Annotated in this window: 50 protein-coding genes and 1 pseudogene (2 of these 51 running past the window's edge); 44 read left to right on the forward strand and 7 right to left on the reverse strand. The window is 43.4% G+C overall.

Features of this window, described 5'->3' with window-relative positions; translation table 11 throughout:
* Positions 1-2166: the 3' portion of a hypothetical protein gene (locus tag FY557_RS05515; RefSeq protein ID WP_149246290.1), read on the forward strand. Its footprint begins 960 nt before the window's first position; 2166 of the gene's 3126 nt are visible here — the last part of the coding sequence; the start codon falls outside the window, past its left edge; the stop codon is at positions 2164-2166.
* A 137-nt stretch (positions 2167-2303) separates the two neighbouring features.
* A complete protein-coding gene (locus tag FY557_RS05520; RefSeq protein ID WP_149246291.1) occupies positions 2304-2981 on the forward strand; it encodes a hypothetical protein in 678 nt (225 codons plus the stop codon).
* A 108-nt stretch (positions 2982-3089) separates the two neighbouring features.
* Here FY557_RS05520 and FY557_RS05525 read toward each other — a convergent pair whose 3' ends face one another.
* Positions 3090-3752, reverse strand: coding sequence for a S24 family peptidase (locus FY557_RS05525; RefSeq protein WP_149246292.1), 663 nt, complete (start codon positions 3750-3752; stop codon positions 3090-3092).
* Positions 3753-4446: 694 nt separating this feature from the next.
* Between FY557_RS05525 and FY557_RS20070 the strand changes: the two genes are divergently transcribed.
* From FY557_RS20070 to FY557_RS05550, 7 genes are all read left to right on the forward strand, one after another.
* Positions 4447-4605, forward strand: coding sequence for a hypothetical protein (locus tag FY557_RS20070; protein ID WP_185151661.1), 159 nt, complete (start codon positions 4447-4449; stop codon positions 4603-4605).
* A 548-nt stretch (positions 4606-5153) separates the two neighbouring features.
* Positions 5154-5312 carry a hypothetical protein gene (locus FY557_RS20075; RefSeq protein WP_185151662.1) on the forward strand — a complete coding sequence of 53 codons (159 nt, stop codon included), beginning with the start codon at positions 5154-5156 and terminating at the stop codon, positions 5310-5312.
* 32 nt (positions 5313-5344) lie between these two features.
* Entirely contained in the window at positions 5345-5722 is a 378-nt protein-coding gene (locus tag FY557_RS05530) for a hypothetical protein (protein WP_149246293.1), read from the forward strand.
* A gap of 20 nt (positions 5723-5742) precedes the next feature.
* Complete coding sequence (locus FY557_RS05535) at positions 5743-6387, forward strand: N-acetylmuramoyl-L-alanine amidase (protein ID WP_149246294.1); 645 nt, start codon at positions 5743-5745, stop codon at positions 6385-6387.
* Between the two features lie 731 nt (positions 6388-7118).
* Positions 7119-11309: a hypothetical protein gene (locus tag FY557_RS05540; RefSeq protein WP_149246295.1), complete on the forward strand. Its 4191-nt coding sequence runs from the start codon at positions 7119-7121 to the stop codon at positions 11307-11309.
* A gap of 4 nt (positions 11310-11313) precedes the next feature.
* Positions 11314-11955 carry a hypothetical protein gene (locus FY557_RS05545; protein WP_149246296.1) on the forward strand — a complete coding sequence of 214 codons (642 nt, stop codon included), beginning with the start codon at positions 11314-11316 and terminating at the stop codon, positions 11953-11955.
* A gap of 99 nt (positions 11956-12054) precedes the next feature.
* Positions 12055-12696: a hypothetical protein gene (locus FY557_RS05550; RefSeq protein WP_149246297.1), complete on the forward strand. Its 642-nt coding sequence runs from the start codon at positions 12055-12057 to the stop codon at positions 12694-12696.
* 58 nt (positions 12697-12754) lie between these two features.
* Here the strand turns inward: FY557_RS05550 and FY557_RS05555 are convergent, their stop codons facing one another.
* Both FY557_RS05555 and FY557_RS05560 read right to left on the reverse strand, forming a co-directional pair.
* On the reverse strand, positions 12755-13045 hold the full coding sequence (locus FY557_RS05555) for a hypothetical protein (protein WP_149246298.1): 291 nt from the start codon (positions 13043-13045) through the stop codon (positions 12755-12757).
* Between the two features lie 16 nt (positions 13046-13061).
* Positions 13062-13307: a hypothetical protein gene (locus FY557_RS05560; protein WP_149246299.1), complete on the reverse strand. Its 246-nt coding sequence runs from the start codon at positions 13305-13307 to the stop codon at positions 13062-13064.
* 415 nt (positions 13308-13722) lie between these two features.
* Here FY557_RS05560 and FY557_RS05565 point away from each other — a divergent pair, with 415 nt between their 5' ends.
* Positions 13723-15588: a hypothetical protein gene (locus tag FY557_RS05565; protein ID WP_149246300.1), complete on the forward strand. Its 1866-nt coding sequence runs from the start codon at positions 13723-13725 to the stop codon at positions 15586-15588.
* Between the two features lie 51 nt (positions 15589-15639).
* Complete coding sequence (locus FY557_RS05570; RefSeq protein WP_149246301.1) at positions 15640-16956, forward strand: ATP-binding protein; 1317 nt, start codon at positions 15640-15642, stop codon at positions 16954-16956.
* 173 nt (positions 16957-17129) lie between these two features.
* Here the strand turns inward: FY557_RS05570 and FY557_RS05575 are convergent.
* Positions 17130-17840: pseudogene (locus FY557_RS05575) on the reverse strand (DUF1826 domain-containing protein).
* Between the two features lie 415 nt (positions 17841-18255).
* Here FY557_RS05575 and fdhD point away from each other — a divergent pair.
* From fdhD to FY557_RS05590, 3 genes are all read left to right on the forward strand, one after another.
* Complete coding sequence (gene fdhD / locus FY557_RS05580) at positions 18256-19128, forward strand: formate dehydrogenase accessory sulfurtransferase FdhD (protein WP_149246302.1); 873 nt, start codon at positions 18256-18258, stop codon at positions 19126-19128.
* 144 nt (positions 19129-19272) lie between these two features.
* Positions 19273-19623, forward strand: a complete 351-nt coding sequence (locus tag FY557_RS05585) for a DUF7009 family protein (RefSeq protein ID WP_149246303.1) — start codon at positions 19273-19275, stop codon at positions 19621-19623.
* Positions 19624-19644: 21 nt separating this feature from the next.
* Complete coding sequence (locus FY557_RS05590; protein ID WP_149246304.1) at positions 19645-22038, forward strand: FdhF/YdeP family oxidoreductase; 2394 nt, start codon at positions 19645-19647, stop codon at positions 22036-22038.
* A gap of 180 nt (positions 22039-22218) precedes the next feature.
* On the opposite strand, the gene FY557_RS05595 is transcribed toward FY557_RS05590, so the two are convergent.
* A complete protein-coding gene (locus FY557_RS05595) occupies positions 22219-22830 on the reverse strand; it encodes an NTP transferase domain-containing protein (RefSeq protein ID WP_149246305.1) in 612 nt (203 codons plus the stop codon).
* A 306-nt stretch (positions 22831-23136) separates the two neighbouring features.
* Between FY557_RS05595 and FY557_RS05600 the strand changes: the two genes are divergently transcribed.
* The 4 genes from FY557_RS05600 to FY557_RS05615 all read left to right on the forward strand — a co-directional run bounded on the left by FY557_RS05600 (position 23137) and on the right by FY557_RS05615 (position 27189).
* Positions 23137-23868 carry a fatty acid desaturase gene (locus FY557_RS05600; RefSeq protein WP_149246306.1) on the forward strand — a complete coding sequence of 244 codons (732 nt, stop codon included), beginning with the start codon at positions 23137-23139 and terminating at the stop codon, positions 23866-23868.
* Between the two features lie 893 nt (positions 23869-24761).
* Positions 24762-25139: a hypothetical protein gene (locus FY557_RS05605; RefSeq protein ID WP_149246307.1), complete on the forward strand. Its 378-nt coding sequence runs from the start codon at positions 24762-24764 to the stop codon at positions 25137-25139.
* Positions 25140-25903: 764 nt separating this feature from the next.
* Positions 25904-26593 (forward strand): guanitoxin biosynthesis heme-dependent pre-guanitoxin N-hydroxylase GntA, encoded by a 690-nt coding sequence (gene gntA / locus FY557_RS05610; protein ID WP_149246308.1) that lies wholly within the window; start codon positions 25904-25906, stop codon positions 26591-26593.
* On the forward strand, positions 26593-27189 hold the full coding sequence (locus tag FY557_RS05615; RefSeq protein ID WP_149246309.1) for a DUF1989 domain-containing protein: 597 nt from the start codon (positions 26593-26595) through the stop codon (positions 27187-27189). Before gntA ends, FY557_RS05615 begins: the two co-directional genes overlap by 1 nt.
* Positions 27190-27725: 536 nt before the next feature.
* Here the strand turns inward: FY557_RS05615 and FY557_RS05620 are convergent.
* Positions 27726-28643, reverse strand: coding sequence for a universal stress protein (locus tag FY557_RS05620; protein ID WP_149246310.1), 918 nt, complete (start codon positions 28641-28643; stop codon positions 27726-27728).
* Positions 28644-29188: 545 nt separating this feature from the next.
* Here FY557_RS05620 and FY557_RS05625 point away from each other — a divergent pair.
* The 17 genes from FY557_RS05625 to FY557_RS05705 all read left to right on the forward strand — a co-directional run bounded on the left by FY557_RS05625 (position 29189) and on the right by FY557_RS05705 (position 46033).
* On the forward strand, positions 29189-29656 hold the full coding sequence (locus FY557_RS05625; protein WP_149246311.1) for a (2Fe-2S)-binding protein: 468 nt from the start codon (positions 29189-29191) through the stop codon (positions 29654-29656).
* A 16-nt stretch (positions 29657-29672) separates the two neighbouring features.
* Entirely contained in the window at positions 29673-30305 is a 633-nt protein-coding gene (locus FY557_RS05630; protein ID WP_149246312.1) for a hypothetical protein, read from the forward strand.
* Positions 30306-30314: 9 nt separating this feature from the next.
* Positions 30315-32462: a xanthine dehydrogenase family protein molybdopterin-binding subunit gene (locus FY557_RS05635; RefSeq protein ID WP_149246313.1), complete on the forward strand. Its 2148-nt coding sequence runs from the start codon at positions 30315-30317 to the stop codon at positions 32460-32462.
* Between the two features lie 439 nt (positions 32463-32901).
* Positions 32902-34026: an XdhC family protein gene (locus FY557_RS05640; protein WP_149246314.1), complete on the forward strand. Its 1125-nt coding sequence runs from the start codon at positions 32902-32904 to the stop codon at positions 34024-34026.
* A gap of 1 nt (position 34027) precedes the next feature.
* Entirely contained in the window at positions 34028-35008 is a 981-nt protein-coding gene (gene moaA, locus FY557_RS05645; protein WP_149246315.1) for a GTP 3',8-cyclase MoaA, read from the forward strand.
* On the forward strand, positions 35008-35592 hold the full coding sequence (locus tag FY557_RS05650; RefSeq protein WP_149246316.1) for an NTP transferase domain-containing protein: 585 nt from the start codon (positions 35008-35010) through the stop codon (positions 35590-35592). The genes moaA and FY557_RS05650 overlap by 1 nt, the downstream gene beginning before the upstream one ends.
* Complete coding sequence (gene glp, locus FY557_RS05655; RefSeq protein WP_149246317.1) at positions 35589-36767, forward strand: gephyrin-like molybdotransferase Glp; 1179 nt, start codon at positions 35589-35591, stop codon at positions 36765-36767. Before FY557_RS05650 ends, glp begins: the two co-directional genes overlap by 4 nt.
* Before the next feature lie 20 nt (positions 36768-36787).
* Positions 36788-37522 (forward strand): sulfite exporter TauE/SafE family protein, encoded by a 735-nt coding sequence (locus tag FY557_RS05660; protein WP_149246318.1) that lies wholly within the window; start codon positions 36788-36790, stop codon positions 37520-37522.
* 5 nt (positions 37523-37527) lie between these two features.
* Positions 37528-38022 carry a molybdopterin-binding protein gene (locus FY557_RS05665; RefSeq protein WP_228451715.1) on the forward strand — a complete coding sequence of 165 codons (495 nt, stop codon included), beginning with the start codon at positions 37528-37530 and terminating at the stop codon, positions 38020-38022.
* A gap of 1 nt (position 38023) precedes the next feature.
* Entirely contained in the window at positions 38024-38251 is a 228-nt protein-coding gene (locus FY557_RS05670) for a MoaD/ThiS family protein (protein WP_149246319.1), read from the forward strand.
* Between the two features lies 1 nt (position 38252).
* Positions 38253-39371, forward strand: a complete 1119-nt coding sequence (locus tag FY557_RS05675; protein WP_149246320.1) for a HesA/MoeB/ThiF family protein — start codon at positions 38253-38255, stop codon at positions 39369-39371.
* Entirely contained in the window at positions 39355-39795 is a 441-nt protein-coding gene (locus tag FY557_RS05680) for a molybdenum cofactor biosynthesis protein MoaE (protein ID WP_149246321.1), read from the forward strand. Before FY557_RS05675 ends, FY557_RS05680 begins: the two co-directional genes overlap by 17 nt.
* A gap of 274 nt (positions 39796-40069) precedes the next feature.
* On the forward strand, positions 40070-40981 hold the full coding sequence (moaCB, locus tag FY557_RS05685; protein ID WP_149246322.1) for a bifunctional molybdenum cofactor biosynthesis protein MoaC/MoaB: 912 nt from the start codon (positions 40070-40072) through the stop codon (positions 40979-40981).
* A gap of 600 nt (positions 40982-41581) precedes the next feature.
* Positions 41582-42061 (forward strand): (2Fe-2S)-binding protein, encoded by a 480-nt coding sequence (locus FY557_RS05690; RefSeq protein ID WP_149246323.1) that lies wholly within the window; start codon positions 41582-41584, stop codon positions 42059-42061.
* Complete coding sequence (locus tag FY557_RS05695) at positions 42058-43077, forward strand: FAD binding domain-containing protein (protein WP_149246324.1); 1020 nt, start codon at positions 42058-42060, stop codon at positions 43075-43077. The genes FY557_RS05690 and FY557_RS05695 overlap by 4 nt, the downstream gene beginning before the upstream one ends.
* A 27-nt stretch (positions 43078-43104) precedes the next feature.
* On the forward strand, positions 43105-45345 hold the full coding sequence (locus FY557_RS05700; protein WP_149246325.1) for a xanthine dehydrogenase family protein molybdopterin-binding subunit: 2241 nt from the start codon (positions 43105-43107) through the stop codon (positions 45343-45345).
* 412 nt (positions 45346-45757) lie between these two features.
* Entirely contained in the window at positions 45758-46033 is a 276-nt protein-coding gene (locus FY557_RS05705; protein WP_149246326.1) for a hypothetical protein, read from the forward strand.
* A gap of 19 nt (positions 46034-46052) precedes the next feature.
* Here the strand turns inward: FY557_RS05705 and FY557_RS05710 are convergent, their stop codons facing one another.
* The gene (locus FY557_RS05710; RefSeq protein ID WP_149246327.1) at positions 46053-47192 is read right to left on the reverse strand and encodes a cysteine desulfurase family protein; all 1140 of its coding nucleotides are present in this window, start codon (positions 47190-47192) and stop codon (positions 46053-46055) included.
* 439 nt (positions 47193-47631) lie between these two features.
* Here FY557_RS05710 and FY557_RS05715 point away from each other — a divergent pair, with 439 nt between their 5' ends.
* The 9 genes from FY557_RS05715 to ilvA form a co-directional block, all read left to right on the forward strand.
* Positions 47632-48486 carry a cyanophycinase gene (locus FY557_RS05715; RefSeq protein ID WP_149246328.1) on the forward strand — a complete coding sequence of 285 codons (855 nt, stop codon included), beginning with the start codon at positions 47632-47634 and terminating at the stop codon, positions 48484-48486.
* 123 nt (positions 48487-48609) lie between these two features.
* Positions 48610-49059, forward strand: a complete 450-nt coding sequence (locus FY557_RS05720) for a hypothetical protein (RefSeq protein ID WP_149246329.1) — start codon at positions 48610-48612, stop codon at positions 49057-49059.
* 284 nt (positions 49060-49343) lie between these two features.
* Positions 49344-49940, forward strand: a complete 597-nt coding sequence (locus FY557_RS05725; protein ID WP_149246330.1) for a Crp/Fnr family transcriptional regulator — start codon at positions 49344-49346, stop codon at positions 49938-49940.
* Between the two features lie 477 nt (positions 49941-50417).
* Positions 50418-51320 carry a branched-chain-amino-acid transaminase gene (gene ilvE, locus FY557_RS05730; RefSeq protein WP_149246331.1) on the forward strand — a complete coding sequence of 301 codons (903 nt, stop codon included), beginning with the start codon at positions 50418-50420 and terminating at the stop codon, positions 51318-51320.
* Entirely contained in the window at positions 51313-52998 is a 1686-nt protein-coding gene (ilvD, locus tag FY557_RS05735) for a dihydroxy-acid dehydratase (RefSeq protein WP_149246332.1), read from the forward strand. The genes ilvE and ilvD overlap by 8 nt, the downstream gene beginning before the upstream one ends.
* Before the next feature lie 227 nt (positions 52999-53225).
* Positions 53226-54968, forward strand: coding sequence for a biosynthetic-type acetolactate synthase large subunit (gene ilvB / locus FY557_RS05740; RefSeq protein WP_149246333.1), 1743 nt, complete (start codon positions 53226-53228; stop codon positions 54966-54968).
* A gap of 135 nt (positions 54969-55103) precedes the next feature.
* Positions 55104-55694, forward strand: a complete 591-nt coding sequence (ilvN, locus tag FY557_RS05745; protein ID WP_149246334.1) for an acetolactate synthase small subunit — start codon at positions 55104-55106, stop codon at positions 55692-55694.
* 89 nt (positions 55695-55783) lie between these two features.
* Positions 55784-57265 carry a ketol-acid reductoisomerase gene (gene ilvC / locus FY557_RS05750; protein WP_149246335.1) on the forward strand — a complete coding sequence of 494 codons (1482 nt, stop codon included), beginning with the start codon at positions 55784-55786 and terminating at the stop codon, positions 57263-57265.
* 11 nt (positions 57266-57276) lie between these two features.
* Positions 57277-57671: the beginning of a threonine ammonia-lyase IlvA gene (gene ilvA / locus FY557_RS05755; protein WP_149246336.1), read on the forward strand. Its footprint extends 868 nt past the window's final position; the window shows 395 of its 1263 coding nt (coding positions 1-395); the start codon lies at positions 57277-57279; its stop codon lies beyond the right edge, outside the window.

Here is a 57671-nt window from a genome sequence, read left to right on the forward strand (position 1 = left end):
GATACTTATTCCGAAATCATCAAAGTGCTTCCGAAATCATTTACCTTAAGCTTTCCGGATCTGGAATCTTTCCCGAAACACGTCATGCTCGGAAAATTAGGATCGGATATCCGGCTGGACGAATACAGGCACCGGTTTTACAACTCGCCTGTTCTGGATGATGAAAAGGAGACCCTTCAGGTAAAAGTTTTACTCACTCGTTTTGCGCAGCAGGTACAGAATTTCAAGTATTCGGAACTGCAGAAAGGAGGGGGAATTAAGATTACCCCTTCACGGAAATTAAATCCTCTGGGTCGTAAGGCCGTACCTTTTTATTATCAGGTAACGCCGGAGTTTTTAAAAGTATGGAATTTCAATAAAACAGCCCATCGGTCATCCTGTGAAAACCTGGCTTATGATATTTCTATGCTTTCATCTGCCGCACATATCCAAAATCCCGTAAATTTCAATACCGATAAAAATACCTTTTATAACATAGAAGGCCATCAGGGAATGTCCCGTGACGAAGCTTATGATCAGCTGAAAGAATTAAGGGACAGGCATCAGCTCGGATTCGATATTATGCTTCTGTCTTTCGGGGAGTTAAGGGGTAACAAAGATCTGTTTAAAGCTTATTTTAATGAATACGTCGAAAAGCATCCCGGACTGGAACATAAGCGGGGGGTCGAGCGGGGCGGTACCTTTGTCATGGTATATGAGCATAATGGCAGTGATACAAGCATCATTGCCGATTTTTCAATCCCGTATATCTGCTGTACTCCGAAAATTGATGCCGGTCTCAGTTTACCGGCTTCCGTGATCTGTGCAGACGCCGGACCAATCCCTTTCACCGTGCTTCCTGTAGGCGGAGTGGTAAAGGCTGCTGTTGATTCGGAAAGGAATGGAGTGGTGCTGACCGGCGGAAAATATTTCTTTGATCCCAAAGAACTGGACGAAAGCCTGCACGGTCAGTCGATTGCTTTTACGGTAAACGGTAAACCGACCAGCTGCAGGATTAAAGTTATTGCACAACCCGATATTGACGTAAAAGTTGATTATGTCTTCTATCCTGAAGGAAACTCAGGTGCGACTACCGTCGTGATGCTCGTTTCCGGTGAAAATTTTAAAGACTACAGCTATAGCTGGGATTTCCTGGACAACGGAAGCTTTGTTACACTCAGTCCCGATAATGAAGGCCGTCTGAAGTACACTTTATATAACGTTAACCCGGCAAGACTTCCGACGATAAAAGTAAAAGTAGAGAGCAGCGGATGTACTCAGGAGGTGGCGATCAGAGATTGGTATAAAGAATCTACACAACTCAGTCTGCCGGTTGCGGAGATTTGCTCTGATTCCAAACCTGTAGCTTTCACAGTCTCTCCTGCGGGAGGAATTGTAGAAGCCGGTGCCGGCGCAGGAGTACAATTCGAAAACGGAAAATATACTTTTAACCCGGCACGGGTAGACAAAAGTTTACACGGTCATCTCATTACTTTTACCGTAAATGGACAGCCCACCAACTGCCGTATTAAGGTGATTACGAAGCCTGAGATAAATGTTGAAGTTAAGACAGTGGATTATCCGGTAAACGGTTCATCTTCAACAACGGTTCACTTCCTTGTTTCCGGAACTGGTTTTAGAAATTACAGTTATAGCTGGGATTTCCTGGAAAACGGAAACTTCACAGCAATGCAGCCGGACGGATCCGGAAACCTGAGTTACACCTTCAATAACCTTGACCGGAGTAAAATCCCGGTGATCAAAGTGAAGATAAGCAATGGTAACTGCATTCAGGAAATCACGATCAATAATACCTGGTATAATCCCCCGGCTGCTCCCTCTGTTGTCATCAACAGCATCGGTTTTCCTTCAGGAAACTGTTGTGAAGGGACGGTAGAGAATAAGGTTACCGCTTTTGTGGAGCGCGATGACGTTACGATTTACCTTTCTTCCAGCGAGCTTTTTGAACTGAAGGGCTGGGCTTCGGGAGCTGAGAAATTTGATTACTCCTGGTTCCAGACCTACAGCAGTACCGGTTATTCGTTACCCATTGCAGCAAGCAATACCGAAAATCTGGTCATTTACCAGTCATTAAGACCTGGCATCTATGAATTTCAATTTATGGCAATTGATATTAACAGTGGTGCATTTGATACTAAAAAAGTAAAAGTATCCATCTACAGCTAAATCATCAGCCTGCCTGACAAAGATCAGGGGTTGATGCTCTCAGAAATCAGTCATCTACACTACCGGAGGGTATTTTTCGCAGATCGCGCTGCCCTCCGGTAATTATTAAAATAATATTAACGATAAAAAATAATACAATGGCAGCAGCACAATGCGAGATTTTATTTAAAATAGATTACACTTCCTCTGTGCCGGTAACAAGTGCAAATTCAAGCGCATCTTACAGGATTGTCGGACCGGGATACCCTACCAGCACCATTACTGTGGATCCGGATGCTGTGATAGCGCTTCCGCAAATCCAGGCTCCCGGCAATTATGATCTGGAAGTGGAACTTACCGTCGGAGGCGTAACGGCTACCGCTTCAGAACCCTTTAAAATAGGGGATTGTACAGGGGAAAAGAGAACCGTATTTTATAATCACGCCAAAAATATTCGTCAGGGAAATGATCAGAACAGTGAAGTTGAATTTTCAATCAAAAAAAACGGAGTAAGAATGGTGATGAGTGATACCCCGAATATAGATTATAATAATCCGATTGAAAAATGGCGATTTTTTGAAGCCAAAGTCGGTGATTATATTGAATTTACAACCGTTTTGACAAAAAGCGGGACCGACGGCAAAACAGGAGGAAGTATGTATACCTGCAGTACTACAGGTATAAACGGTACAGTAAACGGAACAGCCCCTACCGCATCAGGCCTGAAAGTACTGAATTCCCAGCCGATAGGGCCGGCTTCCGGAACCGTAAGAATTTTCGCTTTCCAAGTAGAATCGAAAGTAAATTATGCATTAGGAACAGATTTCTTTCAGTAAATACTGTTTAATAATGACAGGATGCCCTGATCATTTTAGGGATGTTTAAAACCGATAAAATCCTCAATCAAATTGAGGATTTTTATTCACCTGAAAACAGCGGCGGGATTATCGCCTGTTGTTTTTTCTTCTGGTACTGATGATATTGAACAGTTTTGCGACATCATCCAGGTGGATTTCAAAGTCATCATAATATTCATTCAGGGAATGAAGGGTGATGATGCCTTTCTCGACATCGTGTTTGATGATGCGCTTGACCAGGATCCCTTTTTCTTTGTGTACGATCACAAAATCCCATTTGTCATAATGCAGCCTGCTCATCCAGTAATCCTGACGGATGTTCCGGCATAAAATAATATCGCCTTCCAGATAGCTTTCGTAAGAGCCGTCATCCATACTGTCTCCTTTTACTTCAAAGCACATATATTCGCCGCGGTGTTCCACATCATCAGTAAAAGGGATCACCGGAAGGCTTTCCATATATTCTTCGTCCGCAAACCCGTTCAGGTAACCGGCCTGCGCATACTGGTTCGCCAGCGGGACATACATTACTTTTAGCTCCGAAAACACGACAGGGGATGCACTGTTTTTCGTTTTGCGTTCTTGTTCTTCCAACAGGTTCTTTACGAAATAAGCCGTTGTTTCCGGTATTTTCCGTTCGCCTTTTTCCCAGTACTGCACCGCTCTTGTGCCGACTCCAATTGCTTCTGCAATTTCCGCCTGCTTCATATTGAGTTTCTTCCTGATCTGTTTGAATTCTAAATGAGTCATTTTGATACGTTTATCATTATTTATAAAAAAAGACGCAAAATATTTCTTTTTTTATTTCATAAATACGAACATTGTTCGTATATTTGTCTCGCTAATAAGAAATAACAGCACAAATATACAGAATTATATTGATAGTTTTATATTGTTTTGATAATTAATTCCTTTATTTAAGCCTGAAAGAGAATGATAATCAAAAAATTAAGATTAAACTTATTACCCGATATATTTGCAGCCGGAATTTAATTTTTGTTTCAGACGGTACCCTGTAAAACAAAAAAGCAATATAAAAAAAGTAAAAAGTGCGGTTTTAAAGCCCTGTTAAATTATTTTGTTCGTATTTGGATGAAGCCCTGTAAGAGAGGTTTCCCGGGTACTTAAAAGAACAGCCGGCTCCGATGCTTCACTTATTGAACGAACGTAATAAACTGTCAAAGTGTTTATGAACATCCATTTCTTAAACATTAGCAGGTTTATCGGTTAGAGCGGAAATTCAGAAAAAAACGGCCGGCCATTTTGGCCAGAACCCCTGGCCGGCTTCTGAAAATCAAAACAAACCAAATTTATCTCATCAGATATCCTCCGGAGGCTGGAACATCAGCCTTTGCAGATCTTTTACGCATCTATTTCAATATAAAAAACGATAGAGAACAGGCCGGATGATAATAAAAAAAATTAACTTTTAACCTTAAAGAAAATGAAACGAAGTAAAGAATTAACAGAAAAAAGAAAAGATTTTGTCACCGATTATGTAAAACGCAATCAGGACAAACAGATGAAAGTCATTGTAACAGAACTCACGGAAATGCTGTTTTTATCGGAAAGGACAATTTACAATATCATCGTCCAGGATTAAGCAGGTTTTCATAGTATAAATAATTAAAAATAATGAAATCGCTTCACGGCCGGAATTCAATAAACCAAATCCGGAAATCATATATCTTAAACCGAGAATCCTTTCCGGCTATTGAAGCGATATCTGCATCCATCCATCTCCCGGTTCCTTACATAAGCTGGTAAACGAAACGCCTTTGGCTGCTATTAAAATAATTTTCCGCTGTAATCATCAGCGCTGAGCCTTATAAGAGCATCAGTGATCCTTCCTTTTAAGCCGAACAAAGGCCGTTTCGTTTATTTCTATTGATATCAACGCACAATGGGCAGAATAGACCGCCAGGTAATTGCGCTGCTCCGTCCGGGATCCGATCCCGTACCAAACAATTAAAGGTTGTAACCCGACATCTCTCCCAAATTTAAATTGCCGTTATCTTACGAAGGTAATCCCCGTTTTTCTTTTGGTCTGTTGCTGTTAGGTAAAAGGCTTTAAAAATCTCCTGTGCTTTATGACAGGAACATCGATCCGATTGGGTAAAAACAATAACCACCATATCCATTTTAATAACCATGAAAAAGAGAAAGAACAAAAAGAATAAAGAAAAACTGCAGAAGCCCCGTAAAGATATCAGTGAACTGATCGACGAGCTTGCCTATATCAACGAAGGTGAAAATATCCTGAACAGCAAAAAATTTTTAGACGGTCTCTACATGCTTGAGCATGAATGAACCTCCGGAAATGCTAAAAAATATAGGAAAGAATGAGTTTGGATAGTATAAAAGCCCTTTTTATCGGAACTGCCATTGCATTCTCCGGAGGATTATTAAGGGTATTGATCTCGATACAGAATAAAGAGAAGAAACAGCTCTGGGAACACTTCGTCACACTCGCTATTGTGATGATCGTCGGGTTCACCATGAGCTATGTGATGAGCAGGGCAGACCTTCACAACAAATGGTATTCCACAGGCATATTGTTTGTACTCGGCTACGGGTACGATAAATTCCTGAAGATGATTACCACCAATCTGCCGGAATGGATCGAAAGAGCGGTAAGCCTGTACATCGAAGGACGGTACGGCGTGAAGACAACGCGGCCGGCTGCCGGTGAAGAAGAAAAAAAAGACGATCCCGTTTAAAATAAATTAATAATAAAATCATGAACATCATCAATCACAGTTTCCCCGAAAACCAGTATTACCGGGAAGCCACCGCAAAGAAAGGCATCGTACTGCACCATACGGTGTCGGGAGATTCGGTGGAAGGGGACATCAACTGGTGGAAATCCACGTTCGAACGGGTGGCGACGCCCATCATCATTGCCCGGGACGGCGGGATCCACCAGCTGTTTTCATCCAAATACTGGGCGCATCACCTCGGGATTAAAAAAGCGCATTTCGCACAATTCGGGCTTGCGGAAATGAACACCCAAAGGAATAAGGAATTCATTGGCGTGGAGCTCGACAGCTGGGGAGGCCTGACCTTGAAGGATTCAAAATATTACTCGTTCTCCGGGCAGGAAGTCGCTGCGAAAAATGTGGTGAAATATGAAAAAGAATTCAGAGGTTACCGGTTTTATGAGAAGTATACCGATGCCCAGATTGCTTCCCTGAAAGAACTTCTGGTCTACTGGGGCAGGCAGTACGGCATTTCCCTGAAATACAAAGGAAAGGTCATGTTTGAGTTTAATAAAAGGGCACTGGGCGGCGAAAGCGGCATCTGGGCGCATGTCTCCTTCAGGCCCGATAAGTCGGATGTCCACCCGCAGCCGGAGCTGATCCGGATGCTTGAATCACTGATCTAACGTGAACTCGAAGCAGATACAGGTTGATATGCCGGATATTTCGTCAATCAGGACTGAAGACCGGCTGACCTGTCAAATGATCCTGTTGCATTCCGTCAAAAATGAATTGATTTAAATGTCCTTGCTATTTTTGTGATTTTAGGTTTTTTATTTCTTAAGTTGACCTGATTTAGGCTGTAAAAAACCTGTATTCAGTATTTTAATTAATTGTAAAATAAAAATAATGCTGATTCAGTAAGTATGTTAAATAAAAATACTCTAGGATAGAATGACAAAAGATCCAAGCTAATCATCAGGACCTGTGACCTATTCTGAAAAGAAAAACTTCCGGCATCTCTTCTTCCGGCCTGTTCATCCGAATCCCGCTTCGGGTTCACGTTAGATAATTGAAAACAAATTAAATAAGATCGAATTCGGATCAATATAAAGCGGTCCGCGGAAATGCTCACTGCAACTACAGAACCATAGCGGCAAAAAGCTGGCGGTTCCCGCGGAAAAGTACGAAATTTAACCCTGAAAACTAAACATGAGAACGAGGCCCGGAGCGGGCAGGCACGCGTGTTTCTCATCACAAAGCCGATACCGCTCCGGGTTTATTTTTTAAACCCCTTCATAAAAAGTCCCTCAACCGCAAGTCCGGTGTTCCGGATCCTGAAGGCAGCCTGTAAAGCACGGCCACGGTATTTTACAGGTATTTTAACCCAAATTTAAAATTAAAAAACATCCAATCCATGGAAGCAGCACAACCTCTACATAAAGGCAGCAGTAATCCTCACGGCCCGGGCAAAAAACACAAGCCCGAAAAGCCGGTGGTCATTCCCCTGCCGGTAACCGAAGTTGCCAATTTACAAACCCAGAAACCGGAAAGCACCGCCGTAACGGCCGGATCGGCCAACCCTTATTCCAACAGGATGAACCTGAACGGAACCATCGCCCCGGTTCACGGTTCAAGAACCATTTACGACAAGGGCGCCGAAATCCGGTACGGTAAGTTTCAGGAAAGCCTGGCAGAAACCGGAGATATCAACCACCCCGATACCCAAAAGCTCGAAAAAAGCTACATCGCCACCTTGAGCATCAGCCAGATCCGGGATTACCGCAACCTGAAAAACGGGACGTACCTGCCGAAGACCATGGAGGAGCAGGCGGCGGCTTACCAGGCGGGTAAAAAAACATTGGATACCAATGCGCAGGCAAAGCCTTTACAGCAAAAAGAAATACTGGGTAAAGCCAATATGGTGTCAGTAAATCAGAAAAAAGAGGAGCCGGTTGCAATTAAAAAACCTCAGATTGCTCCGGTATTATCTGATCTAAGCAACAATTCAAAAAGGACTGCGGATCAAAACGAAAATTTTTATTTACAAAATAATGTAAAGGATGAAAAAAAATCCGGCCACAAAAAATCAAATATAAATACGAAAGGAGAAAAAGAAGCAAAAGTTGTCGTTCCGGCTGCTATTAAACCTGTTGTTATGCCGAGAATGGATAAGGCTGTTGACAGCGAACAGGCTGAAATAGCTCCGGATGCACAAACTACCCTCAATATAGGAGGTCTTGTTGCAGCGGCCCAGGAATTCAGGGATCAGGGAGTAGAAGCAAGGTCACAGGTAAAATCCCAGAAAGAAGCAGCAAAAGGGCTGAAAAGCAAAATCAGGGAAGTTGAAAAAGCAATCCGGAAATCAGATGACGACCTTCAAAAATCGGAAGACAGCGTACAGGCTAAAGAGCATCTGGTGAATAAACTGGAAAAAGGACTCGAAACCTCGGTAAAACGACAGCAAAAAGTAGAGCAGGAAGTAGTAACCTATCGCGAAGAATACCAGAAAAATAAAACCAAAGCAAGCGATTTAAATAAAGAAGCCAACGATTTATTAGGCGGATCGCAGAAACATCAGGATCCTGAGAATGCAGATTCCGGAAAGCTTACTCAAAAATTAAAAGAACTAAATACCAATGCAGGCACAATCAATCAGGCCGTATCCCAATCAGGAAATACCGTTCAGAAATTAACCCAGGAAGCCCAACAGGCTAAAGCGAAAAATGCGGCAATGCAAAAAGATGCATTATCTTCGAAAGAATCTCTGAGGAAATCAAAGGCAAAACTGGCCGCAGATACCAAAAAGAACAGCGAGGCAAAAAGTGATTTAATAAAGCTGAATCCAAAATTAAAAGATGCCGAATCTCAAAGTAAAAAATTAAACAAAGAGGCCGATTCTTTATTACAGGATTCTTATAGTATCGAACTTGAAGTGATAAAAGCTCAAAATGCCTACTACCAAAACATGGCTACCATTGAGGGACGGAATAGTTTAACACAAAAAGAAAAAGATAAAATTCAGCAGACACCTAAAGATCTTAATCCGTCAGAACGCCTGTTGATGGATTTTGCCCAGTTAAAAACGCAGGATGAGCAGGTCGCATTTCTCCGGACATTAAACCCGGCCGAACAAAATCTGTTAAAAGATAAATTTGAGCAGATAACCGCCAATTATGATAGTGATCAGTCGGAACAGCAAACTTCAATCGATGAAAATGTTGAAAGCATAAGAAATGCACAGATAGAAAACTTTAACAACAAACGGAAAGACGCTTTACAAAAACCAATGAATCTGGTTACCAAAAACCTGAACAAGATTACCGGTTTAAAAAGACTCTGGATGTCTATTACCATTGCTTTCTCGGGAATCTGGAACGATATCACATCCATTACATGGTCTGATGTGGGGAAATTCATCAACTCGATTATTAATCCTTTAGAATGGTATAATTCTATTTCAAATTCAGTACAAGGAATTTGGAACGATCTTACGAATTGGAAGGGATTCTCCCGGGATCCGGTGGGAATGATTCTTCAGAAAGCCGCCGGAATTGCCAACAAAGTACTGGCCATTGCTGGTGTAATTACGGGAATATTGGGTATTTTAACATTAGCGGCTGCCGTAGGATCGATCTTCACTTTAGGAGGTTTGGCACCGTTAGCGGCCTGGCTGGGAGGAGCTACCATAACCATGGGAACCATCACCTTCTGGATCGGAGCAATCGCACTGGGGCTGAATATACTCAATGGAATTAAAAATATTTATGATATTCATACGGCAAAAACAGCTGAAGTTTTATTTAAAAATTCCGGTGAGCTGAAAAGTGATATTACCAATTCCGGAATGGCTATTTTCGCAATAATTGGTGGAAAAGCCTCGCAAAAAGGAGGTGCTTCCATAAAAAATCTGGCAAAAACAAATCCGAAAACTTTTGGCAAACGGATGTTTATTAATGTGAAAAACGGGTTGAAAGCAAAAATTGTTTCCATCCCTCGCAAGATAACCTCTGTTTTCAAAAAAGAAACCTGGATGAAAGCGGCGCAGAGTTTTAAGGCGGCTTATAAGAAGGCACAGGAATGGGTGACTGAACCGTTCAGAAAAAAGACTGCGACACCGAAAAACCGTAATTTAAACCAGCTTCCTTTTGAAGAGCAGACGGTTCCGGACAGAATGCGTGAGCAGCCTTTTGCAAAGGATAAAGGCAAAGCCAACATTCAGGAAGAGAATGTGAAGCCGGCTCAGGCAAAAGAAAATACATTTGAAGAAAGCGTATTCAGGCAGGATAACACTCCTTATTCTCCTAAAGGATCAAAAGAAGGAAGAATTAAATCTCATATTAAGGAAGAAGGTAATCTAACGCCTGCTGATAAAAACGGCAGTGCTACTGTTTCGGACCATGTAAGAGGAAGCGAACCGATGAAAAGCAAGAGTCCTTACACTTCGTTCTCCGAAGAAGGTCCGGGTATTGGCAAAACGTATGGTGACAATGTGATTGAAGTGGACATCAAAAGACTGGAAGCAGACATTGCTGCAGGTAAAATAAGTGAAGTAGAGGTTTTAAGACCTGAAAAAGTACAGGCAGAACTGCAAACCAAAATAGATCAGGCGATGAAAAGATTTGAGGAAAATCCAACGCCTAAAAATCAAAAAAGAGTGGATGATGCTGTAAGAGATCTTAACAATAGTGTTCGGGATAAGGAAATTTTAATTAAAGGCGAAATTCCTTCTGAATATTTTAAAGTGAAAGCTACCGGAAAGCATGAAAGCCAAGGAGTAATGACCACAAAAATAAACGAGAGCACTCAGTCATTTGGAAATAAGAAATCAAATGGATTAAAAAGTAAAGAACAAAATAGCAAAATTAGCTCATCACAAAACCGTACATTTGATGAAAGCTTAGGACCGTTGGCTCATCAAGAAACTCAATGGATAAATGAAAACAGCCACTGGAGAGAAAGTAATTATGGACCAAAACCCGGTTTACCTGTTACAGAACAAACCATAGCTACAGGTACGGTTCAAATGGAACTACATCCTAATTTTAATAATTTAGTAAGTGAAATGGAAGAATTGGGATACAAAGTTACTATTATAGAACAAGATTTTGGTAATATAAAAATTGATCCTCATGTAAAAGTAATTGAAATTATCAATAAAAAAGGAGAATTTTTATATTTTGAAAAAGAAGTTACTTTGCTAAAAGGGATGGATTACGAAACTGCTATACACGAATATGGACATGTAAAACAATTAATAAAATTAGAAAAGGAAGGTATAAAATTAGCCACTGAGAAAGGTTTTTACCGAGATAATGGCACTTTTGTAAAAACTTATGATGGCAATTCTAAAATTTGGAGTGCTATTGAATACCATAATAGGCTAATTGATTTGAAGAGATTACAAGATTTGAAGTCTGCTGGTGTTAAAATTCCCGAAATTTTAATGGAACAGACTAAAATGGGGGTTGCTGAATATCAGAGTCAATTTACTAAAAGCTTAGGAAATCCAAAGTATGGTATGGAATCAAGAATTAAAGTACTTAAAAGTGATATTGGTTCTATATATGATGAAATTTTACAATTAGAACAGAAATATAAATATTAGAATTATGAAAAATTATAAAAAAGAGTTTAATTATATCTTATATTATTCCGATAGTAAAAATGAACAGGATGATTTGCATTATTATGCAGAAGATTTTGGACACGAAAAAATGCGAGGTATTTTTAAGTTAACTTTAGGTCTTCATTTTCCGGAAATCTTATTTTTACCAAAAATTGAAAATCTACATGAAGCATGGCCTCCCCATTTTGATTATCGTGCAATGCAATCAACAAAAGATATTTGTATAGGTTTGCTTTACGGGGCACCATATACTGTTTTACCTTATAATGAATGGGCAGGAACAGTTAGGACAATAGAACCACAGGTCAAAAATGCAATTGTTCAATCTGATTCCGAATCTGCGTTTACAGATAAAAGTACGCTCTTTTTTATTAGCGAGGAAGAATATGAAATCTATAAGCTTGAAGCCCAAAATATACATCAGCTAAATCTCTTGGAAGAATACAGAGAATATGAAACTATTAGTAAAACACGTACGGAAGATTTAGAAAAATTTATGAAAGTACCCGTGTTTATAAAAGAAAAGATAATACCTTACCTAAATGATCGTGATCTATACAGCATCAGTCGCAAAAAGGATGAAAACGGTAAGATTATTTTTACTCAAACCATAGGAAGCAAATAAAAATACTGTCATATTCCTTTTCGAAAATAAAGACAATTGGATTAAGGAGTAATTATAAGAAACAGAACATTAAATATTATACTATTTAAACCCAATCACATGAACAAAGAAATACATGAGCTTCTTTACCACTATAATGAAGAAGGACAGGAAGGATACGATCTCAACGAAGTGCAGCTCCTTGAAGAAAGGGATGCTGAAAGAACTGAAAAACTAAAATTACTGCTTCACAATGAAAATCGGTATATTGCTTATCAGGCAATGCTTATTTTACTCGCCTGGGCAGAGCTGGAAGGATTTAAACAGCTTGATGAGTTCATCTCAGAAAAATGGGCTGAGAAAGAAACTTTTGAGCCCCACAGAATACACGGTGAAGATAATGTGTACGATGTCATTGCAAATGCCTTATATATTGCCGCACTCAATGGAAAACCGGAAGAGGAACTTTATCCTTATATTAAACATTTCCTGAAAATATACGGTAATCAATTTTTTGAATCCAACCTGAAAGATTTTCTTTTAAAGAAAAATTGCAGACTCCTTCTGAAAGAAATAGAGCAGGCAATACATGATGCTTTACAAAATAACAGGTACTATCAGGCCAGTCAATTGTTTCCGGTACTTGTCCATTATGACAAAGGTATTTTTAATCAATACATTGATATTTTTAATAGGCTGGTAAATCAGGATAATAGAATTATCTATAATATTGAAGAAGCAAAAAAGAACCTTATAGCTTGAGAAAACTATTTGAATGTTAAAAAGCCCGGACTTTAAAATCCGGGCTTTATCATTCTATTTATTTCTGGACTTTATTAAACGACGAATAATAGTCAAAAATCGTAAATTTTTCAAATGTTTCTGACTTTCCTATCGTGTATTCGGTATTGCCGTAAATTTTGGAGAAATCCAAAATAAAGAATTTTTTTTCTGGACTGTTATAAATTATTTTGATCGGGCTGATAGCAGCTATTTCGGTTTCGTAGGTGAACAGCAGGGTCTTGTTGTCCAGGCTGTATACCTTGCAGTGGTAAATTCGGGCATTCAGTTTACGGTCTACCTTATTGCCGTTGCATTTGGCTTTATACATCAGTTATGGCTTGCTGCTAAGGGTGATAAATACATTTCCGTTTTTTATAATTTTCGTCAAATTTCAAATCGACGGCTTCATTAATTTGATGGATCATATCGCGGAATCCCTTTTCTTCCGGAATTACATGAACTTTAGCGTCAGCAGGCATTTCGGTGGGTCCGGATCCGGTCGGGGCCGCCGGTTTCTTTTTCTGTGCGCTGATACTAAGTCCCGAGAATAACATCACCGCCCCAGCCAAAATTAATTTTGAATGTTTCATGATTTTTTTGCAATGTTAAATAATTATTCCGGAGCAAAAATTAAACTGGTGAAAGTTTAGTCATTTACGGAAATACCCTCGTCATATAACTTGATGCTCATATCTTATATACTGAAGTAAGATTCATATCCAATCCGGCAAAAATCTAGCGATGCATCTTTCATTTCCATAACATACTGCAGCTACTGAATGCTACAGGCCGAAAGCTTGGGTAAGAACAGAAAAAACAGGAATTTTGAACGCTGAAATTAACGAGAGAATCATCTGATTGTGAAACGATAAACTTACTGAAGCTACAGCAAGAAGCCGGCGAAAAAATTTTACAGAAATAAAGAAGATGGATTTAAACTTAATAGATGAACCGATTGAATCCGAATAAAGCATGCCTAACACAAGGAGTTAAAAATAAAATATTATGGAAAACAACAAACTATCTACACGACAGGAGCTGAAAAGCTACTTTGAAACAGATAAGTATCCTACCCAAAGCCAGTTTGCAGGTCTTATCGATGCTTACTGGCATAAAGAGGACAATATCCCGAAAGAGAAGATTGCAGGTCTAGAGAATCTATCGATAAACTATGCGCTGAAGTGGTCACCTACAGACCGGAAACTTTCGCTCGCCGATTCTAAAGGAGCATTGGTCTCGGAGATTTCTTTACAGACCCTGGATGATGAAGGGACGGATCTAAGATACAATTCCGAAACCGCTTCACTGGAACTTTACAATGCCGACAACAAGCTGCTGGACAGCATTCCGGTAAATGATTTTGTAATGAACGTAGGCAAGCAGTTAGTCTTAAATTCCAATACTTTACAACTGAAAGACAGCCGGGGAACCGTATTGTCAAGCATCTCTTTTACAGTATCCAATATCGGCGGACTGCAGGCATTGCTGGATAATAAAGTGGAGAAAACAACAACGATAGGTACTGCTTATCCCCTGCAGGGCGGCGGTAATTTATCCGCAGACAAATCGCTCAGCATTCTGCAGGCCAATAAAGATACGGCGGGATATGTAAGCAGTGCAGACTGGAATACTTTCAACAACAAACTGGATAAACCTTCCATGGCCACAAACCATCTGGCAAAATGGAGCGGATCGGCATTGGTCAACAGCATGCTTCAGGATAACGGCACGAGCATGGGAATCGGAAGCAATAATTACAGTAATATCGTATGGTCGGTTGATTCTACAACCAAAGCAGCCCTTGTTGCACCGAGAATGACCCAGGCACAGCGTCTTGCGATTTCTCTTAATGCAACACAGACCGGGGCTATGGTATATCAGACAGACGCTTCTGCAGGGTACTATCTATGGAACGGAAGTTCATGGCAGTCTTTGGGAGGCGCCAACATCGCTACAGCCGATCTGACGAATACGCAGGCAAGGGTTTTTACCCAGAATGCCAATTTTACCTGGGATACTTCAGGCAATTCTTATTACCTGAAAGGCCTTACCGATATCGGTAATAATTTAAAGGATTACCCAAAAGTCCTTAAGCTTAACCCCACAACAAAACAGGTCGTCGAAGGGGATGCCTTAGTAATCTCAATATCGGATACCTTACCGAATCCCGCTACTCCTGCCTCACAAACTTTAAATATCGTTCACACGTACACCAACAGTCCGACAGCATTGGATACCAATGTAAAGGAATTAAATGATTTTATTATGAATATAGGAAATTTAGAATTTACTCACTTAACAATAAATGATTGGAACATAATCAATGCAAAAGGTAATAATGTTTCTTATGCGGATCATAACTCCGGTATTGTATTAAAATGTGATAATCCAGGAGCGTTTAATAACAGGCAGATAATGGCCTGCGCTTATCCCAACTTAATATTACCCAATGACAAAAACTGGGTATTTATAATAGGATGTACTGTTGGAGTTTCCTATACTTCTTACATGGGAATAGTAGGTATGGGTATTAGTAGTGCTAAAACTAATGTAGGAATGTTACAAGGTTTTTTATCTTCTTTATCTGCTGGATGGGATCAATACAACAGTTTAAATTTTATTGAAAATAATGATGGTACTACTCCTTCCGAAAATGCATTTGCTAAAGTAGTTAACAATACTTTAATATTTACAAAAGTAGGTAATATACTTAACACTACTGTAAGAAGTGGTAATTATTATAAATCTCTAAATACGGATATTACTGGAGTCAATTCGTTTAAACCATTATTAAATTTGGCTAAAAGAAACTGGAATGATCCTACTAATTCTTGTACGTCTGATTTTGGTATGTATTATCTGGAGCCTTAAATAAAATTCTTAATAAAAAATTATTCTTAAACTCCCTCAAAAATAAGCCCCATGGCCTCAGAACAATTACAAAAACTATTTACCCATTTAGAAGAAATTATAACCTGGCGGATAAAAAATCCTTCGGAAGATTTTAATGCAGGAGCACCGAAATTTAGCATAAATGATCACGAAGGCTTTCCGTTGGGAAATTACATTTCAGCGGCTGAGCTTACCCATCAGGAAGTGGTGCTTCTGCTGATGGCTTTATTGCCCAGGCTTGATCCGGCTTTGCTCAAGCGTATTTATCTGGAATATTCCGATGATACCTTCTTTGATTTTTGCATTCTTAATGATAACGGACGGCTTTTTTATCCGACCGTCCAGGCCGTTCAGTATATTCTGGGAGGCGACAGGATCTCGGAACGGTTGACTGCCTTAGACTATTTCAATCCGGATTCAGCGTTAGTCAGACAGGAGGTGGTTATTGTTTCAGTCTCAGGCCACGAACACCTGCCTGCCAACAGCCTCATTAGTGTTCATCAGGAATTTTTCAATACCATGATTCTCGGACGTGAACTCCTGCCGAAGATGAGCGGAGATTTTCCTGCAGAACAGCTGCACACGCGCCGGTCCTGGAGTGATCTTATATTGCCTCAGGATACCTTGGACGAACTTCAAAGCATCGAATCCTGGTACACCAACAGCCGGATCCTGATGGAAGAATGGGACATGCAGAAAAAGCTGAAGCCCGGCTTCCGCGTCCTGTTTTACGGAGATCCGGGAACAGGGAAGACCCTTGCCGCCAGCCTTCTGGGAAAATATACCGGGCGTCCGGTATTCAGAGTCGACGTTTCGATGCTGGTTTCCAAGTACATCGGCGAAACGGAAAAACAGCTGTCCAAATTATTCGAAAAAGCCGAAAATAAAAACTGGATCCTCTTCTTTGATGAAGCGGATGCGATCTTCGGAAAACGGACCAATGTCCGGGATGCCCACGATAAATACGCCAATCAGGAAGTCTCTTACCTGCTGCAGCGGATCGAAACTTTTTCGGGACTGATTATCCTCGCCTCCAACTTTAAAAACAATATGGATCAGGCTTTCACCAGGCGGTTCCACAGCTGCATCAAATTCAGCAACCCCAAACATGAGGAACGACTGCGCATCTGGCAGCAGAATTTGCCTCAGCAGTTGCAGCTAGAAGACATCAACCTGGAACACATCGCCAGAAGATATGAACTTACCGGCTCCAATATCATGAATGTGATACAGGATGTAAGCCTAAAAGCCATTTCCTCTGAGGAACCCGATTACAAAGTTGATCTCGATATGTTACTGGAAAGCATCAAAAAAGAATATGTAAAAGAAGATAAAATATTTATTTAAAAATGAATTGATTATAACTGATTATTCAACCCTATTAAACCCATACGGCATCATCCTGATGCTGTTTTTTTTTGTTATAGAAACTTTTAAGTAGAGTATGCTGATTAATTTGTTTTCATTAAAATATTTCAGTCGAAAATTTTTAATCAGGCAATTAAATAAACCTGCCTTTTTCAGCAAATCAGCAGCAGCCGGTATTCTCCCTCGTTTTCCACCGGAGCCCGATGCACACAGGGTAAAACCGTCTGATCCGGATGGTCTACGGCCAGCCGCCAAAGGTGTCCGTTTCCGAGATCGGTAGGTCGTGCCCCGGGATTCGGCTCATAATGAAGATCGAAAAAACAATCTTTTAAAAAATCTTCAAATTCCGTTTCCGGACCGTCGTGCAGTTCCTTCAGCTTTTCACGGATTTCCGGGACCAGGATTTTCTGCGTCACCTGATCGTTGGGAATAATATCACTGGCAGCCCCGAAATACGTACACAAAAACGTATCCGTCCCGATGGGTGAACGGTCCACATGATACGAATAGACATCTGTAGAGAAAAAATCCAGCTCGTCGTCCCGTTCATAGCATTTTAATACATTAAGGGATGGCAGTGCCCCGAAATCGGCTAATTGTTTCAGGTCATTCAGAATAATTTCTCTCGCGGCATTCCCTTCATCCGAAAGTTCCAAAGAAAGAAGGTCATCGGCGGAGATTTCGGTAATATCTTCTTTTAATTGGATTTTCTATACAATCTCCTCAAAATTTCCTGCTAAATTCCTTTTCCAGCATAAGGCATTTACTATTCCCTGAAACGCTGTCTCAACAAGCTCGGAAAAATTGTAAACTGTCCCAACCTGTGGATTATCGGAAAATGAAGGATCAGAAAGAAATGCCATATTTTAAAATTATCTGCAAAGATAACAAAAGACCGTCTGCTGTCATTGCTATTAATAGTATAAACTCAATGTATGGATTAATTTAAAGAAGTGTAATGGTTAAGCGGCGACTCAGACCAGAATCAGATGCAGTCTGATTCTAAAAACATGCAATTTCAAGTCCGGCAATGGCAACCTATCGGATCACATTCATTTTCACCCACCTATGATTTCAGTCATAAAAATCGTATATTTACTTATGTGGTATTAAGATTGATGAGTATAGCATGTTTATATTACTTGAGGATAAAATTTAAGCATTTTATTAAAACTGTCACTCATGTAAAAGGTATTGATCTTTCACTGAACCTGACTGAACAGCATAAACAAATCATAGAAATAAAGCTCACAATGAATATTTTCCAAATCCTTTAATATGAAAACCGGCATCTTAGAACATCAATCCGTACAGAAAATAGAAATGATCAGGGTAAAAGACCGTCAGTCCTTCCCCTGTACCGATGAGGTTTCGGTAGAGGAACCGCTGGAGATCAGAATTTCATACGGCCTGGAAGGGCAGGAACATATCCGGAATATTTCCGTGACCATGCGCACACCGGGGAACGATGCTGAGCTGGCTGCAGGATTTCTGTTTACGGAAGGGATTATTTCAGGTTCGCACCAGATCAAAGAAGTAAACCATTTACAGGCGGCCTGCTCCGTAAACAGTGGAAATGTAATCACGGTTAAGCTTTCCGACGGATTTTTTCCGGAGTTAATGAATGCCGACCGGAATTTTTATACCACCTCAAGCTGCGGCGTCTGTGGGAAAGGTTCCATTGAATCGATCAAGACCGTCAGCCCTTTTCAGAATATAGAGAAAAAGCAACAAACGGTTTCATTGGAGACAATTTACCAGTTAGGCGAAAAACTGCGGGTTTTTCAGAACAACTTCAGTGCAACCGGCGGCATTCACGCTTCCGGGCTTTTTGATAATGAAGGAAACCTGTTGGGTTTGCGGGAAGATGTAGGACGGCATAATGCGTTGGATAAATTGATCGGCAATACTTTGCTCGCCGGGCAACTGCCCCTTCAGGGCCGGATCCTGGTACTCAGCGGAAGAGCAAGCTTTGAGCTGATCCAGAAAGCTGCAATGGCAGGAATTTCAGTCGTAGCAGCAATCGGTGCTCCGTCGAGCCTGGCAGTAGACCTCGCAAAAGAATTTGACATGACCTTACTGGGATTCCTTAGAGACAACCGGTTCAATATATATCATAAAAGCAGCCAAATTGAAATTATAATGGAATAAAGAAATTAAACGCCCGCTTCATTCGGTCAGCTTGCTGATCACCACTTTGCTTCGAAAATATACAGTGAAATAAAATAAAACTTTGCGTTAAAAATTAAAGCAGATAAATCAAACATCAGATATAAAACTGAAATAAAAAATTTAATGAAAATAAGAATAAAAGACAACAGCATACGTTTTCGTCTTACCCAATCCGAAGTAGCTGAACTCGGTTCGACCGGAATGATTTCCGGCTGTACGGAATTTCCGGGCCAGACCTTCACTTATGCCCTTGAAAGAACGGAAGACCAGGCACTTTCCGCAGCATTTGACGGCAGCAGGATGGTGATCGGGATGCCGGCAGGTATGGTGGAAGAATGGACCTCTACCGACCGGATCGGTTTCGAAGAACAGGCCGGAAAATTGAAAATATTGGTCGAAAAGGATTTTGTCTGCCTGGACAATACTTTGGAAGATCAGAGCGACAACTACCCGAATCCGAATACCAAATGCTGATTCCACCCTAATCATAACAATATGGAAAACAATAATTTAAATAAAAAGAAAAATTCAGATCACTCACCTGCTGCCCAGCCGCCTTACCGCTTGGCAGAATTGAAACTTGATGCTCCTGAAAACTGGGCGGCAGGAGTGCCGGCCGTAATGCATTCCATACAGCAGCTCGTACGGGACGCTGCAACATTGCGCGGTGGAAGAGCACTTTTCAGCATGAACCAGTTTGATGGGTTCGACTGTCCCAGCTGTGCCTGGCCGGATCCCGATCACGACCGGTCACCGATAGCAGAATACTGTGAGAACGGAGCCAAAGCCCTGGCTGAAGAAGCCACTTCCAAAAAGATCGGCGCGGACTTCTTCAGGGAAAATTCAGTTTATGATCTGTCGAAGATGACGGATTACCAGATCAGCCAGCTGGGAAGGATTGCCGAACCGATGTACCTTCCGGAAGGCGGGACGCATTATCAGCCGATCAGTTGGGATGATGCTTTCGCTAAAATTGCTGAACAGCTAAATGGTCTGGATTCTCCTGATGAAGCCATGTTTTATACTTCCGGAAGAACCAGCAATGAAGCCACCTGGGTATATCAGCTTTTCGGCCGCGAATTCGGGACCAACAATTTCCCCGACTGTTCCAATATGTGCCATGAGACTTCCGGCTATGCGCTGACCCGCTCAATCGGCTTTGGCAAAGGTTCGGTAAAGCTGGAAGACTTATATGAATCCGACCTCATTATCATCATGGGCCAGAATCCGGGAACCAATTCCCCGAGGATGCTTTCGGCATTGACCAAAGGAAAGAAAAACGGGGCGAAGATTATGGCGATTAATCCGCTTCCTGAAGCCGGACTTATGGGATTCAGGGATCCGCAGAAACCTTTGGCCCTTATCAGTAAGCCTTTCGAACTGTCAGATCTTTATCTGCCGGTAAAAATTAACGGCGATATGGCTCTGCTGAAAGCTTTACAGATCCTGCTTTTAGAGGAAGAAGAAAAAAATCCCGGAAAAGTTCTCGACCATTCTTTTATTGCAGAAAAAACGGCAGGCTTTGAAGCATTGACCCAGGAACTGAAAAGATACGACCTCGGATTCCTGGCTGAAGAATGCGGAATTCCGATTGAAAAGCTGAAAGAAGCCGCACAGATGATCGCCCAAAGAAAACGGATCATCATCTGTTGGGGAATGGGCATTACCCAGCAGCACAACGGCGTCGATATGATCTACAATATCGTCAACCTGTTGCTGATGAAAGGAAGCATCGGCATCAAAGGCGGCGGTGTCTGCCCGGTCCGCGGTCACAGCAATGTACAGGGTAACCGGACATTACTCGTAAACCACAAACCTACCGGCGAGCAGCTGGATGCCCTGGAAAAATTTTACGGATTCAAGCCGCCGAGAGAGGGTGGATACGATGTGGTGAAAGCCATTAAAGCCATGCACGACGGGAAAGTGAAGTTCATGTTCTGCATGGGCGGAAACCTTTTATCTGCTGCACCAGACACCACCTACACGGCAGAGGCGATGCGCAAGCTCGAAATGTCCGTAATGGTATCCACCAAGCTCAACCGCGGCCACCTGATCCATGGGAAAGAGGCCCTGATCTTACCGGTAATTTCCCGAAGCGAAAAGGACATCGTCAACGGGGAATTGCAGCACATCAGCACCGAGAATTCCATGGGCGTGGTGGAATGGTCGAGAGGCGTTTTGGAGCCTGTTTCGGAACATCTGATGAACGAAATCCATGTCGCCTGCAGGATGGCAAAAGCCGTATTGGGAGACCGCTCCGTCATCGACTGGGACCGGTTCATGAACAGCTACGATGCCATCCGTGACGACGTTTCCCAATGTATTCCCGGATTCGAAAATTACAATGAAAGAGTCGTACAAAAAGGAGGCTTCTACCTTCCGAATGCGCCGCGTGACGGAAAGTTCAGCAGTGAGCATGTTCCGGGAAAAGCCGCATTCAACATCACCCCGGTTCCCGACAATTCTTTGGCAGATGACGAATACCTGATGGCGACTACCCGTACCCACGACCAGTTCAACACCGTGGTTTACGGACTGGACGACCGCTACCGGGGAATCTTCAACGAAAGAAGGATCGTCATGATGAACGAAAAGGATATCGAAAAAGCCGGTCTGAAAGAAGGGGAGAAGGTAGATCTTTTCAATTACGATGACGGCATCGAACGCATTGCGCCCCTGTTCATTGTTGTAAAATATGCCATCCCGCAGAAAAGTACGATGACCTACTTTCCGGAAACCAATGTCCTGGTTTCCATCAACAATGTTGTGGACGGAGCCAATATGCCCGCGTCCAAATATGTCCGCATTAAAATCCGCAAACACGACCCGGAAATTTATCAGAAGATCGACAAGCACATCACCGCTGCCACAGGAACGGCTCAGCAATAGAACAATATTTCGATGCACGGATAGAAGCAATTCTGTCCGTGCATTGATTTTTTTTTTACAAAGTTTCCTTTGAAAAATAACTCGTTACAAAAAAAACAAACCATGTCAGCAGAACCGCTGATAAAGGTAAAGAACAGACACCTGCTTCATTAGCAAAATCTGCGTGCGATCATACCAGATTCACCGGGAATTCTCAATCATCCGCCTAACCTCCGCTGCCTCTTCCTGCGTATTCACATTCCGCAGGACCTGCGGGTCTTCCGGCTTCAGCAGGAAGATATCGCTGTTCATCATAAACTTCCGGGGCGAACGGCTTCCGGTTTGTATAAAATCCAGCAAAAGCGGGAAACTTTTTGGCTCCCAGATCGCAGCCAGAGGTTCCGGTTTGCCGTCTACCGGGCTTTCATAAACCGTGGCCGTCTTTTCAGGATCCCGGAAACGAGTCAGTAATCCCAGTGCTTTTTCATCCAGCAGCGGCATATCACAGGCCACCACCAGCCACGCGGTATCTTTACGCAAATCGAACGCTGATAAGATACCACTAATCGGTCCCATTTCCGTAAATGCATCAGGAAGAACTGAATAACCTGTTCTTATCTTTTCCATCTGCTCGGGACGGCAGGAAATAAAAACTTCACCGCAGAATTGGGCGAGCAGGTCGGCCATGGCATACTGCTGTTCCTTTCCGTGCCAGCAGATCTTTTCCTTGGCGGTTCCCATCCGGGTACTGTTTCCGCCGGCAAGGACAAGACCGTTGAGTAAAGGTAGGATAGGGAAGCTGGAGGAAGTCATTGGATCGGTTTTTTATTTAATTTCTTACTATGCATATCCTTTGCCATTATTGTTTTAACCTGCAAAGCGGCAAATGCCCTTTGTTGTTTCCTGGATTTTGCCGGTAATCTCATCAAAGATAAAAAATTAGGGTCATTCCTGCCGGCTGATTTGAAGGGACTTAGCCGAATGACCATACATGAAAACAGAGCGCGAAAAACTGCGGGACCCGATAAGTCGTATATACAGATAAGCAGCCGGCTTATATTCACTTTCCTCAGCACTGCTTCAGAAATCAATTGTTCAATTTTAATCCACCTCTATCTTATGGCACTATTCATTTTCATCATCATACATTGGTATGCGTCGCTTTTTTTCCAGTCGGTGTTTCATCACCGCTACGCGGCCCATAACCTGTTTACCATGTCGAAATTCTGGGAACGCGTCTTTTACCTGGGCTGCTTCTTCACCCAGGGTTCATCGTACATCAGCGCTTATACCTATGGCCTGATGCACCGTCTGCACCATGCCCACACCGATCAGCCGGAAGATCCCCACTCGCCCCACAACGATCCGAATCCTTTCCTGATGATGTGGACGACGAGAACGAACTATTTCCACCTCTACATCGGAAAAACCGATGCCCCCGAAAAGTACAAAAAGAACCTTCCCGACTGGGAAAGCTTTGATAACTTTGCACACAACTACATTACCCGGATTATCTGGATCGGGGTTTACATCGCCATTTATGCCCTGCTGGCAACGGCATGGTGGCAGTGGTTGTTCCTGCCGGCAACGGTGATCATGGGATCGCTTCAGGGAATGGCCGTCAACTGGTGGGCCCACAAATTCGGGTATGAGAACTATGAAATGACCAATACCTCTAAAAACATCCTGCCGGTCGATTTCCTCTTTTGGGGCGAAGCCTATCACAACAACCACCACAAACATCCCCAAAAACCGAACAACGCCTCCCGCTGGTTCGAATGGGACATGGGCTTCCAGACCATGCGGATGCTTCACAAACTGAGAATCATCCGGATCAGGAATACCGCCTGAGCCTGACTAAAATGACTTCAATCCAATAATTCACAGCAATAAAAATTCCCCTCCTCTGGAGGGGTGGCGAAAATTCCAAAGGAATTTTTGACGGGATGGTTTAAATAAACCTCTGTAGGCAAATAGGTTCGTTCAATCGATGTCATTCCGTAGAAATCAAAGCGTGGATCTTTCCGTAATATTTGCGAATACCCTGTCGGGATTCTTTCGGAAATCGAAAGATTCGACGCAGTCAATTACAAATTAGGCGTTACAATTTTTGAATAAAGCGCCATCATCTGAAAACCTGTGCAGATCCGTGGGATAATTTTTACCACAAACATTTTTAAAAATCTTTGATTTTTAATCTCATGATTATAAGGAACGGCTTTCCGGTGGCCGAGGTTCTCGAAGCCACGCCATCATCCACTAAAAGCGATGCAATCCGTAGGAGGTTTTTAATCACAATAGTCAAAAGATATTGACGCTAATGAAAAAGTTGAATGCTTTACGGTGAACAAGCGCACAAAAGCTTTTAAAAAATCAGAGATTTTTATGTCCTTCGTTGAAAAGAACGGCAACTCCCGATGGCTGAGGTTATTTAAGTGGATCTAACCTCAGTGAACTTTTATAAGTGAAACGGCTTTGTGAAACTTTCTGCGAGTAGCAAGTACATTTCTCCGTGAACTTTGCGTTCATCATTAATTTCAAAGTTTTAAAAATCTTTGATTTTAATCTTATGTGTTCTAAAATATTTTCAAACTATTAAATTTCTTTGTGACTCATGTGCTAAAAACAGGCACCATCATCTGTGAAAATCCGTGCAATCCGTGGGATATCCCACATTTTTAACAGCCTTTAACCTAAGTTTGCACCATTCTTGTAAGAACAGACCCATCACTAAAATATTAATTATGTCAGAAAAAAAATTAGCCGGGATCTGGATGGATACCGAAAAAGCCATTGTCGTTAAAAATCACGATGCGCAGAATGCGTTTAAATTTTTCCTGTGCAGTCCCGTGAAAGCCGAGATCCAGCACGGAAACTCCAGCGAAAACGCCGGCAACAACGCCGAACAGACCAACCGCGTGAAATACTTTAAGGAAATTGAGCACCTGCTGATCAATTCCCAGGAAGTATGCATTATGGGTCCGGGAACCGTCCAGGAAGAATTCAAGCATTACCTGGAAGAAACCCCGCAGTTCAAAAACCTGAAAATCCACCTCGATACCGCCCAGCAGATGAGCGAGGAGCAGGTTCTGGAAAAGGTGAAAGAACATTTCAACGCCTAAAAGAACGTTTAGAAACAGCAAAATAAAACCTCCGGATGTATTGGCATGCGGAGGTTTATTTTATATGCTTATATACCTTTATATTTCCGCCAGAACCCTGAGCTTCTCTTCGGTTAATAATGTTTTTTTTTATTACCAATTCCTATACTAACAGTCAGATCCGCTTTTTCATAAGAAAATCATTTAAGTAGTGCAACTTGTTTTTTTATCGAAATCTATTCAAGCATACAAAAGTTTTTAAAAACCTTAGAAGAGTTTCGTGAATACTTTTTAATAATATAAATAAACCATCAGACAAATCAGAAATTTTTATATGTGCTGATTTAACCGCAATACCGGTGGCTGAACGGAGCCGAAGCCACGCGAACCCAAGCCTGTTCTTGATAAATCAACGATCCGGTATCATTCCCCTCCTCCGGAGGGGTGGCAAAAATTCAGGGAATTTTTTACGGGGGTGGTTTGCTTGTTGCAACTACCCTGGTCACAAGTTCGTAAATATACAGAATACTTTTAAACAACAATAAAGATAGAAATTGTAAACAAGGACGATCAGGGAGCTTTACTTTTGATAGAATAAGTTTAATAATCGGGTATTTTAAGTTTAATATTCAGTTAAACAATGAATTAATGAATTTCGTCTGTATAAATAGGGATACTGATTATCCAGTACCCAGCTTTTTGACAAATATCTTTTGTGATACCACATTATGTCAGTATTGTTGTTTTAGGGCCTCCGGTGGCATGTACTTTGTGTAGTATAAGTCATGACACCATTTCAACAATCACAAAATACAGCCGATGCGCTGCAGGTAAAACATGCGTTTGAGTCGTTTGTGGACGATAAGCTTTTTCCCTGTGTAGCAGCGAAAGCGGCCCTTACGAAAGATCAGATGCAGCTGTTTGTAGCAGGTCACCTGGCGTGTCCGAAAGATGATCGCGCAATTTTAGATTTTATTTATGATTTCGTTGATCAGTATAGAAAAGCTGAAAACCATTTCCATACCGCCTGCGTTATTTTTCCTGAAACGCACGGGATTTCCGAAGAAATTTTCGATCATCTGCTTTGGCAGAGGCTTCAGGCATTGTCCGATATGGATGCACTGGAATATCCTTACGACAGCCGGGTCGATTCAAATCCGTCATCCCCGAATTTCAGCTTCAGCCTGAAAGAGGAAGCGTTCTTTGTGATCGGATTGTCTCCGGGTAGCAGCAGGGACGCAAGACGGTTCCAGTATCCGACTATTGTATTCAATCCCCACGCACAGTTCGAGGAGCTGAGGTCCCTTAAAAGATATGATAAAATGAAGAACATCGTCCGTAAACGGGATGTGGCCCTGAGCGGTTCCATCAATCCGATGCTTCAGGATTTCGGAGATGATTCGGAAGTCTATCAGTACAGCGGAATGAGATATGGCAAAAACTGGGAATGCCCTTATAAATACAACAATAAATAATGAATACAATTCTCCCGCGCAGCGGAACAGCCTTTATGCTGAGAAAAGGCGAACGGCTGAAAATTATCGACATCAAAGGCGAACAGGTTTCAGATTTTACATGCTTCAATCTTGATGATCCGAAAGAATACCTTTCTTCAGGACGTACCATTGATTATGCAGAAACCATTTTCCTGACTACAGGGCATCCTTTTTATTCCAACCGGAGCAATATTATGTTTAATATTATCGAAGACACGGTAGGCCGTCATGATTTCTTACTGACTCCCTGCAGTGCCGATACTTTCCGGATTATTTACGGGGATGAAAATCCTCACCGGGGATGTTTCGGAAATTTGTGTGAAGCACTGGAACCATTCGGTATTGATCCCGATACGATCCCGATCTGCTTTAATGTATTCATGCATGTGGCTGTAGACGGCGAAACCGGTAAAATCAGCGTATTGCCGCCGAAAAGCAAAGAAGGAGATTACATCATCATTGAAGCGGTTATGGATCTGATCGTAGGGATGACGGCCTGCTCAGCAGAAATGTCGAACAACTATTCTTTCAAGCCGATCGGCTATTCCATTCTGAAGAATGAAACTGCAGAATAATAATACTCTTTAATTTTTTTAATATAAATCTGTAAACAGCCTCTATCCTGGAGGCTGTTTTTTGTTTTAAGGGAATAAGCTCAACCTTTGCCCATATATTTTATGGTGAGTGCTTCGGCTCTGGTCAGCCACCAGGATTACTGTTATTGGTATTGAAAAATCTCCTACAGATGGAAAAGATTTTATTAGATTGCGTTTTGTCATCCCATAGGATCCGGATATAGTATTAGAACGCAATATGTAAATTACTCTTACGGAAATCATAGATCGATGCATTCAATGATAAAGTGTATGGATAAGTGCATGTCATTAAAAACTCCGTTTTTTTATAACGTGCTTTAAAATATTTCAAAGTTTGGTTTGGGCAAGCCCGTAATTCGATTTATTTAACCACCACGTCAGTTCAAGTAGTTTTTTACAGCGCAGGAGGAAAATGTATCGAGAACCTTTAATCAGGACATTCGATTTAATCCGGAAACTTCTCGATAAAATTTTTTGAAAACTTAATCGAAATGACGTTCAGGACAAAACAAAAATCATCCCGGGAACGGCAGGGTAATGTCGTAGCCAAGGCCTTCTTCAGGATCTGTTTTGGTACTTGTCTGGTTAGGGTCTTTAAAGAACAGCAAAGGAACCGAAGTCCGGTTAATAATCCGCTTCAGAAAATTTTCCGAAAAAAAGGATTTCCAGTTTTCTTCGTCCTGATAGTTCAGGATAATCAGATCAAATTCGGAATCGTTGGAAACCTTTGAAATTTCCAAAGCTTTATCGTTGCTTACAATAAAGGAGGCATTGTATTCGATATTGCTTTTTCTGAGTTCTTTTCTGAGGCCGATATAAGCTTTCCGGATGTCTGCAAACTGCTGTTCAGGCGAAATTCCCAAAAGGCTGATGGTGCCTTTGTTTTTTTCGGCAATCAGCTTGGAAAGGTCGAACTTTTCATGCAGCTTGTCCAGCACCCTTACAGGCACAAGAATCTTTTTAAAATTCAGCTGATGCGAATCCGCCGGCACCAGCAATACCGAACAGTTGGCAGCGGTAAGAATCTGGTAAGAAGCAGATCCCAGGATCAGTTCTTTAATGCCCTGTTTTCCGGATGCTCCCGTAATGACAAGGTCTACCGATTCTTCCTGTATCGTTTTGTTGATGCTGTTGATCAGCGTATCATTTCCTGTTACTGTAGTACAATCCGTAAAATCATACTGCCGGTGCAGCTGATCTTTAATAAGATTCAGGCTGGCCTCCACCTTTTCGAAATTCTCATCGATGGTCTCTTTACCCACAACCTGTCTTCCGGTCCTGTCGATAATAAAAAAACTGCTGAAGTTATAAAAAAGGATGACCCGGGCATTGTGGCGTTTGGCCATATGAACGGCTACTTTTACGGCCTGGTCGGATCTTGGAGTAAAATCTGTTGCTACTAAAATGGTTTGTATGCTTATAAAATCTTTCATAGTGATCTGGCTGGTTAACCAAGTTACAGATAATTTTAAAGAAAACAGGTATCAACTTAATTAGTGTGGTATCTTTTACCGGCAGTCGGCGCACTGATCTTACCATCTAAACAACTAATTTTTATTAATATTAATGTTTGTTTTGATGGTACTGGATTTATTTTCAATTAGTTAAATAGCGTAAAATAAAGAGGTGGAGAAAATAAATCATAATTTAAAGAGTTGATTTAACATGATAAAAGACAATATCATTTAATAATCAATTTTAACTGTGGCTTTAGCAGGAAAAAGCTTCCAGCCTCCAGCTTCGCTTTTCAAGTCCGTTCATCAGATTCTACTTCCGGTTCATGTTTATATTATTTTAATTAAAATATTTTATGGTTAATAATTTTTAAAAAATAGCTATATTTAGATAAATATTATACTTTTCCGGCCTGTTGTATGCTGATTTAATTTCGTTCATTTATTTTAATTATGCGGACGATCTGACCCGGGAGACGGCAACAGAACAATTCATTACTCAGAAAATTCATTAAAATATTGATATGGTATCATTAAATATTAACGGAAAAATCCATACGTTGGATGTCAGCGAAGACATGCCGATTTTGTGGGTGCTCAGAGATATCGTAGGCCTTACCGGGACCAAGTTCGGATGCGGCGTCGCTCAGTGCGGTGCGTGTATGGTGCATCTGGACGGCGAGGCGGTAAGATCCTGCATTACCAAAGTAAAAAGAGCGGTAGGAAAAAAAATCATCACTATTGAAGGACTTTCGCAGCACAATAACCATCCGGTTCAAAAAGCCTGGCAGGAAATCGATGTGCCGCAGTGCGGTTATTGCCATTCCGGACAGATTATGGCGGCTGCCGTCCTGCTCAGGGAAAATCCTTCACCGACAGACGAGGATATCGATCTGGCGATGGCCGGGAACTTATGCCGTTGCGGGACCTATTCCCGTGTCCGGAAAGCCATAAAAGCCGCTGCGGATTTACAAAAAAAAGGAACGGTTTAATTTGAAACGAAAGATTATGATAACATTTTTCAAAAAGATAAAAATAAAACCGGGACATCTGTTTCAGGGATTCTTCGTGGTGGCTATTTCTGCCAGTGCCTTCGGAATGGTAAGCCGGAATGTGAGCAAAACCTATTCTCCCGTTTCCGTAATAAAAAAAGACAGCATCGCTTCGGTAAAAGCATTCGGTGAAGTGTATAAAGTACTCATGAGCCCGCGCTGCCTCAATTGCCATCCGGCAGGGGATATTCCTTTGCAGGGCGACGACAGCCATGTTCACCAGATGTATCCGCAGCGCGGGCCAGACGGTAAAGGCCTGTACGCGATGAAATGTGCCAACTGTCATCAGGATGAAAATACGCCGGGACTGCACATGCCGCCCGGAAATCCGAAGTGGCATCTTCCGCCGGCCGATATGAAGATGGTCTTCGAAGGAAAGACCGCCCGTGAGCTGGCCAAACAGCTACTCAATAAAAAAGAAAACGGCAACAAAAATATAGAAGATCTCATCAAGCATGCCGATGACGGTTTGGTACTGGCAGGTTTCAACCCGGCAGACGGACTGAAGAAACCGCCTTTAACCCACGCGCAGTTTAAAAAAGCCTGGATCACATGGTTAACCACCGGAGCCTATGCTCCTGCTAAATAATACAGGAATATGTCTAAAGAAACAGATTTTTCAAGAAGAAAATTCCTGCAGCTGGCAGGACTGGGAGGGGCCGCTTTATGTCTGGGGATATTTCCCGGAATTTCAAAAGCATCCGTCATTACAGAAGGTGCTGCTTTGGCAGAAAATTTCGAAATGAATGCATGGATTATCATCAATACGTCAGGCAGGATTTCACTGGTGGATCACCGGGCGGAAATGGGACAGGGTTCCTATCATTCCGTGCCGCAGATTATTGCAGAAGAACTCGAAGTGGATCTCAGCCAGGTGGACGTGATCTTTGCGCAGGGAAGTACGAAATACGGAAGCCAGATCACCGGAGGAAGCTCTACGATCAGGACTTCCTATAAAAACCTTTTGAAATTAAGCGCCACCGCACGCGAAATGCTGCGTCGGGCAGCGGCAAAACGGTGGAATGTTCCGTTGTCGGAATGCGTTGCCCGAAGCGGAAATATCATTCACGAAAAAACTTCCAGGAAGTTCCATTACGGCGAGCTGGTTGCGGAAGCCTCCAAACTTACCCCTCCTGAAAAAGTGGAGCTCAAACAACGTTCGGAATATAAAATTATCGGAAAACCGGTTAAAAGAATAGATACCCATTTAAAAACAAACGGAGCTGCCGTATTCGGCCTGGATAAAAGACTTCCGGGGATGCTTTTCGCATCTGTAGAACGTAATCCGCGACTTCGGGGAAAGGTGGCAAGCTTTGACGATTCTCAGACCCGTAAAATAAAAGGGGTGAAAGACGTCATCAAAGTCATCATGAAAGTCTGGGATACCGACCGTGAAGGGGTGGCAGTGATTGCAGATAACAGCTGGGCGGCCCTTGAAGGCCGGAAAGCTTTAAAGGTAGTCTGGGACGATTCCGGGTTTGAGCATGTGAATACCCAGGCTATTTATAAAAAACATCAGGAATTGCTCCTGATGGAAGAAGGGCTCACCGCCAAGGAACAGGGCTCTGTAAATGTAACGGCTAACGGAAGCAGAAAGAAAATTGAAGCGGTTTACACCACCCCATACCAATCGCATCTTGCCATTGAGCCGATCAATTGTATTGCCCATTACCAGAAGGATAAAATCGAAATCTGGGGACCAATCCAGGCTCCGGACTGGATCCAGAAAGATGTGGCCAAAGCATTTAATATCGATGCAAAAAATGTAACCGTTAACATGACCTTCCTGGGCGGGGGCTTCGGAAGAAAAGCTTTTACCGACTTTCCCAATGAAGCGGTAGCCATTTCCAAAAGGATCAATGCACCGGTACAGGTAGTCTGGTCACGGGAAGATGATGCAACCCAGGGACCTTTCAGGCCCGGAGTTTCCTACCGTGGAGAAGGGATTATCGAAAACGGCAAATTAACGGATCTTAAATTCAGAATGGTCGGGCAGAACATCAACCACTGGCAGAGCGGCAAAAAAGGAAGCGCTAACCCCAGCACGACGGAAGGCTTCATGGAACCGTATTTTAAGACCATTAAAAATATAAAATTTTCAGACATTCCTTTTGAAACGCCTGTACCGGTATTGTGGTGGAGATCCGTTTATGCTTCTACCAACGGTTTTGCCTATGAAAGTTTCATGGATGAAATTGCCCGCAGTATGGGCATGGATTCCCTGGAGTTCAGAAGACAGTATATGGAGGACGAAAGGACCCGGAAGCTGATTGATAAACTTAAACAGGTCAGCCAGTGGAAGAGCAGCGGACTGCAGGAAGGGTACGGAATTGCCATCACCGAGTGTTTCAAAAGCACCGTCGGACAGGTCGTTAAAGTATCCAAACGCAAAGGCGGAGGCGTGAAGATCGATAAGGTCTGGGCGGTGATCGACTGCGGCTGGTATGTTAACCCCGATATTATCGAAGCCCAGGTGGAAGGATCCATTGTCATGGCGTTGGGGGCTACCATGCATGAGCAGACTTTTACCGATGGAAAAGCCGATCTGACGAACTACAATACCTATCCGTTGCCAAGAATTTACGATATCCCGCCGGTTGAGGTATATATCATGGAAAATAAAGAAGATGCAGGCGGAGTAGGGGAACCGGGACTGCCGCCGTTTGCCCCGGCATTGGCCAATGCCATTTTCGACCTTACCGGAAAAAGAATAAGGACCCTGCCTTTTGATCTGGCAAAATTATAAGAATATTTCATTTTACCGGCCGGATTCTTGACGGTCGGTTGCTGTTTTACTAAGGGTCTATCTAAATTTAACTTTAAGAAGATAATCTCTCCGGACGCTGATGATTGGTCAGATACAAATACAATCTACTGAATATGCCTGATCTGCCTAAACAGATTCAAAAGATTCAATTTTATGACAAGGTTTAAGGTTCTGATTTCAGGTAAATGCTAAATAAAAGTAATTAGCCTAAATTGGAAAAAGCCTCTAATAATCAGGATGATGATAAGCTGTTGTGTTGGGTGACTTTCATTTTCGCGATCACATTTAACAGTTTTTTCAGGCAGCAACCGGGATTAGCTTAATTTTTGATACCTTATGGTCATCCGGTGAAATAATGAACGGAAATTCGTTTTGCCATTGCCTGTAATGGCATTTGTAAGACCGAACCGAATACCTTATGAAAGAAATCAATGACATAATACAGGCTTACCAAAATGCAAAAGCGGCAAATAAAAAGACAGCTTTGGCAACAGTGGTCAAGGTCGAAGGCTCTTCGTACCGGCAGCCCGGAGCCCGAATGCTGGTAACCGAGGACGGTGAACTGACGGGCGCGATCAGCGGAGGATGCCTGGAAGGAGATGCTTTAAAAAAAGCGCTGCTCGCCATTCACCAGCAGCAGAACAAGCTGATTACCTACGATACCAGCAATGAAGAAGACTCGGATTTCGGGGTACAGCTCGGCTGTAACGGCATTGTGCATATTTTATTTGAGTTTATAGACTATGATCAAAACCATGCGGTAGACTTGCTGATCAGGGCTACGGAAGAACGCCGGGATTCGGTGCTGACCTGTCTTTTCTCATTGGAGAGAGGACAAACCCAGATCGGAACGGTTCTTTTTTACAGTCAGCATACAGTCTGGCCCAAAAGCCATCATCTGGATCATTTAATTCAGGATGTAGAAAAAGTTTTTGAAAGCCGGTTGTCTGCTGTTAAAAGCATTGTTCATGAAAATGTTTCGTGTGAAGCGTTGATCGAATACCTTCCACCTGTCATATCCCTGGTTATCGCAGGCGCCGGAAATGATGTGAAACCGCTCGTAGAAATCGCATCCGTCATGGGTTGGGAAACAACGGTAGGAGAAGGCCGCGTAAGCCATGCTACGGAAAAACGGTTTCCCTTGGCGAAAACGGTAAAAGTGGTCGGTGCCGAAGATTTTTTAAACGAAATCGTTGTGGACGAATATACCTTTGTGGTATTGATGACCCACAATTACCGGTACGATCTTACGGTCTTAAAAAATATGCTGAGCCGTGACAACCGCTACATAGGTGTTCTGGGTCCGAAATCAAAGCTGAACCGTATGCTCAGTGACCTGGCGGAAGAAAATACTGAGGTTTCCGAAGAGCAGATGCAGAGGATCTACGGGCCTGTCGGACTCGATATCGGGGCGGAAACCTCGGAAGAAATAGCCCTGTCCGTTGCTGCTGAAATCAAAGCGGTGCTGGAAGGGAAAAAAGGAAATTCATTGCGATACAAAAAAGATAAAATTCACCACGCCATCAGTGGTGATCCCCAATAATATGATTACGGATACATTCGGACGCGTCCACGACTACCTCAGGATTTCACTCACCGACAACTGCAATCTCCGGTGTTTCTACTGCATGCCGGATGAGAAACATGCCTTTGCGCCGGCTTCCAGGCTGATGCAGCCTGACGAGATTGAAACAATTGCCAAAATTTTCGTAGCTGCCGGGATTAAAAAAATTAGACTGACCGGCGGAGAACCGCTGGTACGGAAGGACGCACCGCTGATTCTGGAAAAACTGGGAAAACTGGGCATCGAACTGGCCATTACCACCAACGGGGTTCGGGTAAAAGAACTGTTGCCGCAACTGTTGGCCGCGAAAGTAAAAACCGTCAACATCAGTCTGGATACCCTGGATCCGGCAAAGTTTCATAGAATCACACGAAGAGATCTTTTTGATAAAGTAAAAGAAAGCATTGCCGTTTTACTGGAAAATAATTTCCGCGTAAAGATCAATGTGGTGATGATGAAGGACCTCAATGACAAAGAAATCAATGATTTTGTTGAAATGACCCGGCATCACAATATAGAAGTACGGTTTATCGAATTTATGCCGTTTAGCGGTAACCGGTGGACCAGCAACCAGGTCGTAACGCTGGAAGAAATTCTTAGTGAAGTACAAACTAAATACGATCTCACCGCGTTACCCCATGAAGCACATGATACGGCAAAAAGATTTAAAATACCGGGATTCACCGGTAATTTTGCCGTTATCAGTACAATGAGTGCTCCGTTTTGTTCTTCCTGCAACAGGATCAGGTTAACGGCAGACGGGAAGCTTAAAAACTGCCTGTTTTCAAAAGGGGAAACCGATCTTTTGTCCGCATTACGGGAAGGAGAAGATATTAAACCATTGATTCAGTCAACTATTATTGCTAAAGCCAAAGCACTGGGCGGTCAGTTTGAAGGCTTATTCCAGAATATTGATGCCGCGAAAATCGAAAACCGCAGCATGATAACCATCGGAGGATAATGGAAGATAAAGCAGCAATCATCATCCTGGCAGCAGGAAATTCATCCCGGTTGGGCGAGCCCAAACAACTCTTGCCTTATAAAGGAAAAACCCTGTTACGTCATACCGCCGACGAAGCCTTATTGGTAACCCCAAAAGTGCTTATAGTAACGGGAGAAGAAAATCCGGATATCACAGAACAGATTACCGGCTTTCATTACATCCGGAATGAAAGCTGGGCGGAAGGCATGGCCTCTTCCCTCAAAACCGGATTGCAGGAAACTTTACAACGTTTTCCGGAGACAGAGCAGTTTATTTTTACGGTTTGCGATCAGCCTTTTATCAGTGCTTCTGTTTTCGAAGCTTTAATTGAGAAAAAAAGCACTTCACCGAAAGGAATTGTGGCATCGGCTTATGCAGAAACATTAGGCGTTCCGGTGCTTTTCAGCGGTTCTTATATACAAGAATTATTAAACCTGAAAGGTCAGGAAGGAGCCCGGAAGCTGATTCAGCAACATAAAGATGATACCGATTCTATATCATTTGAGCAAGGCTCATGGGATATTGACACCCCTGAAGACTATAAAAAAATAATCAATCCATGATTTCAGTTACAGAAGCAAAACAGATGATTATTAATCATTTACCGGAAAGGAAAACAACAGTATTACCGCTTTCTGAAGCGGCAGGCCTGGTTACGTCCTCAGACGTGATTGCCGGTACCGATATCCCGGGCTTTCCGCAGTCCTCGATGGATGGCTATGCTTTAAAATTTGAAGATAAAGACCTGCCGCTGGAGATTAGCGGTGAGATGGCGGCCGGAACTACGGTGGCTTTACACATAAAAAGCGGACAGGCTTCCAGGATTTTTACCGGGGCACCTCTTCCTGAAGGAGCCGATACCGTCGTGATGCAGGAGAAGGTAACGGTAGAAAATAATAGACTGGTTATTCATGATGAGAACCTGAGCCTCGGACTGAACGTACGCCTGAAAGGATCAGAAGTGAAACAGAGCGCTGTTGCCATGGCCGCAGGAACCGTGCTGAGTCCGGCAGCGATTGGATTTCTGGCCGGAATAGGAAAGGACAAGGTTGAGGTATATCATCCGCCTGTAGTCGCCGTTATTTTAACCGGGAACGAACTGCAGGATCCGGGGAATGAACTGGTTTTCGGACAGGTGTATGAAGCAAATTCCTATCAGCTTAAAGCAGCATTGGAAAAGGCAGGCGTTAAAGAAATCCATATTTTCAGGGCTGAAGATGATCCTGAAACGTTGCAGCAAATTCTGGAACAGGCGTTGGAAGTAAGCGATATGGTTTTGCTCAACGGAGGCGTGAGTGTCGGGGATTATGATTTCGTAACCCAGGCTGCAAAACATTGCGGCATCGAAGAAAAATTCCATAAGATCAGGCAGAAACCCGGAAAACCATTATTTTTCGGAACCCGGAAAGAAAAGCTGGTATTCGGGCTGCCGGGAAATCCCTCTTCTTCGCTGACCTGTTTTTACGAATATGTCCTTCCGGCCGTTGAACAGCTTTCAGGATTAAGAAATTCAGTACAGAAACTCAGTGCAGTGGCGATCCATGATTATACAAAACCTGTAGGCCTGACACATTTCCTGAAAGCTTTTTATGAAGAAGGAACGGTCACGCCGCTCCATGCCCAGGAATCGTACCGGCTGCATTCTTTTGCGCAGGCCAATTGTTTTCTGGTACTGCCTGAAGAATCAACAGGATGTAAGAAAGGCGATGCTGTGGAAATCCACTTGTTGCCGGTATAATTTAAATTAAAGAAGAATTAATGAGTATAGAACTATTTTATGCCGTCCTTTTTGTCGTTGCATTTTTTTATGCCGCCGTAGGCCATGGCGGAGCCAGCGGCTATCTTGCGCTGATGGCGCTGTATGGAGTGGCTCCTGAAGAAATGAAGCCCACGGCTCTGGTCCTGAACCTGTTTGTATCACTCACGTCGTTTATTCAGTATTACCGCGGCGGATATTTTTCAAAAAAACTATTTATTCCCATTGCCGCCGCTTCCATACCACTTGCCTTTATCGGCGGGATGATGACGGTGGAAGAAAATATTTACAAACGTATTCTGGGTATACTTCTGCTGTTTCCGGTCATCCGGTTTTTCTTTTTCCGTAATACGGAGGATCATGAGCTGAAGGAACAGAATATTGCCGTAGCAGTGGTTACCGGCGGTGTTGTCGGACTATTATCCGGGATGATCGGGATTGGAGGCGGAATTATTCTTTCCCCGATTTTACTGTTGCTTAAATGGACGAACCAGAAACAGACGGCAGCCATCAGTGCAGCCTTTATATTTGTGAATTCGCTTTCCGGATTGGGCGGGATGCTGACCCAGGGAATCAAATTTACCGACAACATGTTTATATACGTCATTGTTGCTTTTACCGGAGGGCTGTTGGGGGCTTATTTAGGATCTAAAAGGTTTAACCAGAATGTTTTGAAATACGTGCTCGCTACAGTTCTGCTGATGGCTTCCTACAAACTTTTACTTACCAAAGCTTAAAAAAAATGAAATATTTCGCCACCTTATTCGTATTTTTAACCGTATGTCTGCATGCACAGAAAATTTCAGTAGCCATAAAAGGGGATATTAGCAAGCCGGTAACAGTTACCGGTGAAGATCTGAAAAAATACCCTTTGCATGAAGTGAAAAGCATCGACATCCTGAACCATAAAATGGAGTTTAAGAAAAACCTTAAAAACCTGAAAGGCGTTTTGCTTAAAGATGTTTTAAGTCAGGTCAGTTTTAATGCCCCGACACCGAAAGAACTCAGCACTTTTTATCTCGTATGTATGGCGGAAGACGGGTATAAAGCAGTCTATTCATGGAACGAACTGTTTAATACAGAAGCAGGTGATCGCATCATGCTGATAACCAGTAACAACGGAACTCCGGCTTACGGAACAAAAGAAGGAATCACCCTGATTACACCGGGAGACCGGGCAACAGGAAGAAGATACGTTAAAAATCTTTCGGAAATTATTATTAAAAAAGCAGATTGATATGGAAGTGAAAGCAATAGCCTTCGGGAAGATCGCCGAAATCACAGGAAAAGAATTTTCTGTCACGGCATCTGATACCGATGCTTTAAAAGAGCAGTTAGCGGTACAGTTTCCGCAGCTCGCCGATATGAAATTTGCAGTGGCCGTTAACAAAAAGGTTACTGAAGAAAATACAGTACTAAGTAATAATGACACGGTAGCCCTGATGCCGCCCTATTCAGGAGGATAATATGGAACAGCAGAACGACCGGTATTCCAGGCATTTCAGTCTTTCAGGATTTGGAAAAGCAGGACAGGAAAAACTTTTAAAGGCAAAAATTCTTGTGATTGGTGCCGGCGGATTGGGCTGTCCCGTTCTGCAGTATCTGGCAGCGGCGGGCATCGGGACGATCGGCATTGTTGATCATGACCGGATTTCACTGAGCAACCTGCAGAGGCAGACGCTTTACACGACCGCAGAAGTCGGGGAACTGAAAGCGGTGACGGCATCCGGGAAACTTAAAGCTTTAAATCCGGAAATTGCCATTACGGCATATACCGAAGAAGTTACCGCATCAAATGTCTGGGATCTGATTTCAGGATATGACCTGGTAGTGGATGCCACGGATAATTTTGCCACCCGCTATCTGATCAGTGATACCTGCTACCTCCTGCAGAAGCCTTTGGTTTTCGGCGCGGTCTCTCGGTATGAAGGCCAAGTTGCGGTTTTCGGATATAATGATCTCGGACAATACATCACTTACCGTGACCTTTTTCCGGAACCTCCGCATCCCGGAGAAGTTCAGGACTGCAATGTGGCAGGCGTGCTGGGGGTACTGCCAGGCATGATCGGAATGATGCAGGCCAATGAAGCCATCAAGTATATTGCCGGAATCGGAAACCGATTGACCGCTCAGCTCCTGACATTCAATATGCTTACCTACGAAACGATAATCCTTGAATTATCGAAAAGCATAGATTCGGAAAAGCTGATTCCAAGAAACCGGGAAGAACTTGAAAAAACAGATTATCAATTTCTTTGCGGATTATCTCATCCGGAGATCGAGGCGCTGGATCCTGAAAATTTTTTAAGTAAAATAAAAACAGATGAAATTACAGCTATCGATGTAAGGGAACAGGGTGAGCTTCCGGATGCCGGTTTCCCCCATCTTCATATTCCCTTATCGCAGCTGGAAGACAATTTAAATGAAATTCCGGAAAAAAGAATTGCATTTTTCTGCCAGGGTGGAACCCGCAGTCTGAAAGCCGCAGAAATTTTTATACGAAACCGGAAAACACCATACCAACCGAGCCATCTTGAAGGAGGGATCCTGGCTTTAACACAGAAACAGAATGCAAAAAGAGATTAAAAATATATTTAAGGAAGGCGCTATTGATCCGCTGTTTATTTCAGAGAGCATTGCGAAACATTCCGCTAAAAAGAACATCGGGGCGCACGGTATTTTTCTCGGCCAGATCCGGGAAGATGTCGTAGACGAAAAGCCCGTAGCAGCTATTGAATATACGGCCTATGAAGAAATGGCACTTGAAAAAATGCACCGGATCCGGGAAGAGATTTTCACCAAATATGATCTTACCTGCATGCATGTGTACCATAGTCTGGGTACCATCAGGGCCGGAGAAATCTGCCTGTTTGTATTCACTTCGTCAAAGCACCGTCTGGCGGCGATGGAAAGCTGCAACGAACTGGTAGAACGCATCAAAAAAGAACTTCCGGTCTGGGGCCGGGAGATTTTCGAAGATGATTCCCATCAATGGAAGGTCAATCAGTAAACAGTTGAATTGATGTAAAAGTATATTCTTTCAGTTCCGGCTTAAAGCTGATTGATAGGCCGGAAGAGGGATGCGGGAGGCTGGAAGTTTACTATGTCAATAGAAAACTTATGATATTGAATAAAATGGCATTGTTGTTAAATAAAATATTACTTGAAAATTCAATTCACCTGCCTGTCCTTTACTGTATTAACTTCCTTAAATAAATTTAAACTGGTTCTAAAAATTTTGCATATCAACCTTAAACTTTGAACCAAAACTTTAAACTCTTAAAATGGTCAACATTACCCATAAATCATCAACGCTGCGTAAGGCGATCGCAACTGCTACGGTTAAAACTTCATCTCAGGCCACCATTGACGCCGTTCAGCAACGGAAGGTCCCGAAAGGGGACATTTTTGAATTCTCGAGGGCTGCGGCACTGTTCGGCGTAAAGAAAACCAGTGATGTGATTCCCGACTGCCATCCGCTGCCGGTAGAATATACGGCGGTAACCTATGAAATTGAAGATTTATCGATCATCATATCGGTGGAAGTGCATACCATCTACAAAACCGGAGTGGAAGTGGAAGCCATGCACGGCGCATCGGTAGCGGCATTGGTAATGTACGATATGCTGAAACCCATCGATAAAAAAGTAGAAATCCAAAACATCAGGCTGCTGGAAAAGAAAGGCGGAAAATCCGATGATAAAAAATATATGTCCGGCGGATTAAAAGCTGCGGTGGTGGTCTGTTCAGATACGGTCTATCAGGGAAAGAATGAAGATACATCAGGAAAAGCAATTGTCCGGAAGCTGGAGGAACACGGATTCACAGACGTTGATTACCTGATCGTTCCTGATGAGGTGGAAGCCATTCAGCAGGCCCTTTCGGAATACAGGAAAGATGAATCGGATCTGGTCATTTTTACCGGAGGGACAGGCGTTTCACCAAGGGACGTCACTCCCGATGCTTTGCAATCCATGATCGACAGGCCGCTTCCCGGAATTATGGAGACTGCCCGGGCGTATGGCCAGGATCGCATCAAGACTTCCATGCTATCCAGAGGAATTGCCGGCTTCAGCGGAGAAACATTAGTCCTGACCTTTCCCGGTTCTGAAAAAGGCGCCACCGAATACATGCAATCGCTGTTTCCACAGGTCCTGCATGTTTTTGAAGTGAAAAAAGGAAAAAGACATGAGTAGTGATGATTGATAAACGATACTGATCACTGATGGATTTACTATTCGTAAACTTAAAGCGCTGATGAAGCAGGTTAATCATGCGAACGCTTCGTCAGATCAAGCTTGCTGATCCTTTATGCTTCTTATAGTGGTGGAAAGTGATCTTCAGGCTTTGCATTAAAAAATTATAGAGCAAAATTTTAGATTTTTTCCTTTTTCTCGAATAAGCTGAAAAATAGACTTGGGATGAAGTAAATATAAGCGGTGCTTCCAATTTTAAAAGTTCATTAAAATCTTCATTATCCATTTAATCTGTTTTAGATTGAAGGATAAAAGAAATTTAGATCCATTCTTAATACCGGAAGACAATGGACGATCTGACTGCTTTTTTAATAATGATTTTCAGGAATTAAAATATTGTTTGTATTTGAAAATCTGTTATTTATATGGAATGACAGACTTTAATTATGATAATTGGCGGGCATCACATTCCAGCATGATCAATCTGCGGACACGGTAAATAGAAATCCCTGTAATTTTTACCTAACCTCACTATACCGTAATCATAAGATTGCGGTTCTTTTTTTGCATAAAAACATTTCAAAACCAAATCTCAATATTATGCCTGATCAGAATAATCAGTCGGTTGCCTTAACGGTGAACGGACATCAGCACCGGCTTGAGCTCAAGCCCTGGGTATCTCTTCTGGATGCCCTCAGACATACCCTAGACCTTACCGGTACCAAAAAAGGCTGCGACCACGGACAATGCGGAGCCTGCACCGTATTGGTAGACGGCAGAAGGGTGTTAAGCTGCCTTACGCTGGCAGTAATGAAAGACGGTTGCGAAGTAACCACTATTGAAGGGATCGGCAGCCCTGATCATTTACATCCGGTACAGAAAGCATTTATCGAGCATGATGCTTTCCAGTGCGGTTATTGTACGCCGGGGCAGATCTGCAGTGCCGTCGGTCTTCTGGAAGAAGGCAAAGCGGAAACCCGGGAGGATGTACAGGACCTGATGAGCGGAAACCTTTGCCGCTGCGGAGCCAACAGAGGAATTATCAATGCCATCATGGCCGTAAAAAACGAAGCAGAATGAATAATTTTTCCTATACCAAAACAAAAGAGGTAACCGCTGCATCGGTATTGCTGAAAGAAAATACCGGAAATAAGGCTATTGCAGGCGGAACAAACCTGGTCGACCTGATGAAATATTTTGTCGTGGAAGCCGATACGCTGGTCGATCTCAACGGAATCCCGGGAATGGATGAATTGTCGGAAACCGAAAACGGAGGAGTACGTCTTGGCGCTTTAATGACCAATGCAGCAACAGCCTATCATCCCGTTATCGAACAGAAATATCCCCTGCTTTCTAAAACCATTCTGGCGGGTGCTTCAGGACAGATCAGGAATATGGCCACCAATGGCGGCAACCTGCTGCAGAAAACACGCTGCTATTATTTTTATGACCACTCCGTTCCCTGCAACAAGAGGGAACCCGGATCGGGATGCCCGGCCGTTAAAGGCTACAACCGCATCCACGCGATTCTGGGCCACTCACAGGATTGTATTGCTGTTTTTCCTTCCGATATGTGTGTCGCACTGGCTGCCTTAAACGCCAAAGTGCATGTACAAAGTGCAGAGGGTAAAAGACAGATCGATTTTGAAGACTTCCACAGGCTGCCGGGAGATACGCCGGAGATCGATAACAACCTGAAACAGGATGAAATCATCACCGGAATCGACTTGCCTGATGAAGATTTTTCACAATATTACTCGTATCTTAAACTAAGGGACAGAAGTTCTTATGCATTTGCATTGGTTTCAGTAGCCACAGCGTTTAAGATTGAGAATGATCAGATTACCGAAGCGAGGATTGCTTTAGGAGGTGTAGCGCATAAACCATGGCGTAACCAGGAAGCTGAAGAGTCCCTTAAAGGAAAAGCGCCTTCCAGGGAAAACTTTGCCCAGGCTGCCGATCTTATTTTAGCAGAAGCGCAGGGCTTTAAGCACAACCGTTTTAAAATTGACCTTGCCAAGAAAGCAATTATCAGGAACTGCATGATGGCCCTTGAGCCTGAAACCCAGCGACCGGGTGCAAAACCTTCTTTGTAGTCATCCAAACCAACCCAAAAATTATTTATGAAAAATTTACCATCGATAGGACAGCCGCACCACCGCCTGGAAGGTGCCCTGAAAGTGACGGGCAGTGCAAAATATGCCGGTGATTACAATGTAGAAGAGCTTTTGTACGGCTATGTGGTCAACAGCAACGTGACCAAAGGGAAAATTAAAAGCATTGATACCACCGGCGTAAAAGACCTGGAAGGTATTGTAGAAATATTAACGCATGAAAACCGTCCTTCCACTGCCTGGTTTGATTTCCAGTATGCAGACATGGATGCGCCTCCCGGCACGGTTTTTAAACCTTTAAAGGATAATGTCATCCGTTATAACGGCCAGCCGATCGCGCTTGTCATTGCCGAAACTTTTGAAATGGCACGCTATGCTGCAGCCAAAATAAAAATAGAATATGAAACGGAAGGATTTGCCACGGAAATGGCTGCCAATCTTGAAGAAGCCAGGGATCCGAAAAAAGGCCTCGCTTCTTTACTGAAACCGCCACCGCCAAAACCTAAGGGCGATTTCGATACCGTTTATAAGGAATCTTTTGTGAAAACGGACAGCCGTTTCAGCCACGGGACAGAACATCACAATCCGATGGAGCTTTATGCTTCAACCGTCATCTACGAAGGCGAAGGCAAATTAAAAATTTACGATAAAACGCAGGGCACCATCAATTCCCAGATGTATGTAGCCAATGTTTTCGGGCTTAAAATGAAAAATGTACAGGTGATTTCGCCGTTTGTGGGCGGAGGTTTCGGATCAGGGCTCCGGCCGCAGCATCAGCTGTTCATGGCGGTAATGGCCTCACTGCATTTAAAAAGAAACGTCAGGGTAACCCTGGACCGTGCGCAGATGTACATGATCGGCCACCGTCCGCCGACCTTACAGCATACCAAATTCGGAGCAGATAAAAACGGAAAGGTAAACGCAATCTTTCACGAAGCCATCGGTGAAACTTCCCGGTTTGAGGACTATGTGGAGATTGTAGTCAATTGGGCGAATATGCTGTATCCTGCTGAAAATACATTACTGAAACATAAACTGGTTCCCCTGGATGTTTACAGTCCTCTGGATATGAGGGCGCCCGGCGGAAGTACCGGGATGCACGCCATTGAAGTAACGATGGATGAAATTGCTTACCAGCTGAATATCGATCCGGTAGAGTTGAGACTGATCAATTACTCAATGGTCGACCAGAGCAGCGAGAAGGAATATTCCAGCAAAGAACTGAAGGAATGTTATCTCCGGGGTGCCAGACAATTCGGATGGGACCGGCGGAATCCGGTTCCGCGGAGCATGAAGCGGGGAAACAAACTGGTAGGTTATGGAATGGCTACCGGAATGTGGGACGCCAACCGGCTTTTAGGAAGGGCAGAAGCCATCCTTACCGCCGATGGGAAAGTAGAGGTCCAAAGTGCCGTTACCGATATCGGAACAGGAACCTTTACGGTAATGACGCAGATTGCTGCCGATCAGCTTGGCTTACCGGTGGACGAAGTTACTTTTTCTTATGCCGACAGCAAGATGGCATTTGCCCCGATCCAGGGTGGATCCTTTACCACAGCGACCGTTGGCCCGGCGGTACAGGCAGCCTGTGAAGCTTTGAATAAAAAACTGCTGAAGATTGCGAAGTCTATGGAAGGATCGGCTTTTTCTGAAGCCAAATTCAAGGATGTCCTGTTCAAAGACCGCTATATCGTCCTGAAAGACAATCCTGAAACAAAAATCGGTTATGATGAAATCATGAAGCATAATGGAGGAAAGGAAATCCGCACCAAAAACTCAGCAATGCCCAATCCGCTGACCTATGGAAAAAAGGCGCGCGCCGTGCACAGTGCTGTTTTTGTAGAAGTGGAAATCGATGAAGAATTGGGAGTAATTGAAGTAAAAAGAGCCTTAACTGCAGTAGCTGCCGGGAAAATCATTAATCCTAAAACGGCTGAAAGCCAGCTGTTGGGAGGAATGATCTGGGGAATCAGCAAAGCGCTTCACGAAGAAACCATTACCGACCACAGGCTCGGCAAATATATGAATGATGACCTGGCAGAATACCACATTCCTGTGCATGCAGATATTCATGATTTACAGGTACTGTTCGTTGAGGAAGATGATAAATTCGTAAATGATCTCGGTGTAAAAGGAGTTGGGGAAATCGGTGGAGTAGGAATGCCGCCGGCCATTACCAATGCGGTTTACCATGCTACCGGAAAAAGAATTTATGACCTGCCGATCCATTTCGATTATCTGCTGGAATAATCTTTTCAAAATAAAAAGATCAATAGAAACGGGCTTCGGCCCGTTTTTTTATAACGACTAACCAAAAAGCTTCCTACGGATCGCACGGATTTTCACAGATGATAGCTTTGTTTTAACACGTAAGTCACATCGGATTTAATTTTCTGGTGGCTGAGCGCAGTCGAAGCCGGCACATTTTTGAACATAAATAAAATCAAGATTTATTTTAAGCTGTATGATTAAAAGTCTGCTGCGAATTACACAGAATTTCACGGATGATGGATGGCGTGGCTACGAGTAATCTCAGCCACCGGGATTTTGGTTAGATCAGAAAGTATCAATAATTCTACAATAATTTAAAGTCTCATTTGTCACTGGCTGCGTTGAATCCACGATTTATGAAGGAAATCTGAACATAATTTTAATAAATAGCATGGAAAGATTCGTATTTGGATTTCTTCAAATCACAATAGAAATCTTCTATGGCTTACCAGATTTCTCAGATGATGATGTGGCTCCGGCTCCGCTCAGCCGTTGGAATGGGTTTAAGTCAGGAAGTACAAAAATCTCTGATTTGACGCATCGTTTATTTATATTACAAAGAGAATTCGCAAACCTTTTTAAGGTTTTAAATTTTTATGTGCTTATTCAGTTCGAGCATTTCACTTTAATAAACAGCATTAATATCTTTGTCCGCTCTTACGGTTAAATAGAAGCGCAACAATATCTTATCCTTCCCTGAACTGTGCCACCAATTCCGAAATTCTCCTTACCACAACGTCAATTTCCTCCTTCGTATTATCTTTTCCCAGACTGAACCGGATGGAGCATAAAGCATCTTCATCGCTTAATCCCAGTCCTTTCAGCACATGCGACGGCTCAGTAGTGACCGACGAACAGGCCGATCCGCTGGATACCGAAATATGCTGCAAAGCCATAATTAACAGTTCTGAAAATACATTTTTAAATATCATGTTCGAGGTATTGAAAATCCGGTGTTCAACAGAGCCGTTCACAGCAGTCCCCTCGATTTTCAGCAATCTACTTTCCAGATCATCGCGGAGGATTCCTACATAAGCGGTGTTGCGATCCATATTTTCTTTCGCGATCTCACAGGCTTTGGCCATCCCGATGATTCCCGGGACATTCAGTGTGCCGCTCCGCCTGTTTTTCTGCTGCCCCCCACCGGTAATCTGAGGCTCCAGATATTTTTTGACGCTCCTGGAAATATAAAGGGCACCCACTCCTTTTGGTCCGTAAAATTTATGCGCTGAAAAAGCCATCATATCAATGCCCAGCTCCTGAACATTCACCGGGATTTTACCTACGGCCTGGGTAGCATCGCACAGCAGGAAAGCCCCTTTTGCATGAACCAATTCGCTGATTCTTTTGATATCTTGGATCGTTCCGGTCTCGTTATTCACCAGCATGATGCTTACCAGAAGGGTTTTATCCGTAATCGCTTCTTCCAGGAGCTCCGGATCCACCAATCCGTCGTCTTGAACGGGAAGGATGGAGCAGGCTGAATTATTTTTACCGGTATGATCCTTTATCGTATCCAGAACAGCTTTATGTTCAGCAGATAAAGTGATCAGATGATTCCTTTCGCCGTTTGAAATTCCCCGTACAGCCAGATTAATAGATTCCGTAGCTCCTGAGGTAAACACCACTTCATCCGGCCGGCTTCCGATAAGGTCTGCTACCTGCCAGTAGGCGTGATCAAGCGATTCATTTACCGTAAGTCCTGCCAGATGGCTGCTGCCGGGATTTTGATAGTGTTCCGTAAAAAAGGGAAGCATGGCCTGCAATACATTTTCGTCAAGCCTGGTGGTCGCATTATGGTCAAAATAAATGTTTTGGGAAATCATATCAATTGAGGGAATATTGAATTCATCAACTATAAATTTACAAAATCCTTTTGAAAACAGCCGGTTAAAAATAGGCCGGTTTTATTTGCATGTATACAATTGCGGTTTACTGCTGAAATTCAGTTACAGTCCTGACTGTAAAATCCATATACCGGGCCTTTAAATACCGCAGTGTCGAGGCCGGCTCTTTAGATATATCTGATTAGATAATGTATTTTATGGCAAATAAACTTACCTTTTTCCGCACCCCTTCTGTATTTCCAGCAGGTCCCTGATAAAAATATTTTCATCCATTAGGTTCTTTTCATTATAAAATCACCCAACAACTACCATATCACTACCATATTTCACCGGGTTTTGATTACGATCAATAAGATTGTTGAGCTTTCTCTCTATCTTCGGATGAGAATAGGTAATACACCACCAAATAGCAAAAACAATGAATCCAAAAGGAAAATTACTCATTATCGGCGGTAATGAAGACAAAAAAGGAAACCAGGTTTCCATTGAAGAGGATAATAAGAATTTTTCACCTTATCAGATCCTTAAACTTCTCGTTGATCATCATGATGACCGTATAGAAGTCATCACATCTGCCAGTTCAGAGCCGGAAAGTATGCGCGAAAGCTATGCAAAGACCTTTGCAGAAACAGGCTATACCAATATAGGCTATATCCATCTTTCCAGAGAAAATGCCGGGAAATATTATGACCGGATAGCAGCGGCAAAAACCGTATTTTTTACCGGAGGAGATCAGAACAGGATCTGTAAGGAAATTAAAGAAACTCCTATTATGGCACTGCTGATCGAAAAATACGTCCGTGAACAGGGCTTTATGATTGCCGGAACAAGTGCCGGAGCCATGTGCATGCCTCAACACATCATTTGTGATGCGCTGGATGAAGAAGCGATACTGGAAAACGATCTTACCCTGGGGTCCGGCCTTGGTCTCTTAAAAAACTGTATCGTAGATACCCATTTTATGAACCGGGGAAGGATCGGAAGGCTTGCCCACGCTGTAACCATGCAGAGGGATTGTCTGGGGATCGGGCTGGGTGAAGACACTGCGCTGCTGATTGAAAACGGAAACCACGCCGTCTGCAAAGGGTCGGGGATGGCGGTTGTACTGAACCCGCGAAACATCCAGCATACCAATTGCGGATCAGTTGAAAAAGGCTATCCGGTATTTATCGATAACCTGATTATGAGTATGGTCACAGATGGCTGCAGGATCGATTTATCTTCGGGACAGCTTGAAAATATGGAGGCACTGAAAAACAATTGCGGACAGTGATTCCGGTTCCTGATTTTTTGTAAGCAGAGTAATCTGCCTGATCAGTGATCCGGCTGGGTATATTTGTGATTGCGGTCATGAAATGATTTGCGTTAAATCCCTTTTTTTGCGGGAAAATAGAAGATGAAAACTTTATTATTATTTTTTATGGTTTGCGGGAAAATATTAACGGCTCAGCTGCTGACCGTTAATAACCTCCGGCATCTGACATCGGGTTCTCTGCAGAATCTGGATACCAAGCTGGCAGAACATTTTAATCTGGAAAGAAACAAAGATATGGAAGACCCGGACAACCGGGTATATGCCGTTGCGGACCGGGAGGTCAGCCGTTTTAAAGTACTTACCGTATTTATAAACGCCCGGAATTGCCTGGCAATTTCCCTGGTTACCCATGATCAGGAAGAAGTATACCGGTTTCATCAGGATCTGCTGAAAGAAGGCTTTGCAATGCGCGAATATAAAGACAGTTACGGGAATTCCGGTAAAAACTATACCAAAGAACAGATTATAGTTACCATCAAGGATACGGTTACTGATATTCCTGCTCAACAGATAATCTGGAGATGCCGTTAAACCCGGCCGGAATACTTTTCAATCTATTTATTTCAGCAGTGGTAAAACCACTGAATTAACTTATAATCAATATGTTTTGCAAATCAGGCTCTGCATGCAGATCACGGAATGAAAGATGACGATGGCGTTATTTTTTTATAATATTCCTGCACACGTTTAGTTTGGTTCAAAATTTAATGATTATGATTGGCTTTTTATTCTTAATACTATTAATTTGCTTGCATAAGCATGAAATATTAGGTATTTTTTTTAATTTTACCTAAAAATACAACAATAATCACTGTATGATTATATCTGAAGAAATTTTATTTGAACAAGGAGCAGTTCTGCAGGATTTTGCGCAGGATGAACTTATTTTTAAAGAGGGCGGTCTGTCACAGTATTATTTTCAGATACGGACGGGCGTAGTAAAGCTGAATAATTTTTTTGAAGACGGTAAAGAATTCGTTCACGGTTTCCCGTACGAAGGCCATTGTTTTGGCGAGACTTATCTGCTTACCGATAAACGGTATGCTGTAAATGCCATTGCTGTTACAGATTGTAAGGTATTTAAACTGGATAAAAAAAAATATCTTAATCTGATTCATCAGCAGCCGCAGATTTTTTTTAAAGTCAGCCGGTACAGCGCAGAACGTCTGCATTTCCGCTACGTAATTTCTTCTTTCCTGGCCATTCTCGATCCGCAGATTAGGATCCAGAAGCTTCTTGACCATCTGAAAAGCTATTTCGGCTATAACGAAAAATACAGCTTCCTGGTTCCTTTCACCAGATATCAGCTGGCGTCCCTTACCGGAATGCGGGTGGAAACCCTTATCCGTACGGTAAAGAAAATGGAAAAATTAAATATCCTCAGAATTGATAATACCAAGATTTATTATTAAAAATAATAGATAAAGATATGTCCTTATTCCATTCAAATATCAATAAACGGTTAGGCAAATTGGATAGTAAATCAATTTTTTACAAAGAATCCCTCCATAAATACATCTCATCAGTCAACTTTCAGGCATCGTAGTTTTTATCAGTTCCATCGTTTGAAAATCAACCATTTAGAATCTTCTGGTTAATTAATGAATATCGTAAATAATATAAGTTTTTTATAATATTTGATCAGCTTAAACGAATAATTTCTGATAAATAGATATCTTTTACTGAAATTAATTATACATTTGTACCATTAAATAAAAAAATGAACAACTCAATTATCATTATTGTCATTTCTATTATTATCGGACTGCCGGTGATGAGTAATGGCTCGTGATAATTTGTTCAAACCAGATAACACAAACCATTCTCATCATGAGAATGGTTTTTTTTTATTCCTGAATTCTAAAATATAATATAAAAAACAGTACAGTATGTATTACAATGATGACAGTGTTCTCTTTTTCGATGGAGCGTATATGAAAGCAAAAGACGCAAAAACCGATTTATACGGGCAGTCCTTACATTATGGCTATGCGGTGTTTGAAGGGATTAAATCTTATAAAACCGCAGAGGGAGCCAGGATTTTCAAAGCAGAAGAACATTATGACCGGTTGAGGAGATCTGCGGAAGCGATGATGATACCGTTCAGTTATTCTACGGAAGCGATGGTAGAGGCAACCTACAAACTTCTGGAAATGAATAAGCTGGAGAATGCCTATATCCGTCCCATTGTCATCTGTTCACCGAATATGGCGCTTTCAAAAGGCCGGAAAAGCTACCTCGTCATCGAAGCCTGGAACTGGGACAACGGTTATCTGGCCAACAAAATGAGGATCATGACGTCTTCCTTCCAACGTCCGAATCCCAAAGCATTTAAAGTAGAGGCTAAAGTAAGCGGTCATTATGTAAATTCTATTCTGGCCTGCCAGGAAGCCAAAGACAAAGGCTTTGATGAAGCCCTGGTTTTGGATGAAAACGGAAATGTAGCGGAAAGTTCCGGCGCCAATGTTTTCTTTGAAAAAGACGGTACGCTTTTTACGCCGGCCAAAGGAAATATCCTTCCCGGCATCACCCGGGCTACTGTCCTGCAGATCTGTCAGGAACTGGGAATTCCCACCGAGGAAAAATTCTTTACACCGGAAGAAATGCAGGGGGCCGATGCCGGATTTTTTTGCGGAACTGCCGCCGAGATCGTTGCCCTGGACTCTCTCGACGATATTCCTTTCAGGCTGGATTGGGAAAACAGCCTTTCGTCAAAAGTACAGCGGGCTTACCGACATCTGGTGCTTGAAGAAGATTATACTTACCTGAAAACCCAACCGCAATATGTGTAATACAGAACTGAACAAATACTCAAGAACCCTGACGAAAGATCCGACGCAGCCTGCCACCCAGGCCATGTTCTACGGAATCGGCTTTCAGAAAGAAGATTTTGATAAGGCGCAGATCGGGATCGCCAGCATGGGGTACGACGGAAATACCTGCAATATGCACCTTAACAGACTTGCCGAAATGGTAAAGGCAGGCGTTAAAGATCAGGATCTGGTGGGGTTGATGTTTCATACCATCGGGATCAGCGATGGGATGACCAACGGAACGGATGGGATGCGGTATTCTCTGGTAAGCCGCGACATCATTGCCGATTCTATTGAAACCGTTTGCGCAGGACAGTATTATGACGGGCTGATCACAGTGCCCGGCTGCGACAAAAACATGCCGGGTTCCCTGATCGCTATGGCCAGGCTGGACCGTCCTTCCATCATGGTCTATGGCGGCAGCATCGCTCCGGGCCATTACAAAGGCGAGGATCTGAATATCGTTTCCGCTTTTGAAGCATTGGGAAATAAAATTGCCGGCAGGATCTCCGAAGAGGATTTTCAGGGCGTGATCCGGAATTCCTGTCCGAGTGCCGGGGCTTGCGGAGGAATGTATACGGCCAATACCATGGCTTCTGCCATTGAAGCGTTGGGGATGAGCCTCCCGTATTCTTCATCATATCCTGCCCTGAGCCGGGAGAAAAAAGAAGAATGCCGTTTTGCCGGGCATTACATAAAAATCCTGCTGGAAAAAGACATCAAGCCATCGGATATTATGACCCCGAAAGCCTTTGAAAATGCCCTCCGGCTGATCATGATCTTAGGCGGCAGCACCAATGCCGTACTCCATTTTATCGCCATTGCCAAAGCGGTCGGATATGACCTTACCCTGGACGATTTTCAGCGGATCAGTGACAAAACACCGTTCCTGGCCGATCTGAAGCCTAGCGGAAAATACCTGATGGAAGACCTACATCACGTTGGCGGTGTCCCGGCGGTGATGAAATACCTGTTGGATCTGGGACTTCTTCACGGCGACTGCCTTACGGTCACCGGTAAAACAGTGGCGGAAAACCTGGATCCTGTAACGTCGATCATCGACAGGGAACAGAACATTATCCGGGATATTAAAAATCCGATCAAGGAGACCGGGCATATCCGGATCATGTACGGAAACCTGGCCGAAAAAGGTTCGGTGGCGAAAATTACCGGAAAAGAAGGAAGTTACTTCCGGGGAACAGCAATTGTGTTTGATGGTGAAAAAGAATTCATCAAAGGAATCGAAAACGGTAAAATCCGGGAAGGAAATGTAGTGGTCATTAAAAACGAAGGTCCGAAAGGAGCGCCCGGAATGCCGGAAATGCTGAAGCCGACCTCTGCACTGATGGGCACCGGGTTGGGAAAAAAGGTAGCCCTGATTACAGACGGCCGCTTTTCAGGAGGGACCCACGGTTTTGTCGTGGGACACATCACCCCCGAAGCCTTCTGCGGCGGACTGATCGGACTGATTGAGGACGGTGATATCATTGAGCTTGATGCTGAGAAAAACACCATCAACGCGCTGTTGTCTGAGGAGGAGGTTGCCTGGAGAAAAGCAGAATTTCAGCAGCCGGATTACAAAGTGAAAAAAGGAATCCTTTACAAATACGCAAAATCGGTAGCAGATGCCTCGCAGGGCTGCGTTACGGATTTGTAAATTTTAAGAATGAGGTTAGGCTAAAAGAGGGAGCCGGTATGCCGGAAGTTTCTCCCTGTCATCCCCTCTATACTTTTTTTTAATAAAATCCAGGAAAAACAGCGAAGTATTGTTTTTAACTTTTAAATGGAATACCTGGATTTACCTTAAAAATCAACAGCCAGATCAGATCAGCTTTCGTCAGCCTCTGGGATGGCCTGACTATTTACAGTTTAAAACAACAAAAAATGAATACAACCCTATCGAAAACAGAAAATAATGAAGCTATGGAACAGGAAACGATCGAACTATCCGGTTCCCGGGCTCTTTTGGAAGCTTTGCTGGCAGAAAATGTGGAGACGGTTTTCGGGTATCCCGGCGGGGCCATTATGCCCATCTATGACGCATTGTACGATTATTCCGAAAGGCTGAAACATATTCTGGTCCGTCACGAACAGGGCGCTATACACGCCGCCCAGGGATTTGCCCGGACGTCGGGAAAAACAGGAGTTGTCTTTGCTACCAGCGGCCCGGGAGCAACCAACCTGGTAACCGGTCTTGCCGATGCAATGATCGACAGCAACCCGGTGGTCTGTATTACCGGCCAGGTGTTTGCTTCCCTGCTGGGAACCGATGCATTCCAGGAAACCGATGTCATCAACATCACTACACCGGTTACCAAATGGAATTACCAGGTGACCGATGCCACGGAAATTCCGGAAGCCATTGCCAAAGCTTTCCATATTGCTGCGACCGGCCGGCCCGGCCCGGTTCTGATTGATATTACCAAAAATGCACAGCTGCAGCTGTTTGACTACGCAGGATATAAAAAATGCAGCCACATCCGGAGCTACCGCCCGGAGCCGGAAATCAGAAATGAATATATCAAACGCGCAGCGGAACTGATCAATCAGGCGAAAAAGCCGTTTGTGGTATTTGGCCAGGGCGTGATCCTCGGAAAAGCGGAGGAAGAATTCAAAGCGTTTATTGAAAAAGTGAACCTTCCCGCAGCGGCAACGGTAATGGGATTAAGCGCGCTGCCTACCGATCACCGGCTGCATGTCGGGATGCTGGGCATGCACGGGAATTATGCCCCGAATGTCATGACCAACGAATGTGATGTGCTGATTGCGGTAGGCATGCGCTTCGACGACCGGGTGACGGGCCGTCTCGACAAATATGCAAAACAGGCAAAGGTCATCCATCTGGATATTGATCCCGCTGAAATCGATAAAAATGTCAAGACCACCGTTCCGGTTTGGGGCAACTGTAAAAAAACGCTTCCGATGCTCACGGCACGTCTCCAGGAAATCGACCATTCGGGCTGGCTGCAGCAGTTCCGCGAACTGGAAAAAGAAGAAGTAAGAGAAGTTATTCAGAATGAGCTGAATCCGGTCACCGGTACCATGACCATGGGAGAAGTCATCCGGGTGCTGAACGAGCTGACAAACGGCGATGCCATTATTACGACCGATGTCGGGCAGCACCAGATGGTTTCCTGCCGGTATGCCCAATTTAACCGGTCCAGATCCAGCGTGACCTCGGGCGGCTTGGGAACCATGGGGTTCGGTTTGCCGGCAGCGATCGGTGCATGGTATGGGGCACCGGAAAAAACCGTGGTGGCCATTATCGGCGACGGCGGATTCCAGATGACTTTACAGGAGCTGGGAACCCTCATGCAGTTCGGGGCCAAAGTAAAGATCCTGATCCTCAACAATGAATTCCTCGGCATGGTAAGGCAGTGGCAGCAGCTCTTCCACGAAAAGCGTTATTCCTTCGTCAACATCACCAGCCCGGATTTTGTTGCCGTGGCAAAAGGATATTATATCGAAGGGCAGAAGATTTCAGAAAGAAAAGACCTGAAAAATGCGGTAGAAACCATGCTTAATCATAATGGGCCTTACCTTCTGGAAGTGATGGTCGGAAAAGAAAACAACGTATTCCCGATGGTCACTCAGGGTTCATCCGTTTCGGAAATTCGTTTAAAATAAAACCATCAGAAAAAAAATCAAACTGTTAAGGCAGCATGAAGAAGGTGAAGAACATTCAGGTGACCAATGTTAAAACAGGACATTTTACGTCTGAACCTCAACTTAGCCTTAGACCTCACCCTAAATCAATCATTCATGGAAAAAAAAGAATTTACCATAACCCTATATACCGAAAACTCGGTCGGGCTCATTGGAAGGATTGCCGGGATCTTTTCCCGCCGGAAGATCAATATCGAAAGCCTGAATACCTCGCCTTCGGAAGTAGAAGGCATTCACCGGTTCACCCTGGTGATTACCGAAAGTGAAGAAGTCGTAAAAAAACTCTGCCGCCAGCTGGAAAAGCAGATCGATGTACTGAAGGCCTACTTTAATACGGATGACGAGATCGTATGGCAGGAGCAGGCGATGTACAAGGTTCCTGCCGAAGTGGTTACCGAGAAAGTCTATGTGGAAAGGCTGCTCCGGCAGTACGGTGCATCTACGGTAGTGATCCGCCAGGACTATATCGTTTTCGAAACCGCAGGACACCGCGAAGAAATAGACCGCCTGACCGAGGAGCTCAACAAATACGGGCTCATCGAGTTTGTACGCGGGGCCAGAATCGCGATCATCAAAGACAGTGCGGGCATCCATGAAAAGGTGCTGCAGTTCGAAAACCGCGAACCCTCTCCGAATATTGTCGAAAACGAATATCTGGATCAAAGAGACCACGTTTTTACCATGTAAATTAAAAATTTTGTCAAAAATTTCAACTTTGACAAAATGGAGTTCACCAAAATCAATCATCATTTATTATTTATCAATCATTATTACATATGGCAAATTATTTCAATACCTTATCACTCAGAGAACAGCTTTACCAGTTGGGACAGGCAGAATTTATGGACCGTTCGGAATTCTCCGACGGCGTTTCTGCTTTAAAAGGAAAAAAGATCGTGATCGTAGGCTGCGGTGCCCAAGGGCTGAACCAGGGGCTGAACCTGCGGGACAGCGGGCTGGATGTTTCCTATGCTTTGCGTCAGGAAGCCATCGATCAGAAAAGGGATTCCTGGAAAAACGCAACCGAAAATAATTTCAATACCGGAACGTACGAAGCACTGATTCCCACAGCGGATCTGGTGATCAACCTGACGCCGGACAAACAGCATACTGCCGTGATCAACGCCGTTCAGCCATTAATGAAAGAAGGCGCCACGTTGTCATACTCCCACGGTTTCAATATTGTGGAGGAAGGCATGCAGATTCGTAAAGATCTTACCGTCATTATGGTTGCCCCGAAATGTCCGGGCTTCGAGGTCCGTGCCGAATACCTGAGAGGATTCGGGGTTCCAACGCTGATTGCCGTGCATCCCGAAAATGATCCTCAGGAAAAAGGCTGGGCCGAAGCCAAAGCCTACTGTGCTGCAACCGGCGGTCATAAAGCCGGGGTTTTAAAATCGTCTTTCGTAGCGGAAGTGAAATCCGATCTTATGGGAGAGCAGACGATCCTGTGCGGACTGCTGCAGACCGGATCTATCCTTTCCTTCGATAAGATGGTCGAGAAAGGAATCGATCCGGGATATGCTTCCAAACTGGTGCAGTACGGTGTCGAGGTAATTACTGAAGCCCTGAAGCATGGCGGGGTAAGCGGGATGCTCGACCGGCTGTCTAATCCGGCCAAGGTAAAGGCTTTTGAACTGTCGGAAGAACTGAAAGAAATTATGCGTCCGCTGTTTCAGAAACATCAGGACGACATCATTTCAGGTGAATTTTCCAAAACCATGATGGAAGACTGGGCCAACGGTGATGCCAACCTTTTGAAATGGCGTGCGGAAACCGGCGGAACGGCTTTTGAAAAGACGCCGGCCGGAGATGTACGAATCCCCGAGCAGGAATATTTCGACCATTACCTGCTGATGTCAGCCTTCATCAGGGCCGGGGTAGAGCTGGCTTATGAAACAATGGTAGAAGCAGGCATAAAACCGGAATCCGCTTATTATGAATCGCTCCATGAAGCCCCATTGATCGCCAATACCATTGCCCGGAAAAAACTGTTTGAAATGAACCGGGTGATTTCCGATACGGCGGAATACGGCTGTTACCTTTTCGATCAGGCCTGTAAACCGCTGTTGGCCGACTTTATGAAAAAAATGGATACCGATGTGGCCGGAAAGGATTTTAATGAAGGAAAAGACCACGCGGTCGACAATGCCCGATTGGTACATGTGAATGAAGTATTGAGGAACCATCCGGTAGAAGTGGTGGGCCGGAAGCTCCGCCAGGCCATGACGGCCATGAAATCGATCAGAACTGTTTAAATTGAAAGATCATGAGTGAAACGCTGATATTGCCTACCCTGGAAGCGGTGAAAAAAGCCCGGAAAAGCATAGAAAGTGTTGTGCATTATACGCCTTTACAGCACAGCAGAAGGTTATCCGAAAAGTTTGGCGCCCGTATTTTTCTTAAAAGGGAAGACCAGCAGCCGGTGCGCTCGTATAAACTGCGCGGTGCCTACAACAAAATCAACAGTCTGTTCCTTGAAGGGAAAACCAGGAACGGGATTGTCTGTGCAAGTGCAGGAAACCATGCCCAGGGCGTTGCTTTTTCCTGCCGGCAGCTGGGCATCAGAGGGACGATCTTTATGCCGGTGACGACTCCCAGGCAGAAGCTGGAGCAGGTGGAAATGTTCGGCGGGAATACCATTGACATCCGCCTGGCAGGGGA

Source organism: Chryseobacterium sp. SN22 (assembly GCF_008329705.1).
Taxonomy (GTDB): Bacteria; Bacteroidota; Bacteroidia; order Flavobacteriales; family Weeksellaceae; genus Chryseobacterium.

Coding starts and splice junctions, on each gene's coding strand:
- FY557_RS05520 (WP_149246291.1), top strand. CDS start 2,304: ATGGCAGCAGCACAATGCGAGATTTTATTTAAAATAGATTACACTTCC.
- FY557_RS05525 (WP_149246292.1), bottom strand. CDS start 3,752: ATGACTCATTTAGAATTCAAACAGATCAGGAAGAAACTCAATATGAAG.
- FY557_RS20070 (WP_185151661.1), top strand. CDS start 4,447: ATGAAACGAAGTAAAGAATTAACAGAAAAAAGAAAAGATTTTGTCACC.
- FY557_RS20075 (WP_185151662.1), top strand. CDS start 5,154: ATGAAAAAGAGAAAGAACAAAAAGAATAAAGAAAAACTGCAGAAGCCC.
- FY557_RS05530 (WP_149246293.1), top strand. CDS start 5,345: ATGAGTTTGGATAGTATAAAAGCCCTTTTTATCGGAACTGCCATTGCA.
- FY557_RS05535 (WP_149246294.1), top strand. CDS start 5,743: ATGAACATCATCAATCACAGTTTCCCCGAAAACCAGTATTACCGGGAA.
- FY557_RS05540 (WP_149246295.1), top strand. CDS start 7,119: ATGGAAGCAGCACAACCTCTACATAAAGGCAGCAGTAATCCTCACGGC.
- FY557_RS05545 (WP_149246296.1), top strand. CDS start 11,314: ATGAAAAATTATAAAAAAGAGTTTAATTATATCTTATATTATTCCGAT.
- FY557_RS05550 (WP_149246297.1), top strand. CDS start 12,055: ATGAACAAAGAAATACATGAGCTTCTTTACCACTATAATGAAGAAGGA.
- FY557_RS05555 (WP_149246298.1), bottom strand. CDS start 13,045: ATGTATAAAGCCAAATGCAACGGCAATAAGGTAGACCGTAAACTGAAT.
- FY557_RS05560 (WP_149246299.1), bottom strand. CDS start 13,307: ATGAAACATTCAAAATTAATTTTGGCTGGGGCGGTGATGTTATTCTCG.
- FY557_RS05565 (WP_149246300.1), top strand. CDS start 13,723: ATGGAAAACAACAAACTATCTACACGACAGGAGCTGAAAAGCTACTTT.
- FY557_RS05570 (WP_149246301.1), top strand. CDS start 15,640: ATGGCCTCAGAACAATTACAAAAACTATTTACCCATTTAGAAGAAATT.
- fdhD (WP_149246302.1), top strand. CDS start 18,256: ATGAAAACCGGCATCTTAGAACATCAATCCGTACAGAAAATAGAAATG.
- FY557_RS05585 (WP_149246303.1), top strand. CDS start 19,273: ATGAAAATAAGAATAAAAGACAACAGCATACGTTTTCGTCTTACCCAA.
- FY557_RS05590 (WP_149246304.1), top strand. CDS start 19,645: ATGGAAAACAATAATTTAAATAAAAAGAAAAATTCAGATCACTCACCT.
- FY557_RS05595 (WP_149246305.1), bottom strand. CDS start 22,830: ATGACTTCCTCCAGCTTCCCTATCCTACCTTTACTCAACGGTCTTGTC.
- FY557_RS05600 (WP_149246306.1), top strand. CDS start 23,137: ATGGCACTATTCATTTTCATCATCATACATTGGTATGCGTCGCTTTTT.
- FY557_RS05605 (WP_149246307.1), top strand. CDS start 24,762: ATGTCAGAAAAAAAATTAGCCGGGATCTGGATGGATACCGAAAAAGCC.
- gntA (WP_149246308.1), top strand. CDS start 25,904: ATGACACCATTTCAACAATCACAAAATACAGCCGATGCGCTGCAGGTA.
- FY557_RS05615 (WP_149246309.1), top strand. CDS start 26,593: ATGAATACAATTCTCCCGCGCAGCGGAACAGCCTTTATGCTGAGAAAA.
- FY557_RS05620 (WP_149246310.1), bottom strand. CDS start 28,643: ATGAAAGATTTTATAAGCATACAAACCATTTTAGTAGCAACAGATTTT.
- FY557_RS05625 (WP_149246311.1), top strand. CDS start 29,189: ATGGTATCATTAAATATTAACGGAAAAATCCATACGTTGGATGTCAGC.
- FY557_RS05630 (WP_149246312.1), top strand. CDS start 29,673: ATGATAACATTTTTCAAAAAGATAAAAATAAAACCGGGACATCTGTTT.
- FY557_RS05635 (WP_149246313.1), top strand. CDS start 30,315: ATGTCTAAAGAAACAGATTTTTCAAGAAGAAAATTCCTGCAGCTGGCA.
- FY557_RS05640 (WP_149246314.1), top strand. CDS start 32,902: ATGAAAGAAATCAATGACATAATACAGGCTTACCAAAATGCAAAAGCG.
- moaA (WP_149246315.1), top strand. CDS start 34,028: ATGATTACGGATACATTCGGACGCGTCCACGACTACCTCAGGATTTCA.
- FY557_RS05650 (WP_149246316.1), top strand. CDS start 35,008: ATGGAAGATAAAGCAGCAATCATCATCCTGGCAGCAGGAAATTCATCC.
- glp (WP_149246317.1), top strand. CDS start 35,589: ATGATTTCAGTTACAGAAGCAAAACAGATGATTATTAATCATTTACCG.
- FY557_RS05660 (WP_149246318.1), top strand. CDS start 36,788: ATGAGTATAGAACTATTTTATGCCGTCCTTTTTGTCGTTGCATTTTTT.
- FY557_RS05665 (WP_228451715.1), top strand. CDS start 37,528: ATGAAATATTTCGCCACCTTATTCGTATTTTTAACCGTATGTCTGCAT.
- FY557_RS05670 (WP_149246319.1), top strand. CDS start 38,024: ATGGAAGTGAAAGCAATAGCCTTCGGGAAGATCGCCGAAATCACAGGA.
- FY557_RS05675 (WP_149246320.1), top strand. CDS start 38,253: ATGGAACAGCAGAACGACCGGTATTCCAGGCATTTCAGTCTTTCAGGA.
- FY557_RS05680 (WP_149246321.1), top strand. CDS start 39,355: ATGCAAAAAGAGATTAAAAATATATTTAAGGAAGGCGCTATTGATCCG.
- moaCB (WP_149246322.1), top strand. CDS start 40,070: ATGGTCAACATTACCCATAAATCATCAACGCTGCGTAAGGCGATCGCA.
- FY557_RS05690 (WP_149246323.1), top strand. CDS start 41,582: ATGCCTGATCAGAATAATCAGTCGGTTGCCTTAACGGTGAACGGACAT.
- FY557_RS05695 (WP_149246324.1), top strand. CDS start 42,058: ATGAATAATTTTTCCTATACCAAAACAAAAGAGGTAACCGCTGCATCG.
- FY557_RS05700 (WP_149246325.1), top strand. CDS start 43,105: ATGAAAAATTTACCATCGATAGGACAGCCGCACCACCGCCTGGAAGGT.
- FY557_RS05705 (WP_149246326.1), top strand. CDS start 45,758: ATGGAAAGATTCGTATTTGGATTTCTTCAAATCACAATAGAAATCTTC.
- FY557_RS05710 (WP_149246327.1), bottom strand. CDS start 47,192: ATGATTTCCCAAAACATTTATTTTGACCATAATGCGACCACCAGGCTT.
- FY557_RS05715 (WP_149246328.1), top strand. CDS start 47,632: ATGAATCCAAAAGGAAAATTACTCATTATCGGCGGTAATGAAGACAAA.
- FY557_RS05720 (WP_149246329.1), top strand. CDS start 48,610: ATGAAAACTTTATTATTATTTTTTATGGTTTGCGGGAAAATATTAACG.
- FY557_RS05725 (WP_149246330.1), top strand. CDS start 49,344: ATGATTATATCTGAAGAAATTTTATTTGAACAAGGAGCAGTTCTGCAG.
- ilvE (WP_149246331.1), top strand. CDS start 50,418: ATGTATTACAATGATGACAGTGTTCTCTTTTTCGATGGAGCGTATATG.
- ilvD (WP_149246332.1), top strand. CDS start 51,313: ATGTGTAATACAGAACTGAACAAATACTCAAGAACCCTGACGAAAGAT.
- ilvB (WP_149246333.1), top strand. CDS start 53,226: ATGAATACAACCCTATCGAAAACAGAAAATAATGAAGCTATGGAACAG.
- ilvN (WP_149246334.1), top strand. CDS start 55,104: ATGGAAAAAAAAGAATTTACCATAACCCTATATACCGAAAACTCGGTC.
- ilvC (WP_149246335.1), top strand. CDS start 55,784: ATGGCAAATTATTTCAATACCTTATCACTCAGAGAACAGCTTTACCAG.